Here is a 57259-nt window from a genome sequence, read left to right on the forward strand (position 1 = left end):
GCGTTGACGAAGGCGCGGATCTCGTCCGGCGCCGTGCGCACGATGATCAGTGAGTCGTCACCGATCTCGTAGACCACGTGGTCGCCGACCTCGGGAATCTCGCTCTCCAGACAGGCGAACTGCCACACGCGCCGCCACACCTGCCGCATCTCGCGTTCGGCCCACTCGCGGGAGGTGAAGCGGGCGGTGTCGACGTCCTCGCTGCCGATGTAGTCGTTGTTGTCGAGCCTCAGCGCGGCAGGGACCGGCCGGCTGTCCCGGTCGAGATAGTCCTGGACGCTGGGCCCGGGGCACCGCGCCGTGCCCAAATCCGACGTTTCGTCCATCTTCTCTCCTCCGACAGAAACTTTATAGTGAGTGTAGTTATTACTCAGGGCCTGGAGCAACACTCGCGACGCCGTACGGGCGTCATGGAACCCGGCTCTTCGGAGGTGTCGGCATTGCCCACCTCGAATTCATGGTGAATGACCCCTCCCCAAGTCCGTCAGAGCGTGCCACACTCCGTCGCACCCGAGGCTGTAGAGCCTCATAAGTTTCTCCAAGGCTGGGGGCAGCACTGCCCCGTCTCGGTCACAGTGCCGCCGTGATCTCCCGGCGGCCCGCGCCGTACCCCGCTACGGCGACTCACACAGCCCCCTCGATCACCTATGCGTGCCGTCCCGGCCTGGGCGCGGCACAGGATCCGCCTGTAACAGAGCCGGCCGCCGCGGACGCGGGAGCGACGCGGGCCGCGGCAGCACAGGCACCACACCACGGGAGTACTCAACGATGAGTTCCAGACCCGGACGCGCGGTCCGTCGCGCGCTCACCGCGATCGTCCCCATCACCACTCTGCTCACCCTCGCGGCGTGCGGCACCGACACGACTCCGGCCGCTGATTCCGCGAAGGCCACGGCTGCCGACTCCCCCGGCCTGACCGCGGCTCGTGCGATGGTGGAGAAGTACTCGCAACGCCCGGACAAGATCCCGGTCACCCAAGCGGTGGGCAAGAAGATCCCCAAGGGCAAGAAGATCGACTTCATCCTGTGCGGCGTGCAGTCCTGCAAGGACATGGCCGACTTCTTCACCGCCGGGGCCAAGGAGCTCGGCTGGAAGGTCAAGCAAATCGCCACGCAGGGCACCCCGGAGTCCGTCCAGGCCGCCTACGATCAGGCCCTGCGCGACGACCCGGACGCCGTGGTCTCCTCCGGATTCCCGCGCGCGGTGTACGCCAAGCAGCTGGCCAAGCTGAAGAAGGCCGGCATCCCGGTCATCCAGTCGAACGCGGACGATGTGCTGGGCAACGGCATCTCCCTGCTGAAGAGCGGGCCCGAGGAAGTCGGCGTCCAGGGCGAGATACTCGCCTCCTGGGTGGTCTCGAACAGCGGTGCCAAGGCCGACACGGTCTACTTCGACCTGCCCGCGTACACGATCCTGAAGCCCGTCAAGGACGCGTTCGCGGCCAAGTACAAGGAGTGGTGCGAGGGCTGCGCGCTCGACACCGTCGACGTGCCGATCACCTCGGTCGGCAAGGACATGCCGGACCGAGTGGTGTCGTACGTCCGCTCACACCCGAAGGTGACCCACATCGTCTTCTCGCTCGGCCTGCTCAACGTGGGCGTCCCCGCCACGCTGAAGACCGCCGGCATCACCGGCAAGCACATCGCCGTCAATGTCGGTGACCCGCAGAACTACCAGTACGTCCAAAGCGGTCTCAGCGACGCCGCGATAGCGCTGAACCTCCATGAGACCACCTGGCTGCAGATCGACGCGCTGGCCCGCCACTTCACCGGCCAGTCCATGGCCGTGGACCAGAAGGCGACGCTCCCCAGTCTGCTGGTCACCAAGGACAACCTGCCGTCCGCCGACGGTGACTTCCCGCTCGTCGAGGACTACCAGGCGCAGTTCAAGGCGCTCTGGGGCCTGAGCTGACCGATGCGGCCCGCCGCCGGCACACAGCCGGCGGCGGCGCCCTCCCATGGATGGAGTAACGGTGCACGCCGATACGTCTACGGAGACGTCACAAGGGCCGGGGGCAAGCGTGTGGGCAGACCGCCCGGTGCTGCGGGTGACCGGACTGTCGAAACGGTTCGGCGCTACCCAGGCGCTGGAGGATGTCGACCTGGACATCGCCCACGGCGAGATCCACGCGCTGATGGGGCCCAACGGCTCCGGCAAGTCCACGCTCATCAAGATCCTCGCCGGATACCACCACGCCGAACCGGGAGCGGTCGCCGAACTCGACGGTGAGCCGTTCGACCTCGGCCAGGTCGCCGACTCACGGCACGACCGGCTGCGCTTCGTCCACCAGGAGCTGGGGCTGGTCAACGAGCTGAGCGCCACGGACAATCTCGCACTCAGCCGTGGCTTCGCCCGCACGGCCTTCGGCAACATCCGCTGGCCGGAGATGGAACGGCGGACGAGGGCCCTCGTCGAACGCTTCGGCCTCGGCATCGACGTACGCCGGCCCCTGGCGACGGCGACCCCCGTCCAGCGCACGGTGGTGGCCATCGCCGCCGCCCTGCAGGGCTGGGAGGGCCGCCGGGGAGTCCTGGTGCTCGACGAGCCGACCGCCGTGCTGCCGCCCGGCGAGGTGGCCCGCCTCTTCGACATCGTGCGCGAGATCCGCGACGCCGGGGCCAGCGTCCTGTACGTCTCGCACCGCATGGACGAGATCTTCGCGCTGGCCGACCGGGTCACCGTGATCCGCGGTGGGCGACGGGTCGCCACCCGCCCGGTCGCCGAACTCACTCCCCGGTCGCTCGCCGAGCTGATGGCGGGCGAGGAAATGGAGACCGAGCAGCGGCCCCGGCCGGCTTCCGGTTCCGCCGGGGCCGTACTGGAGGTCCGCGATCTGGGGGCCGGTCCTCTGCAAGGAGTCGGCTTCGATCTGGCCAGGGGTGAGCTACTGGGCATCACCGGTCTGGTCGGCTCCGGCCACGAGATCGTGCCCTACGCGGTGTGCGGGGCCCATGTCGGGCCGGTGCGGGGCAGGCTCCGGCTGCCGGAGCGCTCGGAGCGGTGGGTCGACGTGCGCGACGCCGGCCGGCTCGGCCTGCCCCTGGTCCCCGCGGACCGAGCGGGCGAAGGAGTGATCGGCGACTTCTCGGTCGGGGAGAACCTCACCCTTCCCCTCCTCGACCGGCTCCGCGCCCGCGGAGGGCGGCTGCACCGGCGCCGCGAATCGTCGCTGGCACATGAATGGATCCAGCGGGTGGGGGTGCGCACGGCCGGACGCGGCGCCCTGATCACCACCCTGAGCGGCGGCAACCAGCAGAAGGTCGTCATGGCCCGCTGCCTGGCCCAGCAGCCTCCGGTGCTGGTGCTGTGCGAACCCACGGCCGGCGTCGACATCGCGACCCGTCTGCAGCTGTACGACCTGATCGCACGCCAGGCCGACGAGGGCATGGGCGTCATCGTGTCCTCCTCCGACACCCAGGACCTGCTCGCCCTGTGCACCCGCGTCCTTGTGGTACGGGACGGCCGGATCGTACGGGAGATCAGCGGCGGGGAGATCACCGAATCCGCGCTGCTCCACGCCATGGAAGGAACCGAGTGACATGACATCCACCCCGACCCGGGCCGCGGAGTTCCGGCCGACCGGACCGGGCGAACCCGCGGTCCCCGCAGTGGGGACACGGGGTGCGCTCGGCCGACGGGCGGCGGCCTCCCTGTCGTTCCGCAACATCGGCGCCGTCTACGTGTGGCTGCTGATCGCCGTGCTCTTCTCCGTATGGGCGCCGGACACGTTCCCGACCGCCATCACGGTCAAGCAGGTCCTCAACGGCAACGCCGTAGCCGGACTGGTGGCACTCAGCGTGGTCCTTCCACTGGCCGCACGGGTCTTCGACCTGTCGGTCGCCTACACCATGTCGCTCACCAGCGTGCTCACCGCCCACTTCCTGGTCGCCACGGGCCTCGGCCCCGGCGCCGCGATCGCGCTGGCCATGACCGCCGCCCTGCTCGTCGGGGTGGTCAACGCCATCGTGGTCGTGGTGCTGCGCGTCGACTCGTTCATCGCCACCCTGGCCACCGGCGCGCTGATCCAGTCCCTGATCACCATGGTCACCAACGACAGCTCCATCACCGGCGTCCAGCTGCTCGCCAAGCCGTTCGCGAACATCGCCCAGCTGGACGCGGGCGGCATCACCCTGCCGGTGCTGTACCTGCTCCTCGCCGCGGTGGCCATCTGGTTCCTGCTGGAACACACCGCCACCGGACGCCGGTTGTACGCGACCGGCTTCAACGCCGACGCGGCACGCCTGCAAGGGGTGCGCACCGACCGGCTGCGCTTTCTGACCCTGGTGGCCTCGGCCCTGCTCTCCGGTTTCGCCGGCGTCGTCTTCGCGTCCTCGGTCGGATCCGGGTCACCCACCGCGGGCACGCCGTATCTGCTGTCGGCGTACGCGGCGGCCTTCGTCGGGGCGACCCAGTTGCGCGCGGGCCGCTTCAACGCCTGGGGCACGGTGATCGCGGTGCTGCTGCTCGGCACCGGCATCACGGGGCTCGGGCTGGCCACCAGCGCGCAGTGGGCCGCGAGCCTGTTCACCGGCTCGGTCCTGATCATCGCTCTCGTCCTCACGGGTGGCCGCATCGCCCTTCCGGCCGTGTTCCGGCGCCGCAAGCACGCGGTCGTCGCCGAGGCTGACGGGGTTCCCGTTCCGAACAAGGTGGTCTGACGGTGAAGGCGGACGCCCCGCCGGCGTACGAACGCCTGCACGCCGGGGAGGTCAACGGCCGCGCGGTGGTCCTGCCGCACGGCTGAGCCGGACATGCCTCGGCTCGCGCCCTTGTCCTGGGGCCCGAGCCGAGGCATGTCCGGCTGCTGTGGGAGGCGGTGCTCAGCCCACGGGGGCCGTGCCGTTGACCGGATGTCGCGCGGCCACGGCCCGCTCCACACAGCGCCCGAGCACGGTGAGGAACTCCGCCGTCTGCCAGGGTCCCCGGTCCACGCGCCCGGTGTCGGCCACGCCGAGGTCCTGCACGTCGTACCGGCCACGGCAGTGGCCGAGGGTGAAGTAGCAGACCTCGCCGCGGCCGTGCCGCTTGAGGTACAGCACGGGACGGGGCGCCTCGTCCAGCGCCGCCGTGTCGCCCTCGGCGAACCCGCGGCACGGCCCCGTGTACTCGGCGTGCAGCAACACCTCCAGGTCCCCGTGCAGCTCGCACACGTACAGCTCGTCGGTGACCGTGAACGGTTCGACGCCCTCGACCAGCGGGTGGTCCGGCCGGGTCACCCGTACCTCGTACGGCGCGATCGGCGGGTGGGCGAGGAACTGGCTGCCGAGCACCCCGGCCAGTTCGCCGAACAGCCGCGGGGTGGTGAAGATCCGGGGACCGCCGTGGGCCGGGGCCTCGATCACCGAGTTGGTGCCGTGCAGGGCGAGCCAGCGCCCGCCCCGCTCGACGAACCGGGCCAGCGCGGCCCGCTGCGCCGGGCGGGGGCGGACGTCGCAGGTGTAGGTGACCAGCAGGTCGGCCTGCTCCAGCGCGGGTACGCAGTCGTAGTCCTGGTACACGCTGGTGCGGACCCGGGGGTGGCCGCCCAGCATCTCCAGCAGCCGCAGCCGCGCGTAGTCGAAGTCGTGCCACTTGCCGCCGCAGACCAGTACGGCGTCCAGGCGGCCGGCCGGGCCCGCCACGGCTCAGTACTGGACGCGGGTGAGCAGCCCGCCGTCCACCACGAGATTGACCCCCACACAGAAGGAGCCGGTCCGGCCCAACAGGAACGCCACCGCCGCGGCCACGTCCTCCGCGGTGCCGTAACGGCCGATCGGCAGCTTGGCGAGGACCTCCTCGTACACCTCCGGACGGCTGGTGCGGATGGTCTCCCAGGCGCCGCCGGGGAAGTCGATCGGGCCGGGCGAGACGGTGTTGACGCGGATGCCCTTCGGTGCGAGGGCGTGCGCGAGCGCCGAGGCGTGCTGGACCACGGCCGCCTTGAGCGCGGAGTACGAGTTGGCTCCGGCCGGGCGCGCGGTGTCGGAGGCGTTGGTGGTGCCGATGGCCACGACGGCGGCCCGGTCGGAGGCCTCCAGGTGCGGAAGGGCCGCCTCGACGAGACCCGCGAAGGGGATCAGATCGCCGCGCAGGCTGGCTTCCCAGGATTCGGGCCCCTTCACATTGCCCGCCGACACGTTCGACACCAGCAGGTCCAGGCCACCGAGTTCACCGGCCGCCCGCTCCACGAAGCCCGCGAGCGCGGCCGGGTCGGTGACGTCCACCGGTTCCGCGAACACCGTCGCCCCCTCGCCGCGCAGTTCGGCGGCGGTCTTCGCGAGGGCCTCCTCGCCGCGGGCGCACAGCGCCAGCGCGCAGCCCTCGGCGGCCAGCGTCCCGGCTATCGCCCGGCCGATGCCCCGGCTCGCGCCGGTCACCAGCGCCTTCGCACCTGTCAGTCCCAGATCCATCGTTGTCACTCCTCAGTGCCTTTGTTGTGCGGGTGCCTTTGTTGTGCGGGTGCCTCTGTCGTGCGAGGTGCCTTGTAGTCGAAAGGGCCTGTGTTGTCGCGTTCAGTTGCCGGACAGTTCGGAGAACGGCACCCGGTCGATCCGCGGCTCGCCCGGCAGTTTCAGCACCCGTTCGCCGATCAGGTTGCGCTGGATCTGGTCGGTGCCGCCGGCCAGCCGGTAGCCGGGCGCGCCGAGCAGGTGTTCCGTCCAGGCGAAGGTGCCCGGCTCCCCTGTGTCGGCGCTGATCCGCGCGCCCATCAGCTCGGCGGCGAGCTGACCGGTGCGGGTGAGCAGGTCGGATGCCATGAGTTTGGTCAGCGAGGCCTCGGGGCCCGGCCGTCCGCCGGCCGCGCTCGCCCGGGCGACGCGGTCCACGGTGGCGGCCCGCAGCGCGGTGCGCACGTACAGATCCGCGAGTTGCTGGCGTACCAGCGGGTCCCCGGTCCGGTGCAGCGATCGGGCGAGGGCGAGTACGTCGTCGAAGGTGCCGCCCTTGCGCCGGTTTCCGGAACCGGAAGCGGTGCGCTCGAAGGCGAGGGTGGCGTTGGCCACTTCCCAGCCCTGGCCGGGACGACCGATCCGCAGCCCGTCGGAGACGCGTACGCCGCTGAGGAAGACCTCGTTGAAGGAGGCGCCGCCGCTCATCTGGCGGATGGGGCGGATCTCCACGCCGGGGCTGTCCATCGGGACGAGGAAGGCGGTGATGCCGGCCTGTTTGACGACGTCCGGGTCGGTACGGGCGAGCAGCAGACCGTAGTCGGCGAACTGGGCGCCCGAGGTCCACACCTTCTGGCCGTCGACGACCCAGTCCTCGCCGTCCGGGCGGGCGCGAGTGCGCAGTGCGGCCAGGTCGGAGCCGGCGCCGGGTTCGCTGAAGAGCTGGCAGGCCAGCAGGTCCGTACGGAGGAAGGCGCGCGCGTAGTTCTCGCGCTGCTCGGGCGTGCCGAACAGGGAGACCGACATCGCGACCAGCCGCACCGTGACGCTGATCAACTCGGTGGACGGCGGTACGTCGAACGCCGCCTCCTCCTGTGCGAAGGCGGCCGCGTGGGCGGCGGTCAGTCCCTGGCCGCCGTTCTCCGTGGGCAGGGTGAGTGCCTGGTAGCCGGCGTCGTGCCTGGCTCGCTGGTAGGCGCGGCAGTGGTCGAGCAGCCGCCGCTCCTCTTCGTCGGTGAGGTTGTGGAAGACAGCGAGGTCGGCGGCGTCACCGGTGGTGTCGGCTGCCCGCCGGGGGGCGAGCTGCGCGGCCAGCCACTGCCGGACCTCGCCCCGCCAGTCGTCCACATTCGGTTGGGGCATGGTGACCTCCTCGGCACACGGGTCCAGACGGCATCGCCGGACGGCACTTACCAGACGGCTGATTCAGTAACGGCGGCTCGGAGTGGAGCGCCACACCAGCCCAACAGGCGAGTGTCAGTCCGACTCGGGTCAGAGTGTTCCGCACTTTCTTGATAAACGCTACAGTCTTGTCGTCGACTCTCCCACCTGCCCGGCCGCTGGGCAGACGGGGTGCACCCGGTGGAGCGAGGGGGAGGACGGACAGAGGAGCTCCGGAGGATCCATGTCCCTACAGCCACTCGACCAGCGTGTGCGCGAACTGCCCAACGCCACCGCACTGGCCGACGACACCGAGAGCCTGTCCTGGTCCCGGCTGGCCGACCAGGTGGCACGCCTCACCGGGCGGTTTCTGGAGGTCGCGCCCGAGCCGCAGGACCGCGTCGCCGTGCTCGGCGACAACGCCGTGGCCACGATGGTCGCCCACCTGGCCGGACTGCGGGCCGGGGTCGGCACGGTGGCCGCCTCCCGACAGCTGACCGCCCGGGAACTGGTCGACCTGCTCATCGACGCGGGCGCGAAGGCGGTGATCAGCGGCCCGGCCGGCGAGTCGGCCGCCCGGCAGGCAGGCGCGGAACTCGGCCTTCCGGTCGTCGTGCACGGCACGCCGGCCAAGGACGACGCCCTCGACTGGACCCAGTGGCTGGCCGAGGGGGAACCGGTGCCTCAGCCCGTGGGCCGTCCCGCCCGCCCTCCGTTGGTCTACACGTCGGGCACCACGGGACGGGCCCGCGGCACCGAGGTGCGCTGGGTGCAGAGCCCGGTGACGGACAGCGCCGCCTACCTGGAGGCCGTGGCCGCCCGCCCCGGCTTCCCGCCCGGACCGCACCTGGTGTGCGGCCCGCTCCAGCACAACGGGCCGCTCACCTCGCTGCGCCATCTCGCGGCCGGCAGGCCCGTGGTGATCCTCGGCCGATTCGACGCCGAGACGTTCCTGCACCAGGTGGAGCGCTGGCGGGTGACCTCGTCGGTGATGGTGCCGACCCACTTCACCAGGCTGCTCGCCCTGCCGGAGGAGGTACGCACCGGGTACGACGTCTCCAGCCTGATACAGATCTCGCACACCGGATCCGCATGCCCGCCGGAGGTGAAGCGGGCCATGATCGACTGGTTCGGTCCGGTGCTGACCGAGTCGTACGGGGCCAGCGAGGCGGGCACGGTGGCGCGTATCAACAGCACCGAGTGGCTGAAGCACCCCGGTTCGGTGGGTCGCGTCCAGCCGCCCTTCGACGTTCTGGTGACCGGCGACGACGGGCTGCCTCTGCCCGCCGGTGAGCTCGGACTGCTGGCGTTCCGGGCCCCCGAGGGCCGTGGTGTGCGCTACCACGCGGACGAGGAGAAGACCAAGGCCGCTTACGTCGCTCCCGGCGTCTTCACCCTCGGCGACATCGGATACGTCGACCCCGACGGCTACATCTTCATCACCGACCGGGCCGCGGACGTCGTGGTCTCAGGCGGCGTGAACCTCTACCCGGCGGAGAGCGAGGCGGTCCTGCGTGAGCACCCCGCGGTCGCCGAGGTCGCGGTCATCGGCGTGCCGGACGCGGACTTCGGCGAGTCGCTGCGGGCCCTGGTCGTCCTCACGGACGGAAGCGAGCCTGCGGACGGGGAACTGCACGCCTTCTGCCGTGAGCGGCTGGCCGCTTACAAGTGCCCGAAGTCGTACGAGGTCGTCCCGGAGCTTCTGCGCAACGCCATGGGCAAACTCGACAAGCGGGCGATGCGCCGCCCCTACTGGGACTCCGACCGGACGATCGCCGGCTGAGCCCGACCGCGCCGTCGGCCCCTGGCCGCGGCCCTTCCCCCCGCACTCCCCGCACTCCTCGATTCCTCAATTCCTCGACTCCTCGGACAAGGAACATTCATGACGGAACTTCTGCTCGTCCGGCACGGCCTTCCCGTGGCCGGCGCCTTCGACCCGGGGCTGTCGCCGGAAGGCATCGCCCAGGCGGAGCGCCTCGCCCCCTGGCTGGCAAGCGAGGGCATCGACGCCCTCTACGCCAGCCCGTACCGGCGGGCCCGGGAGACGGCGGAGCCGCTGGAGCGGCTGACGGGCATGAGCGCCACGGTGCTGGACGACCTGCGCGAGTGGGACACCGACGTCTCGCACCCCTACACGCCGCCCGAGCAGATCGACGCGGACGACCCCCGGTCGGTGGCCCTCTCCGAGGGACGCTACGAGGACTTCGTACCGGACCTGGACTGGGACGCGTTCCGCGGCCGGGCGGTAGGGGCCATGAACACCATGCTGGGTGCCCACCCCGGCCGGCGGATCGCGGCCGTGTGTCACGGCGGCATCATCAACACCTATCTGGCGACCGTGCTCGAGATACCGCAGATGTTCTGGTTCCATCCCGGCTACACCTCGGTCAGCCGGGTGCGGCGCATGCCCGGTGGGCGGATCGTGCTGCACTCCGTGAACGAGACGGCCCACCTGGTCGCGGAGCGCGCAGTCGACTCGGTCGGCTGAGTCCCCCTTTCCGGATCACAAGCGCCACACTCCCACCACTTAGACACCCCCAGGAGGCACCGGACATGCCCGGATCCGTCATCGTCGCCGGAGCGAGAACGCCCATCGGCAAGCTCATGGGCGGGCTGAGCAGCCTGTCCGCCGCCGACCTCGGCGCCCACGCCATCCGCGCCGCGCTGTCCGCGGCGGGGCTGGACCCGGCAGCCGTGGAGGCCGTCGTGATGGGCCATGTCGTCCAGGCCGGGGCGGGTCCCAACACGGCCCGGCAGGCCGCGGTCGGCGCCGGCATCCCGTTCGCCGTACCGGCGAGCACGGTGAACAAGCTGTGCCTGTCCGGGCTGCACGCCATCGCGCTGGCCGACCTCATGGTCGCCTCGGGGCGCCACGAAGTGGTCGTGGCGGGCGGCATGGAGTCCATGTCCGGCGCCCCGCACCTGCTGCGCGGGGCCCGGACCGGCTGGAAGTACGGGGCGGCGACCGCCGAGGACGCCCTCGACCGCGACGCGCTGATCTGCGCCTTCGACGGGGTCTCCATGGGCGCGGCCACCGAGCGCTACCAGCAGCCCCTCGCGCTCACCCGTGAGGAGCAGGACGAGTACAGCGCGCTGTCGCACCAGCGGGCCCACCGCGCCCAGGAGTCCGGTGCCTTCGCCGCGGAGATCGCGCCGGTCACGGTGGCCGGGCGCCGGGGCGAGACGGTGGTGGAGGCCGACGAGGGCATCCGGCCGCAGAGCACCGCGGAGAGCCTGGGCCGCCTGGCGCCCGCCTTCTCCTCCGAGGGCACGATCACCGCGGGCAACGCCTCGCAGTTGTCCGACGGAGCCGCTGCCGTCGTCGTGATGAGCGCGGACCGCGCCCGCCGGGAGGGTCTGACACCGCTCGCCGAGATCGGCGCCTACGGCACTGTGGCGGGCCCCGACCCCTCGCTGCTCGTCCAGCCGGCCGGGGCGGTCCGTGACGCGCTGGAACGCGACGGCCGGCTCAAGGCGGCGGACCTCGACCTGTTCGAGATCAACGAGGCGTTCGCCGGGGTCGCCCTGGCCTCGTCGAGGGAGCTCGGCGTGCCCGGGGAGAAGGTGAACGTCAACGGCGGCGCGATCGCCCTCGGCCACCCGGTGGGCATGACCGGCGCCCGGCTCGTACTGACCCTCGCCCGGGAACTGCTGCGGCGCGGCGGCGGCACCGGGGCCGCAGCCCTGTGCGGGGGCGGCGGCCAGGGCGACGCACTGCTGCTGCACGTACCGCGCGGCTGAGCGGCCCCGACCCGACCACCCCGGCCGCCCGAGCGCACGGTGCCCTTCCGGCCACCCGGGAGGGCGATCACCGCCCCGTCCCCCACCCGTACGACACTCAGGTTGACGAACATGACCAGCCAGCCGCTCCAGGCCCCCCGAGCCCCTGAGGTTCCCCAGCCCTCCCCGACGGACCGTGACGATGCCACCCTCGTCGTGGACACCCGCGTCCAGGTAGCCGACGGCGTCGTCTCCCTGGTGCTGCGCCGACCGGACGGCGGGCCGCTGCCGGCCTGGGCGCCGGGCGCCCACATCGATCTGCTGCTGGACAACGGCCTCATCCGTCAGTACTCCCTGTGCGGGAATCCCGGCGACCGCGCGGCCTGGCAGATCGGTGTACTACGCGAACCCGAGAGCCGGGGCGGTTCCTCGTACGTCCACGACCGCCTTCGGGAGGGCTCGGCCGTGCGGGTGCGCGGGCCGCGGAACAACTTCCCGCTGCGCCCCGCCGAGCACCATCTGTTCATCGCTGGCGGCGTCGGCATCACCCCGATCCTGGCGATGGTCGAGGCCGCCGAAGCCGCCGGAGCCGACTGGCGGCTGCTGTACGGCGGCCGCACCCGGGGGTCCATGGCGTTCCTGGACCGCCTCGCACCCTACGGGGACCGGGTGAGCATCCGCCCGCAGGACGAGTTCGGCCTGCTGGATCTCGCCGCCTTCATCGGCAAGCCCCTCCAGGGCACGCTGGTGCATGCCTGCGGCCCGGAGCCGCTGCTTCGTGCCGCGCAGGAGCAGTGCGCCGGCTGGCCCGCCGGCACGCTGGGCGTCGAGCGGTTCGCCCCGGTCCGGCCGCCGGCGGCCGAGGCCGCTTCGGCCGACTCTTTCGAGGTGGTGCTGAGCCGGTCGGGGCGCACGCTCACCGTGCCGCCGCACCGGTCGGTGCTCGAAGTGGCGGAGGAGGCGGGTGTCCCCGTGCTGTTCTCCTGCCGAGAAGGCACTTGCGGCACCTGCGAGACGGATGTGCTGGAGGGCACGCCGGACCACCGGGACTCACTGCTGGACGAGGACGAGCGGGCCACGGGCGACACCATGCTGATCTGCGTCTCGCGTTCCTGCGGCCCCCGGCTGGTGCTCGACCTCTGACCCGGCCGGCGTCCGGTCGGTGTGGTCGACAGTACCGGGAACGCACGACCGCTCAGGCGATCCCGGTGCCGCGCAGCAGCGACAACGCCAGGTCCGATGCCGCCACGGCGACCGCGGCCGCGAAGGCCGCCTCTCGTTCGCCTGCGGCGTGTGGGCGGGTGCCGTCCAGCTGGCCGGGGTGGCGGCGTGGGGCCACGACCTGCGGCTCAAGGCGACAGCATGGTCCTGGGCGCCGTACGCGGGCGGGTTTCGCCGCGCTCCCGGCGTTCGTCAGCGCAGGACGAGCAGGACGACCATCGCGATGAGCAGGGAGTCGATCCGGTCCAGCAGGCCCCCGGAGCCGGGCAGCCAGCGGCCGGCGTCCTTGGCCCGCGCACCTCTCTTGACCATGGATTCGAGAAGGTCACCGGCCGGGCCGCCGACCGCCACCGCGACCGCCATCGGCCAGCTCAGTGCGGACAGCACGGCCAGCACACCGAGGCCGGCCGCGGCCCCGGCCAGCGTCCCGCTCCACCGCTTGGCCGGTGACAGAGGTGACAGCCGCGGGCCGCCCAGCCGTCGACCGGCGAAGTACGCCGCGATGTCGGCGACCGAGACCGCCACGAACAGCGCGAGCGCGGTCGCCCCGAGCGGCACCAGCGCGGCCGGCACACTCAGCCAGGCCAGCCCGAGCAGGCCGGCGGCGAGCCGGCGCAGGCCATGGTCGGCGTCGCCGGCCACGAGCGGCACCGCGGCCACCGCGAGCGCCCCGACCGCGACCACCCGCAGCACCTGTCCGGGCGCCAGCCACGCGGCCAGCACCACGCCTGTCACCGCCGCGGCCAGCACCACCCGGTCCACCCGGCCCAGCCGCATCAGCCCGCCGAACTCCATCACCGCGATCAACCCGACCGCGACGGCAACAGCGGCGGCGCCCGGGCGGCCCCACCAGAACGCACCGGTGACCAGGGGCACTCCGACCGCCCAGGCGCACCACCGGACCATCAGCTCCCGGCGCCGGGACGCCACCACCGCGACGCCGCCCAGTACCAGCGCCCCACCGAGCCAGGGCGCCAGGGAGGCCACCGTGATCATCGAGCGGAGCCGGCGACGAGCGGGGCCCGGCCCGGCCGCAACACGTCCAGGGCGGCCCGGCAAGCGGCCACGATGCGGGTGTTCTCGACGGTGTTTCTGACCGCGATGCGTACGGTGCGCCCCTCGTACCGCGGCGACAACGGCGACAGGTCCCGCAGGTACACGTCGTGGCGGCGGCACTCGTTCACCAGCTGCGCGGCACTCGGACCGCCCGCGGGCAGGGTCAGGTTGAGGAAGTTCGCCACGGACTCCTCGACCAGCACGTCCCGGTCCGACTCGGCCAGGTCCTCGGCCAGTTGGCGGCGCAGCGAGTGGGTGCGCAGCCAGCGGTCGCCGTAGTACGCCGGTTCGCGCAGGGCCGCCACCGCGGCCAGTTGCGCCGGGAGGCTGACCGGCCAGGGCGGTGTCCACCGGCGCAGCTCCGTCGCCGCGGCCGGTTCGGCCACCAGGTACGCGGCCCGCATGCCGGACAGCGCGTACATCTTGGACAGTGAGGTGCACACGACGACCCGCGGGTCCGTCGCGGCGAGGCCGGCGAGCGATTCGGCCAGGCCGACATAGCCCAGGTATGCCTCGTCGATCCACCATCGGGTGCGGGCCGGCGCGCCGGTGATCAGTGAGCGCAGTTCCGCGGCCGGGGCGTGGCGTCCGGTGGGGTTGTTCGGGTTGACCACCACCACGAGGTCGTAGCGTCCGGAGGCGACGGCGGCGGACAGCCGGTCCGGATCGATCCGCCAGCCGTCCTCGCGGCGCAGCGGGAACCGGTCCACCCGGCATCCGATCACCCTCTCCGTGACATGGGCGTACTCGCCGTAGCACGGGTCCGTCAGCAGCACCCGGCTCTCCGGGGTCAGCCACTGACCGAACGCCCTGAAGATCAGGTCGGAGGATCCGGCGCCGACCGCGAGCGCGTCCGTCGGCAGTGCCCGGCTCGTGGCGATTTCTGACAGCAGGCCCTCGGCGCCGGTCGGCGGCGACGTACGGGCGGCCCAGGCCGGGTCCTCGGCGAGCGCCGACCGCACACCCGGGGCGGGCGGGAACCAGGCGTCCAGCACGTCGGCCATCACGATGTCATGGCGCCGGTGCAGCGTACGGAAGTCCGTGCCGATGGCGGTGAACGAGGCGCCGCCGTGTTCGCAGCCGTCCGGCCGGGGTGCGTACGGCATGTCGAGCCGCCAGTCCACCGCGGACTCCAGACGCCTCAGCGTGGTGCCGTGACATTCCAGCGCACGCTTCGTCAGCTCGGTCACGTTGCCGGTCAGCACCTCGAACGTCAACGCGCCGCTGTGGACCGTACGGCCGACCGGGCGCAGCCCGACGGACAGGTACATGCCAATCAGCTGGGTGCGGCCCATGGCCACCACGCGTCGGCCACCCCGGGCGGCGATCCAGCGCAGGGCCGCGTACATCAGCAGCGGTGCCGCGGCGGTGGCCCGCCAGCGCGGCTCGACCGTCAGGATGCGTACCTCGAATAGGTCACCCTCGGCCGTCAGCGGCAGCTCGTCGCGGCTCAGGTACTTATCCAGCGCGTACCGCCCCAGCCAGGGCGGAGTCACACTGACAAAGCCGATTCGGGCCGCTCCGCGCGCCGCGACCAGGTAGACGTTGTCGCCGTCCAGCCCGTCACGAAGCCGCCCGGCCGGATCCGGCGCATGCTGGCCCAGTTCCTGTGCGTACACCCGATGGCGTAGTTCGTGGATCCACTCGAGATCCTCCGGAGTGGCAACACGCAATTGCAGGTCACGGCCCATGGACACCTCTCTCGACGCGCGGAGGCTCCATCGTGGGCGACGGGGACCGGCCCTCGTCAGGGCCAAGTGACGCAGTGCCCCTGAGTACCCGTACTCAGGGGCGCATCCCCCGGTGCGGTCGATGTGCGGACCGGCACCGGAACGGAGGCCGGGTGATCACGACCTGACGTCGACGAAGTCGCCCGCAGCCGTGGCCGGGCCGGTGGTGGAGGTGCCGATGAGCACGAAACGGGTGAAGCCGGTCAAGTCGCCGCCACCAGGTCCGCCAGCGCGGCCCTCGGGGCAGCAGAACCGGTGCTGTCCGAAGCCTGTCAGGGCCGTCATCCACGCCTGCGGACCAGCCGCACAGGCCCTGGCCGAGCGCTTCGCCGCCTGTGTGCGGGAGTGGTCCCGTCACGTATGCCACACCGGCTGTCCGGGCCTGACGGTTCACCCGGCCGGTACCCCGGACGGCGAACTTCCGCCCGGCGACGTGCTCGACAAGCCCGCCTCCCGCCTGGTCTTCCAGTGGCAGGGGCGCACCACCTCCACCCAGGTCCTGGTCCCGGCGGTCGATCAGCGTGACTGACTCCCCCTACCCTGCCGTGGTCCGTACCCGGCGTGAGAAATGAGGCCCTGCCCGTGGCAACTTTCGCGACCGCACCTGTATCCGGGGCGTCGTCCGTGCTCGGCGTCTTCGCTCACCCCGACGACGAAAGCCTGCTCGCCGGCGGGGTGCTCGCCCGGCACGCCGCCGTCGGTGCCCGCACGGCGGTCGTCACCGCGACCTGGTCCCCGGACAGCGCGCGGGCCGCCGAGCTCACCGCGGCCCTGACGGCCCTCGGCGCGGGCGAGCCGCGCCTGCTCGGATACCGCGACGCCCGCAACCCAGCGTCGGCGCCCGGCCAGGACCGGTGGTGCGACGTGGACGTGGACGAGGCCGTCGCCCGGGTCGTCGCGAACATCCGGCAGTTTCGTCCCGATGTCGTCGTGACCCATGACGCGCTCGGCCAGCTCACCGGCCATCCGGATCACCGGCGCACCCACCAGGTGGCGCTGCTCGCGGTGCATGCGGCCGGACTCGGCCGGCTTCACCCCGAGGCTGGTGAGCCGTGGCAGGCGAGCGCGCTGTATGCGGCCACCCACCCGGACTCCGGGATCGGCGGTCTCGGACCGCTGCTGAGCAGCGTCGGGAAGACGCTGCTCAGCGTGCCGGACGACTACGCGACCGCCGTCGTGGACGTCACGCCGTGGCTGGAGCAGAAATGGGCGGCGATCTCCTCACACGTCAGCCAGGTCCAGGGCGAGCGGGCGTTGCCCGCGCTGCTGTCCCGTCTGGATGAGCCGCAACGGGCCCGGCTCCTGGCCACCGAGTACTTCACCCGCCTCACCCCCACCCCCGCCATGGCCGTTCAGCACTCCCTCACGACCTGATCCGCGCACCCGGCCTCTCTGCCCCGTCCAGAAAAGAGCACCATCACCGTGTCCCCGCCCCGCGCGCCTGCGAACACCCGCGCGCCCGGTCCGCCTCCCCGGCACAGGCGCGGCCTGGTCGGAAGGCGTGGGACGCGCGCCGCCGGCTACCGCTCGTCCCCGGGGGCCACCGCGGGAGTGCCCTCCGAGCCTGGCCCGCGACCGCGCGACGCGGCGGGTGCACTCACAACGCGGACCAGGCCTGCAGCCAGGGCTCGTAGTGGGGGCTGTTTCGCTGGGCGAGAAGGCGATACAGCTTGGCCGCGGGGGATGCGGGATCTACCGGTGTGGTTCTTTCAGCGCCGGGAGGGGGCAGCGCGCTGAGGATGCCGGCGTCCCAGTTGCGGCGGCGCAGGTAGGCGGCTGCGGCGTCGGGTCTCAGTTCAATCAAAGGGAGTCCGTACCGAAGCGGGGTCGTGTTGACCGTGTCGGGTGGGGAGAAGAGGAAGTCCAGCGGCTGCTGGAGCATGCGTCGTTTGTGGTCGTCCATGTCTTCGAGGCGCAGGGTGGGCAGTGCTCCTCGGTCCAGGAAGCCGATGGCGAGGGCGAGTTGGGCGATCTGCGGTCCGTCGGCCCGCTCGGTGATCTCGTCCAGCTGCAGGATCTGGTGGTAGCGCCAGGAGAGAGAGTCGAGTTCGAAGGTGCGGGGGTCGACGGGTTCACCGGCATTGGGCAGGTCCCGGGTGAATTCCTTGCGGGTGCCCAGTCCGGCGGCAAGGGCGAGGTAGGCGGCGATCTGCGTCCGGGCGTGGATGAGACGGGTCTGCACGCGCCATCGGCTGGTGCTGATGCGTTTCTCTCTCCAGCGCACGTCGTCGGAGGGCGGGGGCAGGGGAAAGGCGCTGTCGAGGCTTTCCAGGCGTTGCAGGGCGGCGTGGGCCCAGTAGCAGGCGTGGCGGGCCAGGACCCAGGCCGGCAACCGGGTGGGGCGGGGGCTCTTGAGGACGTCCTCGAGCCACTTCAGCCAGATGCCGGCCAGGCCGAGGCAGTGCTGGTGGGCGGATTCGGCGATCTCGAGGTCGGAGCCTGCCAGGGCGTAGGTGCGCAGTTCTGCAAGGCGGGTGACTCCGCTCAAGGCATGGTGCAGGGCGGTGTGTTGCTGTCCGCCCTGTTTGTTGGCGACCATCGCCCGGCCGCGGAAGCGGTGGGTGGCATAGCCCTGGTGATGCTCCGTGGGGAAGTCTCTGATCAAGCGGTGGAGTTCGTGCAGCTGTCCTTCGGCTTCGGGGAGGGCGCGGCTGATGCAGACTGCGTCCCATTCCACGTAGTGGTCGGCCAGGGCGAGGGCTTCTCGTCCCTCGTTGTCCAGGCGGCGGCCTGCGATCTCCGCTCGCTTGCGCAGGTAGGAGTCGATGAAGGGGTATTTGTCCTGAGGTGAGGAGCGGCCGCGGATCAGCAGGGCCAGTTCGATGAGGTCGTCGGCGCTGACGCTGTCGGTCTCGTGCAGGACGCGGTAGCTGCGTGCCGGCAGGGTTTGCGGGCGCAGACGGCTCTGATCATCGTGGTGGCGGGCGAGCAGTGTCCGGGTGGCCGCCGCGACGGCCGGGGCGTAGCGGCGCAGCGGCAGAGCCATGTGGTCGGGACCCACCATGGCGGCCGCCGCGGTGCCGTCCTCGAGAAAGCGGGCCATGGTGTGCAGGACGGCGGCTTGGAGGAACTGCGGCGAGTCGATGAAGGCGAACACGGACCGGCTCAGCGCGGCGATCGCGGCCTGGCGGAAGTGTTCGCCGCCCGCACGGTAGGCGGAGGGGCGCGCCAGGTGGGGTACACCGTGATGGCTGAGCAGCCACAGACGGCCCGGGGGCGACCAGGTCGGTGTCAGCGTGTAATGCAGGTAGCTGTAGGCGCGCAGCGCTGCGGTGTTCTGGTGTTTCCTCAGCGTCTGGGAGGGAGCAGTGGCGTCGCGGTGCACGGCCTGGGCGACGGCGTGCCGGGACAAGTCGAGGTAGTGCTCAGCGCGTTCGGCCGCCATCTGGCGCAGGAAGCCCCACAGCAGGTCGTCGTCCAACTCGGGCGCCCCTCGCATGTGGGGTGCAAGGGCGGCACGCGCACGCTGCAGCGCGGCGTGACGCAGCCGAGGGTCGGGCCAGGTGTCGGGGGGACCGTAGGCGAACGCGCGGTCGGCCAGAAGGGCGGCCGTGCCGTGCGCCGTGCAGGCTTCCTGGCACAGGTGCCTGATCTCCTCGACCAGCACGCCGCCGCAGGTCTGTTCCCAGTGGCGGACCGCGCTCTCCCCGGCGGGGGGATCTGCGCGCCGGCCGGCCCATTCCCGGGAGAGCGGGTAGTGGGCGATGCCCGCAGCGGTCCGCAAGGCCGCGGCCACCGCAGCGGGGGCGGAGCGAAAAGGGGTTTCGTGCTGCGGCTTGGCGGCAAGCGCATCGAGTGCCTTGGCCAGGAAACACTGCAGGGCGTGCAGGGCATCGGGGCGCCAGCCGTCGGCGTCGAGGACAAAGACCGCCAGCGGCCCAAGACGCTGGAGGGCGGCCACGGTCATGCCGCGGCCTTCCATCAAGGCGCTGTGGGCGGCCAAGGCCTGCCTGAACAGCGCAGCGCAGTCGGATGCCGGTGGCAGCTGCGGTCTTAAGTGGGTCCCCCGGTCCACCCTTACTCCTCGGCGACTTGGATGAGGGCGGCTGCGGAACGCAGCGCCGAGCGGGTCTCTTGCAGGTACCAGGCGGAGTCGAAGACGCGGCGGCTGGCGCTGGGGGGTGTGCCGACCGTTTCCAGCTCCGCCTGGTGCGGCACTCCCAGCACGCGCACGGCGTCCCAGTGCTGGTAGGGGGCGTAGATGTGGGTGCTGATCAGCAGCAGGCGGCCACCGTTCAGTCCGACGTCCTTGGCGAACTGGCGGTAGGTGTCGGCGCTGTTGGCGTTGCGCTGCGGATCGCTGCTGCGGGCGGCGTACAGGCTCAGGGCCGGCTTGCCGTCGCGGTGCGCGCTCAGCTGCGCTGCCCTCGGATCCTCGGCGGGGTCTCCTTCACGGACGGTGTGCCAGGGGGCGGCGGAGGGGAATTCATGTTCCGCCAGCGCCTGCAGCATGCCCACCTCGGTGGTGGCCTCGGGCGCAAAGGCGGCCGCGTCGGCGCGTTCGGCTTCGTGCAGTTCGCGGAACGAGCCCAGCAGGCACACCCGGTCGGTGCTGATGGCTCCGGCGGCCAGCAGACCGGTGACGAATTCGGTGCGGCTGCGGCAGCCGGTGGCCAGGCCACCGAGGATGAGCAGCCAGTCGTAGTGGCCTCCGCGCGGCGGTTGCGGATCGACCAGGCCCAACTGGCCGGCGCAGAAAAGGATGCGGTCGGCGAGGGCCTGGTCGTTGGCGGTCTGCACCATGTCCAGACGGCTCCCGCCCTTGCGCCGGTCCCAGACGTCGGAGAAGTCGACCAGGGCGGCCACCTGTTCGCCCAAGGAGTCCTTCTGGGGCCAGGTGCCGCCGGACAGCTCCACCAATTCCCTCAGGGCGGGGTTGTTGATGAACTCACGGATGCCTTCAAGCGGGTCACGCTCGGGGGTGAAGATCCAGCTCTGCATGGTGGATGTCCTCCTTGGGGCTGGGCGGCGGGCCGGGCGGCTCGCGCCTCGTCACCGGCTCAGGATGCCTGGAACCGCGTCAGGCGCCCTGCGCTCGGCGGAAGTTGCGGGTTTTTCGCACTCGCTGCGAGAATCCCGCACTCTGTCCCCTCTTCTGCGCGCAAGCGCCGCCGCCGCCGCACAGTCGGTAGGCATCGGGCCACCGTGGCCTGAGCGCACCGTGACCGCTGAGGAGAACGCCATGCTTCCCGCCGGACCCGACGACAGCACCGACATCACCGTTCGCCTGCTCATCCTGCTGACTCTGGCTGTGGCGCTGCAGCAGGCCGGCTGGGAATGGGAGCAGGTACGGCTCCTGTACGAAGTTCTGGCGGCCGCCGTGGTCATGGCCGGCGCACCGCAGGGCTCGTGATTGCCGCGCGCCTCCTGCTTCCGTGCCCGGGAGCAGGAGGCGCACCACCATGACCGCCGGCGGCCGCGGTCTCACGACGCATACCGGCGGGCTTGCTCGATGACGTCCGCAGGCAGTTGGTGCTGCAGCGTCAGGGCTTGGGCGGCGCACCCCGTGAGGACCGTGTCCACAGTCACCGTCCCGGTCGGATGGTCGATGACGACCCGGCCGGGATCGTGGCTGGGCAACGCCTCCAGGGCCAGGGCGTACAGGTCGGCCAGGATGTCGGCGGGCGGATCGTCCATCCGCATGTCCTGGTGGTCGGCGAAGCCCGCGGTCGGCTGAATGTTCAGCATCCAGTACAGGGCGAACAGCACCACGTGGACGACGAGGTCGTCATCGCCCTGCCGGTAGGCCTGTCGGCCCACCGCACGCAGCCACCGCCAGGGCCGATCTATCCCGCTGTCCCCGGTCCTCATCTGCGCCAACGCCGCTTCCTGCAGCGTCGGTGCTCCCGCCGCCAACGCGATGGCCAGCGCGCCCTGGCGGACGCCCCTGTCATCCACCGCCGCCAAAAAACGCGGCAACAACGACGCAGCAGCCTGCAAATCCCGCTCCCCCACACTCACCGGCCGGGACCCCACAACCGGAACAGGCTTCCTCCTGTTGAACAACGCCACGGCGCATCCCCCCTCACCAGGACCCGCCCCCCGGCGCGCCCTTTCCACTCCACCGCCACAGCCCATCCGTCGAACGTTGCGGCAGCGGAAGACCTCACTGTCCTCGCCCGCATGACCCACCGTCAACAATGCGGCCATAAAAGCCCACTTCTTCTCTCATGAGGTAACAACAGGATCATTCCATCTCAAACGATCAAGGTTCGGTCCCGCCCTCACCACACCCGTCCCATCGGACCCGCACCCCACGGCGGCGCCCGGGCCCGCCAGGCCGGCAGCAAACCCCCATCTGTCGAACCGGGACATCCCATGCGCGGGCATGCGCGGGCACCGCGGCCGACGACACACCTGGATCAGGATCCTGCGGCACGGGACTCCTGGCCCGAGGCCACGGGCCCGGTCCACAGTCGCCACCCTGCTCCGGCTCGACCTGCCGTTCCTACTGAGCTCTTCGGAGTGTCGTCGGGGGGTGACGTGTGGTGATCCCTGGAGGAGGCCCTCGCCGACGGCGCCGACCCCCCTCCCCCTTGCGCCCATCTTCTCCCTCGGCGCCAAGACCAGCCTGCGCTACACGACCGCCGTCTCCCTCTCGGCCACCGAACACGATCCGCGCCCCCAGTGAGCCATTTTCAGGACACTGGGGCTAGGGGGAACACAGCGATCGCATCGGGGCGGGGTCTTGCGTCCACTGCAACTCCCTTGGATTCTTTGCCGATAGCAGTCGGCTGTCGGCTCCGCAACGGACTGCGGGCTCTCCTCCCCGTGCCGTCCAGTCCGGACTCGCTCCCGCAGAGCGGGCAGACCGGGCTCTCATCCGCACCGGCTCAGCCCGCGTCGCCCGCCGCGAAGGTTACCTCCGCCGTGTCGGCGGTCCCCCCGCGACGCCCGGGTGCGCTCTGCCACTGCCAGTAGAGATTGGTATGGGCGATCACCTGGTCCGGGGCTGGCGCGCCGTACTCGCTGAGGTCCTCCGTCGTGTGCGCGTCGCCGACCAATGTCACGTCGTACCCGCGCACGAAGGCCCCGTGGAGGGTCGAGCGGATACACGCGTCGGTCTGGGCGCCCGTGACGATGAGCCGGCCCACCCCACGCTCGGCGAGCAGCGTCTCCAGCTCGGTGCCCTCGAAGGAGTCGCCGTAGGTCTTGTGGACGAGAGGTTCCGAATCGCGGCGGACCAGTTCCGGCACATACTGCCAGCTCTCACTGTCCCGCTTGAGATGGTCGTCGGAGTGCTGCACCCAGACCACGGGCACGTCCTCTGCGCGAGCCTTGTCGACCAGGGTGTTGATGTTCGCGATCACGCCGTCGCGGTGAAGAGCGTTGGCCAGCACCCCGTTCTGGACGTCGATGACGAGCAGCGCGGTGTTCGGCCGATCGGGCAGGGTCGTCACGGGAACCTCCTGTTTCGCGTCGCGGATCCTGTATCGCCCCCACAGTAGGCTCGGCCACCGACAGCGGCGCGGGTCGCTCCGGCGGTACAAGCTTGTCCGCCTCCGCGGATGGGATCGGCGAGCGCGGTCGAAGCGGGCCGGCAAGTCGATGTCGGAGGCAACGGTCAGCACACCAGGACAGTCCAGCGAATCCTGATGTCAAGAAACAGTGGACTATTCTGGCGTTCATGACGGACGACGGGCAGGATCTGGCCGACGCCCAGAAGACGCACTGGCAGGAGACGTACACCGCGCACCCCGGCATGTACGGGGAGGAGCCCTCGGCTGCGGCCGTCCACGCCGCCGGCGTCTTCCGTACGGCAGGGGCCCATGACGTTGTCGAGCTTGGGGCAGGCCACGGCCGCGACGCTGTGTACCTCGCCCGCGAGGGCTTCCGCGTCCAAGCCACCGACTTCTCCGCCACCGGCCTCGACCAGCTGCGGATCGCCGCCCGGCAGCAGGGGGTGGCCGATCGTGTGACCGCCGTCGTACACGACGTCCGCGACCCGCTGCCCCTGCCGGACGCATCGGTGGACGCGGTGTTCGCGCACATGCTGCTGTGCATGGCCCTGTCGACGAAGGAGATCCACGCTCTTGTCGGCGAGGTCGGCCGGGTGCTGCGGCCCGGCGGCGCCTTCGTTTACACCGTCCGTCACACCGGCGACGCCCACTACGGCACCGGTACCGCCCACGGTGACCACATCTATGAACACGGCGGCTTTGCCGTGCACTTCTTCGACCGCGCCCTCGTCGACGCCCTCGCCGACGGCTGGAGCTTGAACGAGGTCCACGCCTTCGAGGAGGGCGATCTGCCGCGCCGACTGTGGCGCGTCACCCAGACCCTGCGCCGGTGAAGGCCGGTTCAGGCGCCCATCACGCGGAACATGCCGATCGAGCCGTGCGTGGCGGTGTCGCCGAAGCCGAACCGGCCGCGTAGGCGGCTGCCGCGGCGGCGACCAGGGCACCGGTGACGATGTTCCGCCAGACCTCGTCGACGGGAAGACGATCGGGCCGATCAGCATCTTCATCGCGGTGATGAACGTCGTACCGATGGGCTCCATGTCGGTGGCCGGATCCGGCCACCGCCAGCCCAGCGCGATGCCGACCACGATCGCCACCAGCACCTGGACGTACAACTGCCGGTACCACGGCTTCGCCGCGACACGCGCGGCCTGTTCGGCTCGTCCGTTGCCCGGGGTAGGCGTCATTGCAGCCTCCCTGATCGCGCGACACCGAGCCCGATCGGTACGCGCCGACTTTCGCCACAGTGAACCGGCCCACAGATGAGGGGTCCACGACCAAAAATCGATGCCCGTATAGGCCGGGCGTATGAGTACCGGCACAGACCTCAGGCCCACTGCGCGGATGAAGGGCCTGCGGACGACGGCGTGGAGCTGCTTCTGGTCGCCTCCCTGCGGGGGTGACACCGGCGAGAGGGCCGGGTGGCTGACAGCCGACCTCTACCCAGCGGACCGGGCCGTGCGTAAACCTGCGCCTCGGCCCCCCATTACCGTCTTCGTAGCCCCGCAACGGGGTTACCGGCCTTCGGAGTTGGCATGACTACCTCCCCCTGTCGAGTGCATGCCAATGCCGTTGCTTTAGTGGTCGTGCCATCGGTGGTTCAGGGTGACGACGACTGGTGATTGGCGTTGGCTGGCGGGTCCTCCAGGGGCCTTGCTGCTGTAGCCGGTGATGCACGAGCGGATCTTGCGAGGGCAGTCGCGGGGCCGGCGGCGGGGTAACAGGCTGCGTCCGATCTCAGCGAGTCCGAGGCGCCGGTCCCGTCTGCGGGCGGAGGGGGGAAAAGCCGCTCGGTGAGATCACCGTGCGGCGGAGGACGTGCAGGGCCCGGGTGAACGAGGTCCGCTCTGCCGTACTGCGGTGCAGGCGGGCGGCTTCGTCCAGCAGATCGCGGGTGGCGTGGTGCACGATCAGGTGCGCATAGATCTCCTGCCGGACCCCGTCCGGGGTCTGCGACCTGAGGACCGGTCGGCCGCGCTGGTGCGTCTTGATCTCGTCGAAGACCAGCTCGATCTCCCAGCGCCGGGCGTAGAGCGCGGCGAGCTCGGCGGCCGGGTACTTCTCGGGATCGGTCAGGCTGGTGATCAGCCGGACGATGTCCGGCTGGCCGTCGACGCGGTACTCAATCACCCGGACCAGGGCTGGTGGGGCCTTGACCGTCCCTGCCGCCTTGCTGTGCTTGTTCGCCTCGATCCGGGGCCAGGTAACTACCGTCGGACAGTACGTCCTGCACCCGGCGGGCCTTGCGCCGCTCGATCCGCCACAGCAGGTGAGTGCCCTGGCCCGGCAGCCGGTGCCAGCGGGCCAGGCCCCACAGCCCGCGGTCGGCCAGCAACAGCGTCCCGCTTCCGATGTGGGCGTCCAGGGTGTCGGAGAGGATCCGCTCAGACTCTTTGAACCCGCCGACCACGGCGTCGAGCACGGCGTGGGAGGAACACTCGGCCACCGCGACCACGCGGGCCTGCGGATACCCCATTGGACTGCGCTGCGATCCCGACTTGCCGAAGGCGTCGTTGTTCGCCGCCGAGTCCGGCACGGCCAGCAGCGTCCCGTCCAGGGCCAGCACCCGCAGCCCGCGGAAGAGATCGTCTTCCCTGCCCAGTGGCCGGGCCACGGCCCGGAACAGTTCCCGCATCACGGTCCAACCCAGCCGCTGCCGGGCCCTGGTCAGTGAGGATTTGTTCACCCCGGTCCAGGGCCGCAGGCCCGGATCGCCGGTCTTCACCAGACGCAGGACCTCCAGGTAGTCGGCCTGCGGGAACAAGCACATCGCCAGCACGAAGTAGACCGTGAACCGAGCGGACAACAGACGCCGACGCTTTTCCAAGCGGCCGGCCTCAACGACCACCCGGTCCACCAGCTCTGGCGGGCATGACCGGGTCAGGACTCCCAGCCCCAGCCGCTCCAGACGGGATATCAGCACACGGACTCAACTGGCCGACAATCCCAAAGCAACGGCATTGGAGTGCATGGCCCGGGGGGTGGTGTCACCAGCTCCGAACGCACTGACAGACCGCTGATTAGGGGCATGACCACCGACTTCTTCAGAGGTCGGGAGGCTCTTCGTAATGTGGATGTGGCGATCAGTGCCGTGGCAAGGCCGGGTGAACAGCACCGAAGGAACCATGACGTGATCGACACCAGCGACATCGACGTCTACCTCGGACTGGACGTCGGCAAGGGCGAACACCACGCCACCGCCATCACTTCGGCCGGGAAGAAAGCCCTCGACAAACGCCTGCCCAACAGCGAACCCAAGCTCCGAGAGGTCTTCACGAAACTCCAGGCCAAGCACGGCGTCGTGCTCGTCGTCGTCGACCAGCCGGCCTCCATCGGAGCTCTGCCGCTGGCCGTTGCCCGAGCCGTCGGCTGCCAGGTCGCCTATCTGCCCGGACTGACCATGCGGCGGATCGCCGACCTCTATCCGGGCGAGGCCAAGACCGATGCCCGCGACGCGTTCATCATCGCCGACGCCGCCCGGTCGATGCCTCACACCCTCCGCTCGATCGAGGCCGATGACGAGAAGGTCGCCGAGCTGGAGATGCTCGTTGGCTTCGACGACGACCTGGTCGCCGAGGCCAACCGGCTCTCCAACCGCCTCCGCGGCCTGTTCACGCAGGTCCACCCGCACCTGGAGAGAGTGCTCGGCCCGCGCATGCAGCACCCGGCCGTCCTGGTCCTGCTGGAGCGGTTCGGCTCGCCTGCCCAGATCCGCCAGGCCGGACGCCGCAAGGTCACCAACCTGCTGCGGCCCAAGGCCCCACGGATGGCGCCCCGTCTGACCGAGGACGTCTTCACCGCGCTCGACGAACAAGCCATCGTCGTCCCGGGCACCGAGGCGGCCGCACTGATCGTCCCGAGCCTGGCCCGATCCCTGACCGCCGTGCTCGACCAGCGCCGTCTGCTGGAGGAACGGCTCGAAGAGCTGCTGGAGGCACACCCTCTTTCCAAGCTCCTGACATCGATGCCGGGCGTCGGCGTCAGGACCGCGGCCCGCCTCCTCATCGACGTCGGCGACGGCACCAGGTTCCCCTCGGCCGCCCACCTCGCCGCCTATGCCGGCCTCGCTCCGACGACCCGCAGCTCGGGCTCCTCGATCCACGGCGAACAGCAATCCAGGAGAGGAAACAAGCAGCTTAAGAGGGCCTTCTTCCTCTCCGCGTTCGCCACCCTGGCCGACCCCGCCTCCCGCACCTACTACGACAAGAAGATCAAGGAGGGCAAGCACCACACCCAGGCCCTCCTCTGTCTCGCCCGCCGCCGAGCCGACGTGCTCTTCGCCATGCTCCGCGACGGTACCTTCTACCAACCTCAAACAGTCAGGGCGAGATGAGGTGAGCACCTTGTCCCTCCCAACCCGCTCGTGCTCGGCTGGCTCCATGGCGGCACAAGAATCCGAGCACACGCAGCTCATCCACCGCTGGCTGGCCGGCGAGGTGGTCAACAACCACGTCGGCATCAAGGTCGTCGGAGGCCCCTCCAACGGCCGAACAAAGATCGTGAAACTCGGCCCGGACGGGACGCCTCCCGCCCAATTCCGCACCTCCGGCGGCCGGGCAGGAGCCGACCACCACCTCTACGAGGCAGTCCGCTCCACCGACGCCCCAGCAGGCTGGATCTACTCACACATCGGCATCGCCCCCACACCCACAGACTGAGACAACGTCCCAATCCGCTTGACCAAAGAGATAGGGGCACCCCCCCGCTGGATCGTCGAACGCACAATGTCCTGGCTCACCGGCTGCCGACGCCTGCACCGACGCTACGAACGCAAAGCCGAGCACTTCCTTGCCTTTGCCAGCATCGCGGCGATGTTCATCTGCTACCGCCGGCTGGTCGCCTGACTCGGGTTGCTCAGAGACCACTCGGATGACTGGAAAGCCAGGTGGCGCGCGATCACGCATCCGTCCCGCTCCTGGGGAGGAGGACGTCGGCGCCGCCGTCGTAAGGATGGTGGATGCGTCGCATCTGGGTGTCGGTGACGAGGACGCCCGCCAGCTTGTCATCGGCGATGTCTCGTAGCGTCTCGTCGATGCATCCATGCTGCCATGGCCGGCGGGAGACGAAGAGGTGGCAGTAGGTGCGGAACTCCTGGTCAGGGTCGTCCTCCACCAGAAGGCTCTGCCAGTGGCCGCCGTCCGACTGGTGTGCCGGAACGTCGGGCTCGGTAGTCCATAGGGGAGTGATGACGTACACGTCCATACCGGCGAACAGCTCGTCGAGGACGGTGTTGTACCGCTCCAGGACGATGGCGTACTCGCTCTCGTCCTCTGCATATCGCTTCGACTCAGGGAGGCTGTGGAAGCGCACCCAAACGTCCCGGTAAGGATCGCGGATCTTGTATCCGACGGGAGGACAGAGGGGCCATCGCTGTTGCCACAGCTGCGTCAACACTGCCTGCCCGTCTCCAGCCACCCGCAGTTCCCGTCCTCTCACATGCGTCAACGCCTGGTGACCAGGATGGCCGATGCACCGCCCGCCATAGGAAACGGTGTCTTAATCTGTTGGAGTGATCGACTACGACGATTCGGGCCGTCCTGTGGTCCAGGTGGGAGACCCCGGTCCTGCCCGCCTATTGCTCTCGGAGCCGACACGACCGTTCGAGGACGAACCAACGCTCGACTTCTTCATCAGTGCCTGCGGGCCATGGGGAAACGTCGAGACCTCGGTGCAGACCTGGGACGGCGACGGCCTCGACACCTTCCTCACCTCGCTTGCCGAAGACTTCCGGGGCTGGGAGGGAGTACGTACCTGGCACTCCCTCTGCTACGACCTGACCCTCTCAGCGGAGCACCGCCCCGGTGGCCACGTCCAACTGACTTGGGGCATCCATGACCGAGCGCCCTCGGAGGAATGGCACTTCGAGACCACCACGGTGCACGCAGCAGGCGAGGACATCCGCAACCTCGCCGCCGAGATCCACACGCTCATTGCGGGCGTCGCAACGTAGCCGAAAGGGGGTGGCGCCTCATAGTTTTTGGTTGAGGTTCGTGTTGTTGACCGGCCAGGTTGGTGTCAGTGCGGTGTGAGAGCCTCCGGAGCAGGAGCTACGACCCTGCTGTCTGGGAAGGCAAGAGGCCGGCAGATGACAAGACCGCCGGCCGGGTCTTCAACGACCGGTACGACCGCTACATCGACGGTGAGGTGGGAAGAGCCTCCGTCGGAACGCATAGCGGCTTACGTAGCCGCACTGCTTGAGCGGTGGTGCGCCATCACCGAGGACGAGGAGGACACCTCTCCCTGGTCGACCGGTCCGTTGATCGGCGAAGCCAACGGTCCGCTGATCTATTTCGCCATGCGGTGGAGCATGGCCGAGGCGCGGAAGTGTTCGGCCTTGCGTTCGTAGCGGCGGTGCAGACGTCGGCAACCGGCAAGGCGGGAGACTGTTCTTTCGACGACCCAGCGGTGGCGGCCCAGCTGGCTGGAGGACTCGATGCCCGTGCGGGCGATGCGGTGACGGATTCAACGGCCCTTGGGACAGGACGGACGTGAAGATCTGCGAGGCGGCCGGCGTACCCGCGGGGAAGGTCTCGGTGTGCGCCCAAGGTGAGGGCGACGCGACGGCGCGTGCGACGGCGAGCGGACGAGGGCCTGGCCGGGACCTCAGGGGACTTATTCACGCGTGAAAGAAATGGGATACGGCCAACCTTGCCCGGAAACACCGTATTGCCGCCATGTAAAGACGCACGTGGTGCGGCGCGCCTCGACGGCCGCGCCACGACGACCCGGTGACCGGCTTTCGGACAATGATCATCGCCATGGTGACAAGGCCCGGGCCCCCTGAAACGATCTCCGCCGTACGAGTGACCCGTACGCCTCTCTCACTGACAGTTGCCGACAGGAGCTGCCGAGATGACCAACTCACCTACGGGTGAACGCCGTTCACCCTTACGCCCGCGGACCGGAGCGCGCCGTGCGCCGCTGGCCGCCGTACTCGCCGCCGGCCTCACCGCGCTCGCGGTCACCGTCCCGACAAGCGGGTCCGCGTCGGCCGCGGAGACCGACTCCGGTACACCCGCGCCCCGGTACATCGCGGTGGAGCCCAGACCCGGCGCGCTGGAGGCGCCGCTGTCCCGCGCGCAGCGCGCCCAACTGCTCGACCACGCCTCCGAGTCCGTCGCCTCCACGGCCCGTGCCCTCGGCATGGGCGGCGAGGACGGGCTGGTGCCCAAGGACGTCACCAAGGACGCCGACGGCACGGTCCACACCCGCTACACCCGCACCTACGCCGGACTCCCCGTGATCGGCGCCGACCTGATCGTGCACGAGCGCGCCGGCCGGCAAAGCGTCACCCGGACGGCACCGCGGGCGCTCGAACTGCCCACGGCCAAAGCGGCGGTGTCATCGGCCGAGGCGAAGCGGGAAGCGCTGGCGGCGGCGGGCGAGCAGCCTTCCCTCACCTCCGAGCGCGCCGCCTCCTCGCGGCAGATCGTCTGGGCGGCGGACGGATCCCCGCGCATCGCCTGGGATAACGTTGTCACCGGAGTCCGCGAAGACGGGACGCCGAGCCGCCTCCATGTGATCACCGACGCCGTCACCGGCGCCCGGATCACCACGTACGACGACATCCGACCCGCCGAGGGCCGCAGCCAGTACAGCGGAACCGTCCCGCTGGCGTCCGTGCGCAAGGGCGACGTCTACGAACTCGCCGACCCCCAGCGCGGCAACCACCGCACCTACGACGTCACCGCCGGCACCCGCACCCTGGTCACGGACACCGACGACCTATGGGGCGACGGCAATCCGGCCACGGCACAGACGGCGGCCGTCGACGCCGCCTACGGAGCCCAGCGCACCTGGGACTTCTACCACGACCGCTTCGGCCGGGCCGGCATAGCCGACGACGGTGTCGGCGCCGTCTCCAACGTGCACTACGGCACCGGATACGCCAACGCGTTCTGGGACGACCTGTGCTTCTGCATGACGTACGGCGACGGCCTGGACGGCAAGCACCCGCTGACCGAACTGGACATCGCCGCCCACGAGATGACCCACGGCGTCACCTCCGCCACCGCCGGGCTCATCTACGCCGGCGAGTCCGGCGGCCTGAACGAGGCCACCAGCGACATCATGGGCACGGCCGTGGAGTTCTTCACCGGCGGCAGCCGGGACACGCCGGACTTCCTCATCGGTGAACTGGCCGACGTCCGCGGCACCGGCAAGCCCCTGCGCTACATGGACCAGCCGTCCAAGGACGCCTCCGCGAAGGGCACGTCACAGGACTACTGGACCGCCGAGACCAAGAAGCTGGACCCGCACTTCAGCTCCGGGGTGGCCAACCACTTCTTCTACCTGCTGGCCCAGGGCAGCGGCCGCGCCACCGTCAACGGCGTGGCCTACGACAGTCCCACCTACGACGGCCGACCCGTCGCGGCGCTGGGCATGGCGAACGCGACCAACGTCTGGTACCGGGCACTGACCCGCTACATGACCAGCACCACCAACTACGCGGGCGCCCGCACCGCCACTCTTCAGGCGGCCGCCGACCTGTTCGGCCCCACCAGCGACGCCTACGAGGCGGTCGGCAACGCCTGGGCCGCGGTCAACGTCGGTCCGGCCTACGTCAACCACATCGCCGCCGACGCCCCCGACACCCGGGACGCGGCCGTCGGCCAGCCGGTCACCCGGCGGATCACCGCCACGTCCACCCGGCCCGGCGCCCTGACCTACCAGGCCACCGGACTGCCCGACGGCCTCGCCCTCGACCCGGCCGACGGCCGTATCACCGGGACGCCGACCCGCGTCGGCAGCTTCGAGGTCACCGTCACCGTCACCGACTCCGCGGCGGAGAAGCGTGAACTGCCGTTCACCTGGCGGGTCCTGGCCTCCGGCGGTGACCACTTCGTCAACCCCGACCGCTACGACATCCCCAACTGGCAGACGATCGAGTCGCCCCTGCACGTCACCGGCCGCACGGGCAACGCCTCCGCGCAACTCAAGGTCACCGTCGACCTGTACCACGCCTTCATCGGAGGCCAGATCATCGAACTCGTCGCCGAGGACGGCACGGTGATCCCGGTGAAGGACTTCGTCTGGGACACGGGCTCCGAACTGCACGACACCTTCACGGTCGACGCCTCCGCGCTGCCCGCCAACGGCGTGTGGAAGCTGCGCGTCATCGACAACACCCCGGGCATCTTCATCGTGGACCCCGGTTACCTCGACCGCTGGAGCCTCACCTTCTGAGCAGGCACTCCCGTCTGTTCGGGGCCCCGGCCGCGCATCAGCGGCCGGGGCCCGTGCGCCGTTCACCCCAGGTAGGCGGGCGCGACGGCGCAGGTCGTCATGCGGCGGGCCCCGCCCGTGCCGTCAGAGCCAGGCGGTGCGTCTTCTCCAGGACGTCGGCGCTCGTCGGCGGGATCACGAGGACGCCGTCAAGGAGACTGCGCGCCTTGGCGCAGGCGCCGCGACGCTCATGCTCACTGCCGGAACCCGTGTCCATCGAGGTCGCCAGGAGCTGGCGGGCCTGCTCCACCGTCCGGTGCTCGGCGGGCGCCAGATCGCGCAGGCCGGCGTTGCCGGGGTGCTCGTCGGCGGCCTTCCACGCGGTCCGCAGGGCGGCCGCGGCCCCCTGGTAACGGTCGACGTCCCCGCTGCGGCGGGCATCGTCTGCCGCGCCCGGGCGGTTTCGTTTGGATCAGCGGGCGGACCGGAGCAGGATGCCCGCGATGTGAAGTCCTGCGAGCGCGAGCCAAGGTGGCCACCTCCGCCCCCGTGTCGCAAATACTTGGCTAGCCACATGATTGTTGCTACGGTGGTCATGTGGCCAGCCACACTTTCTCTTGAACCTCCCCCACAGAACTGAGGAGACCCCATGGGTGTGCCATCAGAGGGGGCCATGTTGTCTTGGAGGAGCGCCCCCATGTCCCACGAGAACTCTCAAGTGAAGCCTCCGATCAATCAACGCGTGCTGACCCTCGGCATCACCCTCGATGCGCTTTCGCCGGACGATTTTCCGCCGGGGGTTGCGACGCTCGAGGAGCTGGTCGCCATGAGGAAGCGCAGCTGGGCTGCGCTCCAGGCCACAGGCATCGACGGCGAGGAGGGCTATGTCAGCCTGGACCCCGACGAGGCCGAGGCCGAGCTGCGCCGGCTGTTCGACGGGCACTCGTACGGGGTGGTGCTCATCGGCGGCGGCATCAAGAATGTCCCGGAGTACACCGTGCTGTTCGAACGGATCGTCAACGTGCTCATCGACCTGCAGCCCGACATCCGGTTGAGCTTCAGCTCACATCCCACGAACGTGCCCGAGGCGCTGCAGCGCTGGCTCACAAGGTCCTGACAAGGACATCCCACGGCGCTGGGCGTTGGACGTGGGCGGTGGGTGATGAGGCAGGTGGCGAGGCCGAGGAAGGCTTCGTGGATGTCGTCGCGTCGTTCCCAGTGGGTCCGCAGCCGGCGGAAGCCGTGCAGCCAGGCGATCGTCCGCTCGACCAGATACCGGAAGACGCCCAGGTCGCTGCCGTGTTGCTCGCCTCGTTCGGCAATGAACGGGCGGATACCGCGGGCCCAGAGCAGGCGCCCACTCGTCGTGGTCGTAGCGATCCTCAACCGGGGCGGCACCGACCCGCCCGCCCGCGCCAAGGACATCGACAACGGCACGGCCGACCTCGTCTCCGTCGGCGCCCTCGCGCTCGCCAACCCGGACCTGGTCGAGCGGCTCCGCGCCGGCGCGCCGCTGAACACCCCCGCCCCGGCGACCTTCTACGGCGGCGGAGCGGCCGGCTGCACCGACTACTCCACCCACACCGTCTGAGGAACCGAACCATGCCCACCCCCGAACCCCGCATCCCCACGACGGCCGGCGCAGGACCGATCAGCTACGCGATCTTCCAGCTCGCCCGCGCCCACCGCGCCTACGCCGCCGCCATGCTTCGCGAGATGGATCTGCATCTCGGACAGGAACTGCTGCTGATGCAACTCCTGGACCGGGACGGCCAGACCCAGTCCGAGCTGCTCGACAGCGTCGGCCTGGACCACTCCACCGTCTCCAAGTCGCTTCGCCGCATGCAGGACGCCGGCCTGCTCAGCCGTGAGCCGGCCGCACATGACCGGCGCGTCATGGTGGTCCACCTCACCGACAAGGGGCGGTCGATGCGCGAGCCCCTGGCAGCCATGTGGCAGGCCCTGGAGGAGACCTCCGCCCGGACTCTGTCGGAGCAGCAGGCGGAGTCCTTCGTCGAGACCGCGTACGCCATCACCGAGGCGATCAGCAGCCGCGGGCTGCCGGAAGAAGAGTCCGCGTGACATCCCGGTGTGCACCCCACGCGGACGGGGGTGCGCACCGTTCCCGCATGCGGCGCGACCACCGTTGGGTCGACCCCATCACCCATCCGCCGCGCTCAGCGGGGCGGGGCCGATGCGTTCTGCGGTGATGGGCATCGGAGAGAATCCTTGTGAGGGTGGTGGCGGAGGGCGGTGACGCGACGGCCGGGCGGTCAGTGCGTCGGGCCGCCGGCCGTGGCGGCGCGGCGGCGTGGCACCCAGCCTGGACAGCAGACAGCAGGCGCCGCGTGTAGGGGGCCTGCGGGTCGTCCAGGACGGCGGTGGTGCGGCCCGCTTCCACGACGCGTCCCCGGTGCATGACGACGCAGTCGTCGCTGATCTGCCATACGACGCCCAGGTCCTGGGAGATGAAGAGGTATGCCACGCCGGTCTCGGGGCGCGGGTCGGCGCGCAGGTTGAGGATCTGCGCCTGGACGCTGACGTCGAGGACGGCGACCGCCTCGTCGAGGATGAGCAGCCGTGGTTCGAGTGCGAGGGCGCGGGCGATGGCGGCGCGCTGGCGCTGGCCGCCGGAAGGGGCGCGGCGCCGGGCTCCGCCCTGGCGACGCGGTGGCCGTACGCGTCAGGCGTCGTAGTACTCGCCGTCGTCGCCCTGAACCCGCGCGTCCAGCATCTTCGCCACCTTGCACATCGTCGCGATCACCGCATCGCTCGGGTTCTTGGACACGATCAGGCCGGCGCTCCACCACATCGGGGTCATCACAAGGCCGGGATCGGCAGCGACCACCGCTTCCCATTCCGCCGTACTGATGTCCTGGCCCTCTTCGTCCCACCAGTTCTCACGCCGCGTGATGTGCACGTCGTAGCCCATGACCAGCCAGAGTAGACCGCGGGACCGACATGATCGCGAAGTTACACTGGAGTAACAGAAGCGGCTCGTGCCCCCACCTGGGGCGAGACCCGTCCAGCATCACCGGAGCAGCCGGGGCAAGGAAGTCTGTGGCGCAGCTTCAACGGCCGCCGAGCGGGAACAGGTCGGTAAGCCGTCCTTCGTGGCGGGGGACTCACGGGGGTGAGGTCTGATGGCCCGACTCGCCAGAGATTCGAGGGTCACAATCTGCCTGGGGGGCATCGTCCTGCTGCTGGCGTCGGGGGTCATCGCCCTGCTGCTGTGGGCCACACTTGGCGTCGTTGATCTACTGGGGGAATGGTCAAAGGCGCCGTCTGGCTCCACCCCTCCCGACATCTACGTCCCACCAGCGCCGCCATATCCCAGGACGGTCCCGTACCAGGGCAGATAGACGCGGGCGCTCACGCGGTGCAACTCGGCCGAAATCACGAAACCGCACTGGGGTACCGAGCGCACGTCCACACGCAGCCAGGCTGCCCGGTTCGATGAGGCGCCCAGCAGGCACAGGCAGGCACTGCCGGTTCCCCACCAGCAGGTCCCGAGGGCCGTGGCCGTCGCGCATGGCAGTCCAGGGCCCGCCGGCTTCCGGTTGCGGACCGGTCGGCCCTGGCGCAGAGCCCTCGATGACTGGATGTTGGACGAAGGAATGGTAGGAGGTGCTGTCGTGACCAGTGCCATTCCGTCTTCGTCGGCCCCGCGCCCCGATCGCCTGTACCGCCGTCTGATCCGCGAGGTCCAGGCTGTCGGCCCGACCGCCGGCCCGGCTGATCCCGCGCCGGTCACGGAAGCCGAAGTGGCCGGGCTGCCACCGGTCGTGCGGCGCTACCTGAGGTTCATGGGGGTCGTCGGCAGGCCACGGGTCTGGTCGATGAGCGCCCGGTTCACCGGCCGTTTCCGGCTGCGCCCGCGACTGGGCTGGATGCCCGCCCAGGCCTGGCAGTACAACACGAACCCCGACTTCGCCCGGGTGTTCGTCATGCGTGTGCGCCTTGCCGGCGTGGTACCGATGGTCGGCCGCGACACCTACGTGCACGGTCACGGCCACATGCTGGGCCGATTGCTGGACCGCGTGACGGTCGTCGACGGCCACGGCGAGGAGTTCGACATCGGCGAGCTCACCACTTACCTCAACGACGCGATCCTGGTGGCGCCTTCGATGCTGCTCAGCCCCGCGACCACCTGGAACCCGGTGGACGACCACACCTTCGAGGTGAGCCTCACGGATGTCGGACACACCGTCCGCGCCCGGGTGTTCGTCGACCAGCGCGGCGCCCCGTACGACTTCAGCACCACCGACAGGTACGCCGCTCTGCCCGGCGGCCTGGTCCGGGCCGAATGGCACACCCCGGTGGCAGACTGGCACACCGCCGACGGGCTGGCCGTGCCGGGCCGGGTCGCTGCCGTCTGGCACCTGCCCAGCGGACCGCTCCCTACCTCACCGGCCGGCTGACCCATCTGGCCCACAACGTGGCGCCGCCGGCCTTGGCCGATCCGGGGACCAGCGCGCAGCCGATGCCGAAACGCCGACCACCCGGGAACTCCGATGAGAGGAAGGCAGGCACCGAATACCTCGCCCGCCAGTCGATCGCCGCGGTCGGACCCCGTCCGCCACGGGCCGCCGTGCCCCCGGCACGGTGACGACTCAGATGATCGTCCGACTGGTGTGCGAGGAGGGCGGGGCGGGGACCAAGTGGAGTCCGGCGACGGCCGTACGAGGGGTCAGCAGCAGAGTCCCGGCAATCCTGCTCGCATCGAAGGCCCAGCGTGCTCCGTCGGCCACCAGCCACAACACCACCGGTCCGGCTGCCGCCATCTCCAGCAGGGCCGCGTGTTTACGCCGGTGATTGTCCCCCGCCGTCGCCTGCGGATCCGTGCCCAGCCTCAGCAGCGAATCCAGCAACTCCAAAAGCCCGTCTCCCCCCTCGATCCTGGCCTTGGCCTCCATGGCCAGCACCGGGCGACCAGCGTCCTCCACCACCGCATCGAACTCGCCCCGTTCGAAACAGATGTCCGCTCCCGCCACCCCGTGATCCACCAGCAGTTCCGCCGTCGCAGCCATCTGGATCAGATACTCCAAGTTGACCGCCACCCCCGATCCGTTACGGCTGAACAGGGCATACCGGCCCCCCGACGCCTTCGGCCGGAAGGCCTGCGGCACCACGAATCCGGCAGAGTCCACATGCAGCACCCGCGCATCAAGCGCCGCCAGGAAACCCGCCGCCTCGTCGGTCCGAAGGCCCCGCCGGGACACAGCCAGGCGCGGCGACAGGACATCGGGCCGCACGGCCGCGAATCCCAGCGCCCATGCCCGCAGCAGTGCGCCCAGCCGCTCCACCGCACCCGGACACCGCGCTTCCGCCTCTCTGGCCAACTCCTCCGACTGCCTGAGCATCGCGTCCCACCAAACGTCGCCCAAGGCCGCCCGGACGCCCTCGCCGGCTCCCACAACCCGCCCCTTTCCGGGACTGCTTGTGCAGCAGGCCCCCCGCTTCGTCTCACGTCGGATGCTGTTCTCCGCGGCCGGCACGCACCGGCACTCAAGACCTCTGGCCGGCTCGCTACCCTGCGCGCGGGAAACCCCCTCGCGCGCAGGGTAGCGGGCGGTGAGACGGATCAGCTCGCGGACGGCTTCAAGGGTGTGCTCGGCGATCAGCAGCTCCAACGGTGCTGGGCGAGGTTGCTGAGGGGGCGGTGACGAAGCCGCCGTCAAAGTGGTCATCCATGAGACGAGCAGTCGGGTGGCCATCCCCCCGGGGGTGGTCGTCAGGGGGGCGAGATGGCGGCCCGGGCCTCGAGCAGCCGCGGGGATCCCAGCGACGACATCGAGGTGACTCTGGCCACCGCGCGTCACTGGCTGCAGCCGCCCTCTTGATCCAGGAAGACCAGCATCCAGCGGTTTCAGATCTGCCAGACGCCGCGATCCGACTGACCTCGCGCGTTCAATTCCAGTAGCCGCGCACCGCAGCCAGGCCTTGGTCGTACAGGTCAAGGATGTCGCCCTGCCCGTTGCCCTCGAGCCACGTCGCAGTGGCGGCATCGAAGCACGCGAACGCTGTCGCAATGATGGCGCGGGCTTGCCCTCTGTCCGTCCCCGAGGGCGCCAGTCTGGCTTCGAGCAGTGGCAGTAGCTCCTCCTGGCAGCGCACACGCTTCCCCAGGTAGGCGGCGCGCAGCGAGTCGGTGTGGTGCACCAAGCGGAAGCGCTCCATCGCCTGCTCCGGAGTTGAGTGGAGGGAGAGCGCGGCTTTGAACGCGGCACGCAACGCCTCCCAGGCACCGACATCGACGGGCTGGTTGCGGACGGTCTCCGTCAGGAGGGTGACGAACCGCTCCTGGGTGCCGCCGATGAGGTCTTCCTTGGTGCCGAAGTAACGGAAGAGGGTGCGCTGGGAGACGCCGGCCTCGCGGGCGATCTGCGCGACGGTCGTCTCGTCGTATCCCTGCTGCGTGAACAGACGCAACGCGGTTTGGAGTATCTCTTCGGCGGCCAATTGCCGCGTCCGATCCCACAGTGTGGGCGTAGTCGTCCCTTTGTCGCCGTGTGTTTCCTGCGTCATGCCATCAGCTTAGCCCGGCCTGCCAACCTGGCGATCGCCGACTGTTTGGCAGCCACTGCCAGATAGGCATACGCTGCCGGAAAGCGAGACCGGGCGCCCGGCACGGCGCTTTGCCGCCCCCTTCCCTTTCTGCCCATGGCGACAGGGCTGGAGGCGCCCCCACAGAATCGGCGAGGAGACAACGTGGCAGCGACAAAGACAGCACTCATCACCGGCGGAACCAGCGGGATCGGCAGGGCCACCGCAGAACTGCTCCACTCCCGCGGCTATCGCGTCATGGTCACCGGCCGCGGCGACATCGGTGACACCGGCCTCCCCGGAGACGTCATCGCCGTCCAGGCCGACGCGGGTTCCCTCACCGACATCGACCGGGCCGTGGACCAGGCGCGCGAGCACCTGGGCTCCCTCGATCTGCTCCACCTCAACGCGGGCGTCTCTCGTCCCGGCCCGATCGAGTACACCGACGAGGCCGCCTTCGACGCCGTGTTCAGCATCAACGTCAAGGGCAACTTCTTCACCCTGCAAAAGGCGCTCCCCCTGCTGAACGAAGGCGCGTCCGTGGTGTTCACGGTCGGCGCCGGCGAGGGACTCGGCGCCGCCATGACCGCTTCCAAGGGAGCTCTGCTGCCTCTCGTGCGCTCCCTGGCCCTCGAACTCGCCCCCCGCCGCATCCGGGTCAACGCCGTAAGCCCCGGTCTGATCGACACTCCCGCGTACGGCAAGATGGGTATCTCCCCGGACACGATCGCCTCCTGGGCGGAGGGCGTACCCCTCGGCCGCGTCGGAGCCCCTGCCGACATCGCCGAAGCTGTCGCCTTCCTCGCATCCGACGGCGCCGGCTACATAACGGGCGACAATCTGATCATCTCCGGTGGCGTCGGCGTCCATACCCGCCCCGTGTAGGTGAGGGCGGGGGCCACGCGCCGACCAGCACCCTCGTGTGTTTCTACGCTCCGCCTCGGCCTCGTCCAGCTCCGATGCGTCCGGATCACGCAAGGGACGTAAGGCGCCGCCGCTCGGCGCTGATCGGGGCAGGTGGCCGGGCGCCGGGTCCGAGCTCAGTCACGGCGGGCAACCTGTCGCAGGCCGCAGGCCGGTCCGGCGGTGAGTGAACGATCGTGGAGAAACTGAGCCCAGTGCCCGCGAGAGCGGTGAAGAAACCAGGTAAATCGCCCGTGTGTTCTCCCATCCGCCGGGCACAAGGAGCGACGGAGGTTGATAACTATGGTTCCCCTGCTTCTCGTTCTGCTGCTGGCTCTGATCCTCTTCGGTGCGGGTTTCGCGCTGAAGGCACTCTGGTGGATCGCCGTCATCGTGCTGGTCGTCTGGCTGCTGGGCTTCGTCATGCGCAGTGCGGACACGGGCGGCCGCAGGGGCCGCTGGTATCGCTGGTAACCCACCGAGCAGCGACTGGCCTGTGGGTCCCGGGAACGCCCGGGGCCCACAGGCATGTCCCACATCAGGACACTCCGCGGGCGAACGGTGCAACCGCCACCTTCCAGGACCGCCCCAGCCCGCAGGGGTCGGCGATCAGGTGCCGCCCGCGGATCGCATCCACGGCTCCTGGCTGGGTTGCTTCTCCGGGCGTACGCCTCTGGCGGTGCCGCCGGCCGGCACCGCCGGCAGACGGCCAGGGGGTGGATCGCGGTGATCTTCTCCTGCGGGAGAGACCGTCCGGGCCACCTGATGGCGGCCGGATCGAAGGCGAACCTGCCGCCGCCGCGGGCGGCGGCCCACGCCCGGGACCACGGGCCGCGTCAATGGCGTGGCCCGGGCCCGGATCCCGCGCGTGGGCCGATTCGGACACCGCGCTTCGGCGGCCGGACACCCTGGGCGCCAGTTCCCGTGCCTCCCGGTGGCGGCAGGGGCCTGCGCCGCCGAGGAGATCCGGGTGTTCCGCCTGGTCCGGGGGCCGTCGCCGTGACCGCGGTGGGCGGCTTTGATCAACGTCTCCAGCGTGCGGCGGCCCTGAGCCGCCGCACGCTGTCGATCAGACCAGGGTCCGCTCCACGGGGATCCACAGCTCCGCGTCCGCCTGCGAGGCATCCTGCGACAGCCGGGTCCGCAGGATCTCGGGTCCCGGCCGGCTCCGGTAGGGATTGGACGGGAACCACTGCGTGAACACGTCCCGCCAGAGGTACTGGAGCGCCTGCGGGAACGGCCCGGAGCTCTCGAAGACGGCCCATGTCCCGGCCGGCACGGTGAGTGCATCCATGTCCTCGGGTACGGCGGCTCGGGTCACCACCCCGTGGTAGTAGTCGAGTTCGGTCCCCTCCGCCCGACTCGGGTCGAGGTTGTCACTCACTCCTACTATCCCCTGCGGTTCCTGATCGGACAGACCCTGAATGCGCTGCAGCGTCTCCCGCCCGATGCCCCGGATGAAGTCGGCGATGGCAGGGTTCATCCCCTCGTGCACGAGGGGGACGCGCGCCTTCCTGCCGACCACACGGAACTCGTCCTTCTCCACGACCCGGTATCGCATACTGCTACTCCCTTCGACGGTGAGGCGGAAGGACAGTCGTGGCTGGGACTGCAGACTCGACCCGGACCGTCTGGCCTCGCCGGGACCGACGCCGTGCATGACGCGGAACGCACGCGCGAAAGCCTCTCCCGACGTGTAGCCGTAGCGCACCGCGATCTCCAACAGTGTCCGGTCCCCGGCCAGCACCTCGGCACCAGCGACCGTGAGCCGCCTCCGCCGGATGTACTCCGACAGCGGAATCCCCGCCAGCGCGGAGAACAGCCGCCGGAAGTGGTACTCCGAAGTCACCACGATCCGCGCCAGGTCGGCCGCCTCGATCTGCCGATCGAGGTGGCACTCGATGTGCTCCATGGCCTGGTTCAGCCGCTCCAGCACCCCGGCCTCCTTCCCTTTCGATCACTCACGTTAGGAAGGAGCCACCCTCCCGGACCCGACATCCTGTGCCCGATCCGGTCGGGTACGACAGGCGGCCCCCACTACGGCCGACTCCACCGCGCAGCCGAGCATGACGAACGTCCGTGAGAGGAGGAGAGGGCAACCCTGCCCCGAGAAGCCGTCACTGACCGGCCCGTTCTTCCCAGGGCCCGGCGGACGAGCCGGTTAACGCGCCACGCGGTAGCGGAGGTAGACGAATTTCGAGCTGAAGGTGCGGGTCTCGACGAGTTCGAGGTCCACCCGGCGCTCGCGTTGGGGAAAGAACGGAATGCCACCGCCGACCAGCACCGGGTAGACCATGGCCCGGTACTCGTCGATCAGACCCGACGCGGCCGCCTCGGCGGCGAGAGTCGCGCCGCCGATCGCGATTTCGCTCTCCCCCGGCTCGGCTCGCAACCGTTCGATCTCCTCCACCAGGCCGCCGGAGGCCAGGCGGGCATTGCCCTGCACCGCCGACAGCGTGGTGGAGAACACCACCTTTGGGAGTGGCTTCCAGAGCGCGGCCCACTCGAGATCTGAGTCGTCGAGCGACGGATCCTGGTCGGCGGTCTCCCAGTACAGCATCGTCTCGTACAGCCGACGCCCCAACAGGTGGACGCCGACCTGCCGAATCTCGTCGATCCAGAAGCGAAAGACCTCCTCGTCGGGCGCCGTCCAGTCGAAGCCGCCGTCCGGCCCGACGATGTAGCCGTCAAGTGAGACGTTCATCGAATAGGTCACGCTGCGCATCCGAAGTCCTCCTCGGTACCGGGTTCGACAGTACGACCGCCGCACGCCGCAGAACTCATCGCGACTCGCGGGATCCGGCCTCGGTGGCACGTCGGCCGGGAGTTCCGTCGCCGTCCCGGGGAACCAGGGCGAGGCCCGTCCAGCCCGCTGCCAAGCATGACCTGAGGTCCTGGTGCACAACGCCTCCGTGGGTGCCGGGCCAGACCACCCTCACCAACCGTGTCCTACGCGGCCTGGACCAGACGCTGTTTCCCGGACGGCTCGGCACCAGCCGTGGTCTCTCCAGGGTGAGAGGTGTCTCCATTCGAACGCACCGTCATGATTTCTCACCCCGACCCACCTGCAATGATCCTTTCTTACCGCTCAAGAAGATTCGATAGTACAACCCGCTCGGCCTATAACGCGCGGAGCGGGATTCGGAGGACATTAATTAAGAAACGCTCTCCTCACCTTTCGGCTACGGCAGGGTCACCCATTTGCCGCGCATCTGGAGGAGAGGGAGCGGCGTTAGTGGAATATGATCAAAGCAAGCTCCCTTGACCTGCCTCAACGCGACGCCAGGACGGATAATCGGCCCGGGCCCCGTGATGCGGCAGCGAGGAAATACCCTTACACGCCTGGTACGGCATACCCGGCGAATGCGGTACGGGGCACCCTCGTCGGGGACGGTTCGTGGGTCGAGCGCCCGGTCACTGAGCCGCTTCTTCTCGAGTTCCTCACGTTGCTGGAGGCTCTCCAGGAGGAGCTCAACTCGCGGTGGAACGGCCAGGAAAACGCGGGCCGCCTCGCGGACCGCGCGTAACGGGGGCGCATTCCTGTGAACCACGACTTTGCGGATTCTTCCTTCGCTCGGCGTGAATGGTATTCCGACGCATACTCATATGGGTCGGGCACCGACTGGCACGATGGCCCCGTGGATGCCGTCCACTCAGGGGTCCCCCTGACCCCACCCGACTCGGGCTGGGACCCGGTTGAGGAACTGGCCTATCTCTTGCAGGAGGCTGTTCCCACGGAGCCGCCGGCCATGGTGCCGCCACCTCGCAGCGAGTCGCCGTCCGGCGTCGACTTCACCGACCCGATGGAGAGCCTGGCACAGATCACCGCTCAATTGGCGCCTCCCCGACGCTCTTCTGCCGGGCATCGGAAGATGCGAGTCCGGAAACCGCAACTCAAGTGGTTGCAGACCGGCAGCTTCGTCATCGTCGCAATCGTTGCCGCCATCGTGGCCATGGTCAGTGTCTTCGGTGGAATGGTGGCCTACAGACCGCTGCAGAACATCACGTCCGGTACGGGAAGCGGAACGGTTCCCTTGTGGCCTCTTCTCGTGTACGGCCCCTGGACGGTGGCTTCACTGTCCATCCTCCGGGCTGCCCTGCACCAGCGACGAGCCATGCACTCATGGTTCATCGTTCTTTCGTTCTCCTCCGTCGCGATGATGCTGTGTGTGGCTCAGGCGGACAGGACCTTCACCGGGATCGCCGGATCCGCCCTCCCCGCCCTCGCGTCGCTGGCATGCTTCCAGCAGCTTGTCCGGCAGATCACCCTTACTCTGCCCCCGCGACAGGGCAAGCCCCGCCACCGCCAGTAACGGCCGAGCTCGGGCCGGCAACGCGTGGCTCACGAAAGAACCGCGCTTGCCTTGCGGCCCCGGGGCCGAAGTACGGCGCGGTGCTGCGGCCCCGGACCGGCCCGGATCTGGTGCCCGCACCGGGAGCCGCGACTCCAGGTCCCGGTCGGCCGAGCCGCAACAGCCGTAAGCCCGGCTCGCGCGGGGCCCGGCCATCCAAGTGGGTCGACCCAGGGGCCCCGGTCGAGCGCGCGGAACGAGGGCTGCGAATTGCCCTCGGAGGGCAAAAAATCACCCGTGCCGGCCCGCTGCCCGTAGTGCTCGACCAGCAGGTCCCCGGGGATGCCGAACGGGTCCAGCCTGGTGAGGGGATCAGCCCGATGACACGGCGTCGTCCTCGGCGACCTGCGCCGAGGACGACGGGCGCCGGCTGTCGCGTCGGTGCGCGCAGCGGCTTGCCCACCGTTCGCCGAGGCGTGGAGGCTCTCGCCGACGCCCCCATGCGCGGGCGACGCCTCGATGGCGCCCAGTCCCCCGCTGCGTCATCGAACCGGTTCGAGGAACCTAGCGTCTGGGAAACCGGCCGGCAATACCCACACCACGGGTCTCTTCGGGTCGCCGCACGGACGGCCGTCCTGACGGGTTCGGGGTGCTCCCGTCCGTCGCATCCGGCACATGGTGGCTGGTGAGCGGGTACGCACCCGGGCAGGCCGGGCATTGCACCGCCGCCCACCGACGTTTCCGGGCCGTTACGGGAAACTCGGCGCGAGGCGTTGACACCTGTCCGGGTTGCTCCTACCTTCACTTCACGCGAACCGGTTCGACGATCGGCACCGGGCCGATTTCGTTTCGTTGGAGTCATCGAACCGGTTCGATCGATCTCGGCAAGGAGCCTCCGTGAACATCGGTGAGATTGCCAGGCGGGCCGGTGTCTCGCGGAGTACCGTGTCCTACGCCCTGAGCGGGAAACGTCCCGTGTCCGAGGACACCCGCCAGAAGATTCAGCGAGTCATCGACGAGCTGGGCTACCAGCCCAACGCGAGTGCGCGGGCCCTGGCCAACGGCCGGACCAACACGATCGGTCTGGTCTTCCCTCCGGCAGGCAACCACTACACCGGCATGCAGCTGGACTTCATCGGCAGCGTCACCGAGGCCGCCGCGGCCCACGACTACGACGTGCTGCTCTCTCCGAGCGGCATGGACAGCGACCGATCGTTCCAGCGGCTGCTGGGTGAGCGGCGGGTCGACGGCGCGATCCTGATGGAGATCCGGCTGCAGGACGACCGGCTCGACCATCTCACGGCGGTGGACTTCCCCTCCGTCGCCATCGGCCGCACCGCCCACCCGCAGGGCAGCTGGTGGGTGGGCCTGGACCACACGGCACTGGCGGCGGCCTGTGTGCACCACCTCGCCGACCTGGGCCACCGCAGGATCGCCTTCGTGAACCGGCCCGAGCAGCTCCTGCGGGCCGGGTACGAGTCCGCCCACCGGGGTCTGGACGGGTTCACCAAGGCCGCGGCGGAACGCGGCCTCACCGTCCGGACGTACTGCTGCGGGGACGACGCCGCCTCGGGCCTGGCCTGTCTGGAACGGATCCTGCACGACGACCCCGCCACCACGGCCTTGGTCACGCTGAACGAGGCTGCGCTCGGCGGACTGTACCGGGGGCTGGCCCAGGCCGGCCGCCATGTGCCACGTGACTTCTCCGTCACCGGAGTCGTGGCCAGCCGGTGGGCGGAGACGGTGACCCCGCAGCTCACCGCGGCCGACGTGCCGGCGGAACAGATGGGCCGCCTCGCCGTCGACCTGCTCGTCGAGCGGCTCGACCACCCCGACACACCGGCCCGGCAGCACCTGCTCGCGCCGCCGATCTCGTTGCGAGCGAGTACTGCGCCCGCCGGCCACCCGCCCGCCGACCCGGCTCCGGACCTCGGCACCTCCACGAACCCCTGACCGTCACCCCGCAACCCCCTTCACCCTCCGCACCCCGTACCGGCCGACCGCGCAACTGACCGCCCAGGGTTCGGCGAGCCCAGCAGCACCCGATCACCTCTCCCAGGGCACACCTGTGCCGATCCCCGGGCACACCTGTGCCAAAAAACCATGAGGAACACCCAATGAACAGCTCTGCCAGACGGCGTCTCACCGCCGCAGTCCTGACCGTCGTCGCCGTCACCACCGGCGCCACCGCGTGCTCCTCCGGGTCGGGCAGCACCGACGCCAAGGGCGCGGACGCCGGCACGTACACCATCTGGGACCCGTACCCGCAGTTCGACAAGAGCTCGGCGTGGGTGAAGCTGCTGGACGGCTGCGGCACCAAGGCCGGCGTGAAGATCAAGCGGACCGCGTTCGACACCAGCGACCTGACGAACAAGGCGCTGCTGGCAGCGCAGCAGGGCAACTCCGCGGACGTCCTCATCGTCGACAACCCGGTGGTGTCGACCTTGGCGGAGGCGGGCGTGCTCACCTCCACCGAAGACAACAACCTGGACGTGTCGACGGTGAACCGCAACCTGCTCGCGGCCGGTGTGCTCAGCGGCAAGATCTACGGCACGCCGATCGGTGCCAACACCCTCGCCCTCTACTACAACAAGGCGGTGCTGAAGGAGGCCGGTGTCGACATCTCCTCGGTCAAGGACTGGAAGTCGCTGACAGCGGCACTGGGGAAGGTCGAGAAGGCGGGCAAGAAGGGCATCACGTTCTCCGCGATCGGCACCGAGGAGGGCAGTTTCCAGTTCCTGCCGTGGTTCTGGGGCTCGGGCGCGAACCTGACCGCACTCGACTCCGACCAGGCGGTCTCCGCGCTGTCGCTGTGGAAGAACTGGCTGGACAAGGGCTATGCCCCCAACTCGGTGATCAACAACACCCAGACGACCAGCTGGCAGGAGTTCGCGAGCGGCGACTACGCCTTCGCGGAGAACGGCACCTGGCAGCTCGCGAGCGCCGAGAAGGCGGGCTTCGACTACGGCGTACTGCCCATACCCACCATCACGGGAGGCAACGCCGCGGCACCCACCGGCGGCGAGTTCGTCACCATCCCGGTCCAGGACGACACCAGCCGCTACGCCACCACCCAGAAGCTGGCCTCCTGCCTGACCAGCACCCAGAACCTGTACGACACCGACACCACCCTGTCCTACGTGGCCCCCACCACCGAGGTCCAGGACAAGCAGGTCGCGGCGAACGCCAAGCTCAAGCCCTGGGTCGACGCCGTCCAGGCCGCCAAGGGGCGCACCAGCGACGACCTCGGCACCAAGTACCCGAAGATCTCCGAGCAGTTGTGGAAGGCCGTCCAGTCCGCCCTCAGCGGGTCGGCGTCGCCGAAGGACGCGCTCGACTCGGCACAGTCCGCCGTCAAGTAACCAGGATCCCCGGCCAGCGATGAAGCACACGACATTGCCGGACCGCCGGCCGGTGCTCGACCGGAACGGGGCGGCGACCGCCGCCCCGCCTCCGGCCCGCACCGCACCCCGGCGCCGTCCCGCCTCCCAGCAGTGGGCCGCCTGGGCGTTCCTCGCCCCGGTGACCTGCTACCTCGCCCTCTTCTACGCCTATCCGCTCTACCGCAACATCGACCTGAGCCTGCGCGACTACACCGTCCGCTCCTTCGTCCGGGGCGACGCGCCGTTCACGGGCCTGAAGAACTACCGGACGGTCTTCGACGACCCGACGTTCGCTCCGGCGCTGTGGCACACCGTGGTGTTCACCGCCGTGTGCCTGGTCTTCCAGTACGCCATCGGCCTGGCGTTGGCGGTCTTCTTCAACCAGCACTTCCGCCTCTCCGTCACCCTGCGCGCCCTGTTCCTGGTGCCCTGGCTGCTGCCGCTGATCGTGTCGGCCTCCACCTGGTCGTGGATGCTCAACAGCGACTCGGGCATCGTCAACGCCGCGCTGCACGCCGTCGGCATCGGCCCGGTGAACTGGCTGACCTCGCCGTCCTGGTCGCTGGCCTCCGTGATCATCGCGAACATCTGGATCGGTGTCCCGTTCAACCTGGTCGTGCTCTACAGCGGCCTGCAGTCGATCCCCACGAGCCTGTACGAGGCGGCGGCCCTGGACGGCGCGAACGCCTGGCAGCGGTTCTGGCGCATCACGTTCCCGCTGCTGCGGCCGGTGTCCGCGATCACCCTGCTGCTGGGCCTGGTCTACACGCTCAAGGTCTTCGACATCATCTGGATCATGACCAAGGGCGGTCCTGCCGACTCGTCCACCACCTTCGCCACCTGGTCCTACCAGCTCGGCTTCGGCAACCTGCTGCCCGCGTTCGGCCCCGGAGCGGCCGTCGGCAACCTGCTCGTCCTCGCCGCCCTGGTCTTCGGCCTGGTGTACATGAAGGTCCAGCGAAAGCAGGCACTGTCATGACGAGTGCACGGACGGTCCCGAACCGAAGCGGCCGGACCTGGGGTAAGTCGGCGATCGGCCTCCTGCTGACCGCGGTCATGCTCTTCCCGGTCTACTGGATGCTGAACGTGTCCTTCACCCGTGACCAGGACATGCGCAAGAGCCCACCGGACCTGTTCCCCGCCCACGCCACCCTGGAGGGCTACCGGGCCGTCGTCGACCAGCAGCTGCCCTACCTCGGCACCAGCCTCGTCATCGGCCTCGGGACCGTGGCCCTGACCGTGGCGCTGGCCGCACCCGCCGGCTACGCGCTGGCCAAACTGCGCCCGCGCGGCGGCGGAGTCCTGAACTTCGTCCTCCTGGCCGCGCAGATGATCCCCGGGATCATCATGGCGATGGGCTTCTACGCCATCTACCTCAGCCTCGGCCTGCTCCAGTCCGTGCCCGGTCTGATCGTCGCGGACTCCACGCTGGCCGTCCCCTTCGCCGTCCTCATCTTCACCGCGTTCATGTCCGGCATCCCCGGCGAACTGCTCCAGGCCGCCAAGACGGACGGAGCCGGCCCGCTGCGCACCTTCTGGTCGATCATCCTGCCGATGAGCCGCAACTCCGTCGTCACGGTGTCCCTGTTCGCGTTCCTGTGGTCCTGGTCCGACTTCGTCTTCGCCAGCACCCTGGTCAACGGCGGCGCCCACGAACCGATCACCCTCGGCATCTACCACTACATCGGCAACAACAACCAACAGTGGAACGCCATCATGGCCACCGCCGTCGTGGCGTCCCTGCCGGCCGCGGTCATCCTCGTCCTCGCCCAGCGCTACGTCGCCGCCGGCGTGACCGCCGGAGCCGTCAAGGACTGACAGCGGACCGCCCGCCTGCAGCCGCGCTCTCCACGAGCCGCCTGCGAGCACCGTTGCCCCGCCCGGCCGACCGCCGATCACCCCTGCTCAAGAAACGAGTGCCGCCTTCATGACCGCCGACCCGTCCGGCCCAGCCTTCTCCGTCCACGACATACCCTTCAGTACGCACGGATCCTGGTTCGGCATCTCTCCCGTGCTGGCGGAGAAGACGCGCGCCGAGGACCTCCACCTGGTCTCGCACCAGAACGGCATGCACGCCGTCCTGCGGTTCGTCCCCCTCGACGCGACGACGGGCGAGCGGGCGGAGACCGCCATCCGGGCGACACCCGGCCTGCTCAGCTGGACCAGCGCGGACGGGCGCATCGACCTCGTCTACGCGTCGCCGGACACCGTCCGACTGCGTGGCGAAGGACTGGGCCTGCGCGTCACCGCGGCGGCGAAGGCCCTGACCCCGTTCAGCGGAACCTACTTCTACCGGGACCCGGTGGACGACGCGCACGTGTTCACCTCCTACGAGACCGGCCGCCGCTACCGGATCACGGTGCTGTCCGGCACGGACGCCGAGGTATCCGGTTCCCAGGCATTGGGCGCCGGTGACCGCGGTCTCACGGTCACTGCCGAGGCCGGCGGAGCGTGGGAGCTCGCGGTCGAGGAACTCGACAGCGCGCGACTGCCCTACCGCCCGTCGGCGGCGTTCGGTGACGTCATGGCGGCCGCGCGGCGATCGTTCGCCGAGTTCGTCGACACGGTCGCCCCATGGCGCTCGGCCGACACCCCGGCCGCCGAACTCGCCACCTACGTGGTCTGGTCGGCGACCGTGCGCCCGGCCGGCCTGGTCACCCGGCCCGCCGTACTGATGTCCAAGCACTGGATGGACAAGGTCTGGAGCTGGGACCACTGCTTCAACGCCCTGGCACTGGCACCCGGATCCCCCGGCCTCGCCTGGGACCAGTTCGTGCTGCCCTTCGACCACCAGGACGGCAGCGGCGCGCTGCCCGACTCCGTCACCCACTCCGAGGTCCTCTACAACTTCGTCAAACCGCCCATCCACGGCTGGGCCCTACGGAACCTGCGCCGACGGCTCCCCGAACCCCTCGGCCGGACCGAATTGGCCGAGGCGTACGACAGACTGACCCGCTGGACGGACTTCTGGCTCACCGCACGGCGTGCACCCGGCGCCGCCCTGCCCCACTACCAGCACGGCAACGACAGCGGCTGGGACAACGCCACCACCTTCGACCCGGCTCGCCTCGCCGTCACCGCCGACCTCGCCGCCATGCTGGTCCTCCAACTCGACGAACTGGCCGGACTCGCCGCCGAACTGGGCTTCCCGGACGACGCCCGGCGCCGCGCCGACACAGCCGACGCCATCCAGGCCGCCCTGCTGGACGAGCTGTGGGACGGCGAACGGTTCCTGACCCGCCCGGCCGACGGCGGAACCCCCACCCCGAGCGCCAGCCTGCTCGACCTGATGCCGATCGTGCTCGGCGACCGCCTGCCGGCCAAGGTCCGCGACCGGCTCGCCGAACAGATCAAAGCCCACCTCACCGCGTTCGGCCTGGCGACCGAACACCCCGGCTCCCCTCACTACGAGCCCGACGGCTACTGGCGCGGCCCGATCTGGGCGCCCGCCACCGTCCTCGTCGAGGACGGCCTGCGCCGCGCCGGGCACGAACACCTCGCGGACGAGATCAGCGCCCGCTTCCGCGCCCTGTGCGAAACCTCGGGCTTCGCCGAGAACTTCGACGCCCTGACCGGCCAGGGACTGCGCGACCGCGCCTACACCTGGACCGCCAGCAGCTACCTGGTGCTCGCCCGTGCCCACCACTACCGCGGCGTGGACGCCGGGACCGACTCCACCGTCGCCTGAACCGCGCGCGAGAACCCACCCACACGTCCGGCACGGGGGCCGGCGCAGCAACAACCAGCCGCATCCCTGAAGGGACACACGCACATGCCAAGAATCGGGCAAAGACGCTCGACGACGAGACGCCTTCTCCACGGCATCGGCACGTCACTGCTCTCGCTCACCGTCATGGCCGGCGCCGCCACCATGACGGCAACGCCGGCCTCCGCAGCCACCCCCACCCTCACCGTCGACCTGGGCACCACCACCGGAGCCTTCCGCGGCGGTGCCAGCGGGGCGCTGTACGGCCTGTACGGCCCGGACGTGCCAACGAACAACCTCATCGAGGGGATGGGGCTGCAGACCACCAACACCAAGTACCAGGACGGACAGCAGCACCCCGGCTCGGATGCCCTGGAGATCGCCGAGCCATTCGTCGACAGCGGCGGCGGGGACATCCTCATCTACATGACGGACGTGTACCGCGCCAACTACGAACGGACCAGCTACTCGGCCTACCAGGCGGCCATGAAGACGCAGGTCGAGCAGGCGATGGCCAGCCCGTACAAGGACCACATCGTCTTCATCCCCTACAACGAGCCCGACCTGAACTGGTTCAGCGGCATGCGCACCAACTCGACGGCACTGGCCAACTTCAACGCCGAGTGGCGCCAGACGTACAACTTCATCAAGGGCATCTGGCCCCAGGCCCGGCTGGCAGGGCCCAACACCTCCAGCTACACCAGCTCCTCCCTCAGCGGCTTCCTCACGTACTGCAAGGCCAACAACTGCCTGCCCGACGTCGTCACCTGGCACACCCTGGGCAGCCCGGCGGACGTCCGCAGCACCGTCGACTCCTACCGCGCGGTCGAGGCCGCCGCGGGAATCACCTCCCCGATCACCATCAACCTCAACGAGTACGCCCACCGCTACCACCTGACCGACCCCGGCCAGATGGTCCAGTGGATGGCGGGCCTCGAGGACGAGAAGATCGACGGGAACCTGCCGTACTGGAACATCAACGGCAACCTCGGCGACTCCGCCGCGGCCCAGAACACCCCCAACGCCCAGTGGTGGCTGTACAACTGGTACAGCTCCATGCGCGGCGGCAACACCGTCAAGGTCACCAGCACCGGCGCCAATGCCGCGTACACCCTCCAGGGCCTGGCGAGTCTGGACACGGCCAAGAAGCAGGCCCGCGTCATCCTCGCCGGGGGCGGCACCAGCGGTGACTCCAACACGGTCATCAAGAACATCGACCCCGCGGTCTTCGGCAGCACCGTGCACGTCAGCGTGTTCCAGGACCGCTACAGCGGCTACATCGGCGCGGCGGCCACCCCGACCCGGCTCTCCGACGCCGACGTCGCCGTGGGCTCCGACGGCTCGATCACCGTCCCCGTCACCCTGGACGCGATGTCCGCGTACCAGGTGATCGTCTCCCCGGGCGGCACCGGCAGCAGCACCGCCTCCGACGCCACCTGGACAGGCACGTACGAGGCCGAGAACGCCACGCTCAGCGGCAGCGGCTACAACATCAACACCGAGGGCACGACCGGCAACGTCGGTAAGTTCGCCACCTCGGGCACCAAGGACGTCGGAGGCCTGCGCACCGGCTCCACGACGGTGATCTCCTTCGCCGTCGACGTTCCCACCACCGGCGACTACAACGTGTCGGTGTTCGGCAACAGCTACGCCAAGGACGCCGACGTCAAGGGCCCGACAAACATCTACGCGCGGGTCGACGGCGGCGACTCGACCAGGATCGACATACCGGTGGGCTTCCAGTGGGTGGTGTGGGGGCACGCCGACGCCACCGTGCACCTCACCGCGGGCAGCCACACCATCACCCTGGCCACCACCGGCGACAACGGCGCCAAGACGGTCGGCGACGCGATCATCGACAAGATGGATCTCCAGTACAAGGACGCCTCCGTCCAGGGCACCACGCTCTACGAGGCCGAGCAGGCCACTCTCTCCGACAGCGCCACCGCCACCTACGCCTCGCAGGGCCAGTCCGGCGCCGGCGCGGCGAACCTCACCTCCGGCAAGTCCGCCACGTTCTGGGTCTACTCCGCGCGCGACGGATACGCGGACCTGACGGCCCGCTACCGCAACACCGGCCAGGCCGGCCTCACCGTCAACGGCAGGACCGTCGACGACCAGACCCTCTCCGGCGCGACGACCGGCGCCTGGTCCACCTCCACCAACCGCGTCTACCTCAACGGCGGCATCAACAAGGTCAAGGTGACCGGCACCAGCGGCACCCTCGCCCTGGACGACCTGGCCGTCACCCCGTTCGGCGCCACCGACGCCGTGACCACCGGCAACGTCGTCACCTACCAGGCCGAGAACGGCACCCTCACCGGCACCGCGGCCGCCGACACCACCTACAGCCAGGCCAACGGCGGCGTCGTCACCGGCATCGGCAACGGAACCGCCAACTCCCTGACCCTCAACGTCAACGCGCCCGCGGCCGGCACCTACGCCATGACCATGCGCTACGCCAACGCCGAGGAACTGCCCTCCAACCACTACAACCCCGACCTGTACGCCGAGCACGCCGACGTCAGCGTCAACGGCGGCAGCCCCACCCGCGTCAACTTCGCCAGCACCCTGCACTGGAACCAGTTCCAGGACTACACGGTGCCCGTGACCCTCACCAAGGGCGCCAACACCGTCAAGTTCACCGCCTCACAGCTCTACAACTGGGACGGCACCACCATCGGCGTCGTCTACTCCGGCGGCGGCAGCGACATCGGACAGCCCATGCGCTCCAGCTCCGCACCCCACCTCGACCAGGTGTCCTTCGCACCCGCGAGCCTGCACATCGGCGCCTCGACCGGCTTCTCCTCCACGGCCGTCGCCCAGCACAGCGGGCTCTGCCTGGAGGACCCCGCCCAGTCCACCGCCAACGGCACCCAGTACCAGCAGAACACCTGCGGCAGCGGCCAGGAGCAGATCTTCGACTTCCACCCCGTCACCGGCACCACCGACACCTACACCGTCGTCAACCACTACAGCGGCAAGTGCCTGGACGTCTCGGCCTTCTCGACAGCCGACGGCGCCGCCGTCCAGCAGTGGACCTGCCTCAACGGCACCAACCAGCGCTTCACGCTCAGGCCGGTGACCGCGCTCGGCAACAGCCACGACTACCAGCTCGTCGCCGTGCACAGCGGCAAGTGCGTCGACGTCAGCACCATCTCCACCGCGCCCGGCGCCCTCGTCCACCAGTGGACGTGCGACGCGGCGAGCGCCCTGACCACCAAGAAGAACCAGATCTGGCGGCTGCTCGGCAAGAGCTGACCGGCAGCGGATTCCGCTGGGGCGGGAACAGGCCCCGCTCCCAGGCAGGGCACCGAGAGGCCACGACACCCGGTCGTGGCCTCTCCACGTGCACACCAGCGTCCTGGGCCCGCCGACTGCGGTGGGGCCGGGGACACCGGTAGGCCGCTCCTCCCGCCACCGTCATCTGCGCGGTGACGAATCGGTCGGGCCCGTTCTGGTGTCGGCTGACCGGCGAGGATCGCCGTGCCAGTCCAGTATCAGCACCGTGGCGTCGTCCTTGAGGTCACCATGGCAGGCATCGAGCACTGCGCCGGTCAGGCTTCGGACGGCTCCTCTCGGATGCAGCGCTCGGGTGTCGTGAATGACCGAGGCCAGATCGACGGCTGCGGCACCTCGCTCCTGCATCCCGTCGGTGAGAAGGACCAGGCGGTCTCCGGGAAGCAGTTGCAGTTCCTGTACGCGGAAGGACGTGGGTGCCGCCACACCGAACGGCAGATTGACGGCGAGTCTGACCTCTTCGACGGTGCCGTCACGCAGCCGCATGGGCCAGGGATGACCGGCGTTGACCAGTTCGCACAGGCCTGTTTCGAGGTCGACGCACAACAACTGTCCGGTGGCCAGGCCTCGGCTGTGGCTCAGCAGGGCCTGGTGGGCGTGCTGGGCCTGCTTGAGGGCGTCACACCCGCTGCGGCGTGCCCGTCTCAGCGCGCCGACCAGCAAGGTGGCCAGCAGAGCGGAGTTCGTGTCGTGGCCCATGGCGTCGGTGACGGACAGGTGCAGGGTGTCGCGGTCGAGGGTGTAGTCGTAGGTGTCGCCACCGATGTCGTCGGCAGGGACCAGCCCGGCGGCGAGGGTGAACTGGGCCGCCTCGCAGCAGGCGGCCGAGGGAAGCAGTTGATGCTGGATCTCCGCGGCCAGGCTGGTCTCGGTGGTACGCCGGCCCACGTGGTACAGATCGGTGAAGCGGCGGTCCGTGACGATGATGTAGGCCAGCGCGTGTGCCGCGTCGCGGACCTGTCGGAGCACGGTGTCGTCAGCGGACTGCAGGGTCACTTCCAGGACGCCGATACAGTCGCCGCGGTTGGTCACCGGCGTGATGACACGCCGTCCGTCCTGGCCGTCCGGTTCCACATGCTGGCGCTGGCTCTGCAGAACGCTGTCGTAGACGCTGCCTTGCAGGTCTATCGGCTCGGCGTGGTCCGGGACTTCACCGCCGGACGCGGCAAGCCGTACCAGCCGCCGGCCTACGAGGTCGACGAACAGGAAGGACACTCGCTGCGCACCGAATCGCTTTTGCAGGTCATGTGCTACCACGTCGACGGACTCACCGGGCGGGGCCGCCTCGGCAGCGGCCAACAACTCGCCCAGTTCCAGATCTCCACACTCCACGACAACCTCCCATCGGCTGCCGCAACTTCTTCCCCCAGTCTCCTCAACATCACCCCATGTGCCCATCTTGCCTGGTCAGGACAGGGGCCCTGATTCGTCGGATCCGTACAGCGGGCGTACGCCGCGCTGCTGGCCCAGGCTCTCGACGACACTCCACTCGCGGAAGCACGAGCCGGACACCGTTGCCGACCGCCTGTGGCAGCTACACGACGCCGAGACGCCCCCTGCTGCCGAGTCGGGACGAGGTGTCCGCCTCGTAGCCGTTCTGCAGCCGTGAGGCCCGTCGCGAGTCGCGAGGCACACGGCGGCCACGAGGCGGACACACGTGTGCGTCCCCGGGTCCGCGGGATTGTCAGGCGGTGAAGCGGTGAGTGCCGGAGTCGACCCGGTACACGGCGCAGCCGTCCTCCTGGCGCAGGAACGTCCCGTGCGTGTGGGTGACCGCCTTCGGCGTGGACGCGGGGATCCACACCTCGGCGGTCGTGTTGGGCGGCACCGTGCAGGTCAGGCTGAAGCGGCCGGCCTTCTGCCGCCATCGTGTCGAGACGGGGCCGTAGAGCGAGGTGAACGTGGCGCGGGCGGAGGTGACGGTTCCGCCCGGACGGGGACGGATGACGATCTCGCGGTAGCCGGGTCGGCCCGCCGAGATGCCGGCGATGTTCGTGTACATCCACTCTCCCACGGAGCCGTAGGCGTAGTGGTTGAAGGAGTTCATGGCCGTGTCCTGGAAGCTGCCGTCGGGCCGGATGGAGTCCCAGCGTTCCCACATCGTGGTGGCTCCCCTGTCGATCTGGTAGCCCCAGCTGGGGAAGGAGCGCTGCTGCAGCAGGCGGTAGGCGACGTCGGTGTGTCCGGTGTCCGTCAGGACGGGCAGCAGTCGGGGCGTGCCGAGGAAGCCTGTCGACAGGTGCCAGTCCCTGGCCTCGATCAGAGCGACGAGCCGGTCGGCCGCGGCCTTCCGCAACGTGTCCGGCAGCAGGTTCATCGACAGGGCGAGGACGTACGCCGTCTGTGTGTCGCCCTTGATCCGCCCGTCGGGACTGACGTAAGCCTTCTGGAACGCCTCTCGTACCCGTCCGAAGAGATCGAGGTAGGACGCAGGGTCCTTGCCGAGCTCGCCGGCCATCCGAGCCGCGAGATCGGTGCTGTGCGCGAAGTACGCGGTGGCGATGACGTCCTTGGGGGTCTCGTCGTCGACGTTCAGCCAGTCGCCGTACCCCTCAGCCGGGCGCAGCAGATGGTCGCTGTGCTTCTCCAGGTACGTCAGCCAGGCCTGTACGGACGGCCAGGCGTCCTCCAGGACCTGACGGTCACCGTATGCCTGGTACAGGGACCAGGGGACCGTGACGCCCGCGTCGCCCCAGCCGGCGGTGCCGTTGCCGAGCGTGCCGACCACCGGGGCCACGTCCGTGAACGCGCCCGCCGCGGTCCGGGAGTCCCGAAGGTCGACGAGCCACTTCGTGAGGAAGCGGGCCGACTCCATCGTGTAGGCGGCCGTGGGCGCGAAGACGTTGATGTCCCCCGTCCAGCCCAGGCGCTCGTCACGCGCGGGTGTGTCCGTCGGAACGGAGAGGAAGTTGCCGCGCTGCCCCCACGTGATGTTGTGGTGCAGCTGGTTGAGCATCGGTACGTCGGTCTCGAAGTCGAGGGTGAAGGGGGCGGACGTGTGCATGACGCGGCCGGTGAGGGTCTTCAGC

49 protein-coding genes and 6 pseudogenes (1 of these 55 cut by a window edge) are annotated in these 57259 nt (G+C 69.8%); 29 read left to right on the forward strand and 26 right to left on the reverse strand.

The annotated features are described in order from the left end of the window. A pseudogene (locus ACIBVL_RS36625) lies at window positions 1-326 on the reverse strand (aromatic ring-hydroxylating dioxygenase subunit alpha); the annotation flags it as partial. A gap of 442 nt (window positions 327-768) precedes the next feature. Here ACIBVL_RS36625 and ACIBVL_RS36630 point away from each other — a divergent pair. From ACIBVL_RS36630 to ACIBVL_RS36640, 3 genes are all read left to right on the forward strand, one after another. After that, window positions 769-1911 (forward strand): substrate-binding domain-containing protein, encoded by a 1143-nt coding sequence (locus tag ACIBVL_RS36630; RefSeq protein ID WP_399104394.1) that lies wholly within the window; start codon window positions 769-771, stop codon window positions 1909-1911. Window positions 1912-2020: 109 nt separating this feature from the next. After that, window positions 2021-3538: a sugar ABC transporter ATP-binding protein gene (locus ACIBVL_RS36635; protein WP_399104396.1), complete on the forward strand. Its 1518-nt coding sequence runs from the start codon at window positions 2021-2023 to the stop codon at window positions 3536-3538. A gap of 1 nt (window position 3539) precedes the next feature. Beyond that, the gene (locus tag ACIBVL_RS36640; RefSeq protein WP_399104398.1) at window positions 3540-4658 is read left to right on the forward strand and encodes an ABC transporter permease; all 1119 of its coding nucleotides are present in this window, start codon (window positions 3540-3542) and stop codon (window positions 4656-4658) included. 162 nt (window positions 4659-4820) lie between these two features. Here ACIBVL_RS36640 and ACIBVL_RS36645 read toward each other — a convergent pair whose 3' ends face one another. The 3 genes from ACIBVL_RS36645 to ACIBVL_RS36655 form a co-directional block, all read right to left on the reverse strand. Further along, entirely contained in the window at window positions 4821-5621 is an 801-nt protein-coding gene (locus ACIBVL_RS36645; RefSeq protein ID WP_399104400.1) for a ThuA domain-containing protein, read from the reverse strand. A 3-nt stretch (window positions 5622-5624) separates the two neighbouring features. Further along, a complete protein-coding gene (locus tag ACIBVL_RS36650) occupies window positions 5625-6389 on the reverse strand; it encodes an SDR family NAD(P)-dependent oxidoreductase (RefSeq protein WP_399104401.1) in 765 nt (254 codons plus the stop codon). Between the two features lie 102 nt (window positions 6390-6491). After that, entirely contained in the window at window positions 6492-7730 is a 1239-nt protein-coding gene (locus tag ACIBVL_RS36655) for an acyl-CoA dehydrogenase family protein (protein ID WP_399104402.1), read from the reverse strand. Window positions 7731-7992: 262 nt separating this feature from the next. On the opposite strand from ACIBVL_RS36655, the gene ACIBVL_RS36660 reads away from it, so the two are divergent. The 4 genes from ACIBVL_RS36660 (at window position 7993) to ACIBVL_RS36675 (ending at window position 12611) form a co-directional block, all read left to right on the forward strand. Further along, window positions 7993-9531, forward strand: coding sequence for an AMP-binding protein (locus ACIBVL_RS36660; RefSeq protein ID WP_399104404.1), 1539 nt, complete (start codon window positions 7993-7995; stop codon window positions 9529-9531). Window positions 9532-9630: 99 nt separating this feature from the next. Beyond that, window positions 9631-10236: a histidine phosphatase family protein gene (locus ACIBVL_RS36665; protein ID WP_399104406.1), complete on the forward strand. Its 606-nt coding sequence runs from the start codon at window positions 9631-9633 to the stop codon at window positions 10234-10236. A 65-nt stretch (window positions 10237-10301) separates the two neighbouring features. Beyond that, on the forward strand, window positions 10302-11489 hold the full coding sequence (locus ACIBVL_RS36670) for an acetyl-CoA C-acyltransferase (protein ID WP_399104408.1): 1188 nt from the start codon (window positions 10302-10304) through the stop codon (window positions 11487-11489). 111 nt (window positions 11490-11600) lie between these two features. Next, window positions 11601-12611: a PDR/VanB family oxidoreductase gene (locus tag ACIBVL_RS36675; protein WP_399104410.1), complete on the forward strand. Its 1011-nt coding sequence runs from the start codon at window positions 11601-11603 to the stop codon at window positions 12609-12611. A gap of 52 nt (window positions 12612-12663) precedes the next feature. On the opposite strand, the gene ACIBVL_RS36680 is transcribed toward ACIBVL_RS36675, so the two are convergent. The 3 genes from ACIBVL_RS36680 to ACIBVL_RS36690 form a co-directional block, all read right to left on the reverse strand. Then, entirely contained in the window at window positions 12664-12807 is a 144-nt protein-coding gene (locus ACIBVL_RS36680; RefSeq protein WP_399104412.1) for a hypothetical protein, read from the reverse strand. A 74-nt stretch (window positions 12808-12881) separates the two neighbouring features. Then, complete coding sequence (locus ACIBVL_RS36685) at window positions 12882-13685, reverse strand: phosphatidate cytidylyltransferase (RefSeq protein ID WP_399104414.1); 804 nt, start codon at window positions 13683-13685, stop codon at window positions 12882-12884. Further along, on the reverse strand, window positions 13682-15436 hold the full coding sequence (locus ACIBVL_RS36690) for an aminotransferase class I/II-fold pyridoxal phosphate-dependent enzyme (protein ID WP_399104416.1): 1755 nt from the start codon (window positions 15434-15436) through the stop codon (window positions 13682-13684). The genes ACIBVL_RS36685 and ACIBVL_RS36690 overlap by 4 nt, the downstream gene beginning before the upstream one ends. Before the next feature lie 217 nt (window positions 15437-15653). Here ACIBVL_RS36690 and ACIBVL_RS36695 point away from each other — a divergent pair, with 217 nt between their 5' ends. Then, window positions 15654-16004 carry a hypothetical protein gene (locus ACIBVL_RS36695; protein ID WP_399104418.1) on the forward strand — a complete coding sequence of 117 codons (351 nt, stop codon included), beginning with the start codon at window positions 15654-15656 and terminating at the stop codon, window positions 16002-16004. A gap of 53 nt (window positions 16005-16057) precedes the next feature. Further along, complete coding sequence (locus ACIBVL_RS36700) at window positions 16058-16849, forward strand: PIG-L deacetylase family protein (protein WP_399104420.1); 792 nt, start codon at window positions 16058-16060, stop codon at window positions 16847-16849. A 223-nt stretch (window positions 16850-17072) separates the two neighbouring features. On the opposite strand, the gene ACIBVL_RS36705 is transcribed toward ACIBVL_RS36700, so the two are convergent. Together ACIBVL_RS36705 and ACIBVL_RS36710 are read right to left on the reverse strand one after the other, a co-directional pair. Next, window positions 17073-19382 (reverse strand): hypothetical protein, encoded by a 2310-nt coding sequence (locus ACIBVL_RS36705; RefSeq protein WP_399104422.1) that lies wholly within the window; start codon window positions 19380-19382, stop codon window positions 17073-17075. A 110-nt stretch (window positions 19383-19492) separates the two neighbouring features. Beyond that, window positions 19493-20416 carry a hypothetical protein gene (locus tag ACIBVL_RS36710; RefSeq protein WP_399104424.1) on the reverse strand — a complete coding sequence of 308 codons (924 nt, stop codon included), beginning with the start codon at window positions 20414-20416 and terminating at the stop codon, window positions 19493-19495. A gap of 241 nt (window positions 20417-20657) precedes the next feature. Between ACIBVL_RS36710 and ACIBVL_RS36715 the strand changes: the two genes are divergently transcribed. Next, window positions 20658-20828, forward strand: coding sequence for a hypothetical protein (locus tag ACIBVL_RS36715; RefSeq protein ID WP_399104426.1), 171 nt, complete (start codon window positions 20658-20660; stop codon window positions 20826-20828). Window positions 20829-20899: 71 nt separating this feature from the next. Here ACIBVL_RS36715 and ACIBVL_RS36720 read toward each other — a convergent pair whose 3' ends face one another. Both ACIBVL_RS36720 and ACIBVL_RS36725 read right to left on the reverse strand, forming a co-directional pair. Next, complete coding sequence (locus ACIBVL_RS36720; RefSeq protein WP_399104427.1) at window positions 20900-21487, reverse strand: hypothetical protein; 588 nt, start codon at window positions 21485-21487, stop codon at window positions 20900-20902. An 821-nt stretch (window positions 21488-22308) separates the two neighbouring features. After that, window positions 22309-22875, reverse strand: coding sequence for a cysteine hydrolase family protein (locus ACIBVL_RS36725; protein ID WP_399104429.1), 567 nt, complete (start codon window positions 22873-22875; stop codon window positions 22309-22311). Between the two features lie 227 nt (window positions 22876-23102). Here ACIBVL_RS36725 and ACIBVL_RS36730 point away from each other — a divergent pair, with 227 nt between their 5' ends. Then, entirely contained in the window at window positions 23103-23768 is a 666-nt protein-coding gene (locus tag ACIBVL_RS36730) for a class I SAM-dependent methyltransferase (protein ID WP_399104431.1), read from the forward strand. A gap of 147 nt (window positions 23769-23915) precedes the next feature. Here the strand turns inward: ACIBVL_RS36730 and ACIBVL_RS36735 are convergent. From ACIBVL_RS36735 to ACIBVL_RS36745, 3 genes and pseudogenes are all read right to left on the reverse strand, one after another. Then, window positions 23916-24122 (reverse strand): annotated as a pseudogene (locus ACIBVL_RS36735) (cation:dicarboxylate symporter family transporter); the annotation flags it as partial. Window positions 24123-24672: 550 nt separating this feature from the next. After that, the gene (locus ACIBVL_RS36740) at window positions 24673-25065 is read right to left on the reverse strand and encodes a transposase (protein WP_399104432.1); all 393 of its coding nucleotides are present in this window, start codon (window positions 25063-25065) and stop codon (window positions 24673-24675) included. Then, the gene (locus ACIBVL_RS36745; protein WP_399104434.1) at window positions 25058-25858 is read right to left on the reverse strand and encodes an IS4 family transposase; all 801 of its coding nucleotides are present in this window, start codon (window positions 25856-25858) and stop codon (window positions 25058-25060) included. Before ACIBVL_RS36745 ends, ACIBVL_RS36740 begins: the two co-directional genes overlap by 8 nt. Window positions 25859-26065: 207 nt before the next feature. On the opposite strand from ACIBVL_RS36745, the gene ACIBVL_RS36750 reads away from it, so the two are divergent. From ACIBVL_RS36750 to ACIBVL_RS36760, 3 genes and pseudogenes are all read left to right on the forward strand, one after another. Continuing rightward, complete coding sequence (locus ACIBVL_RS36750) at window positions 26066-27268, forward strand: IS110 family transposase (RefSeq protein ID WP_399104436.1); 1203 nt, start codon at window positions 26066-26068, stop codon at window positions 27266-27268. Between the two features lie 46 nt (window positions 27269-27314). Continuing rightward, window positions 27315-27593, forward strand: coding sequence for a hypothetical protein (locus tag ACIBVL_RS36755; protein ID WP_399104438.1), 279 nt, complete (start codon window positions 27315-27317; stop codon window positions 27591-27593). Window positions 27594-27638: 45 nt separating this feature from the next. Next, window positions 27639-27779: pseudogene (locus ACIBVL_RS36760) on the forward strand (IS5/IS1182 family transposase); the annotation flags it as partial. A 52-nt stretch (window positions 27780-27831) separates the two neighbouring features. On the opposite strand, the gene ACIBVL_RS36765 reads toward ACIBVL_RS36760, so the two are convergent. Beyond that, window positions 27832-28245, reverse strand: a complete 414-nt coding sequence (locus ACIBVL_RS36765; RefSeq protein ID WP_399104440.1) for a hypothetical protein — start codon at window positions 28243-28245, stop codon at window positions 27832-27834. Window positions 28246-28444: 199 nt separating this feature from the next. Between ACIBVL_RS36765 and ACIBVL_RS36770 the strand changes: the two genes are divergently transcribed. Continuing rightward, entirely contained in the window at window positions 28445-28885 is a 441-nt protein-coding gene (locus ACIBVL_RS36770; RefSeq protein ID WP_399104441.1) for a DUF6228 family protein, read from the forward strand. A 335-nt stretch (window positions 28886-29220) separates the two neighbouring features. On the opposite strand, the pseudogene ACIBVL_RS36775 reads toward ACIBVL_RS36770, so the two are convergent. Then, a pseudogene (locus ACIBVL_RS36775) lies at window positions 29221-29397 on the reverse strand (IS5/IS1182 family transposase); the annotation flags it as partial. 390 nt (window positions 29398-29787) lie between these two features. On the opposite strand from ACIBVL_RS36775, the gene ACIBVL_RS36780 reads away from it, so the two are divergent. Further along, complete coding sequence (locus ACIBVL_RS36780; protein ID WP_399104443.1) at window positions 29788-32121, forward strand: M4 family metallopeptidase; 2334 nt, start codon at window positions 29788-29790, stop codon at window positions 32119-32121. A 97-nt stretch (window positions 32122-32218) separates the two neighbouring features. Here ACIBVL_RS36780 and ACIBVL_RS36785 read toward each other — a convergent pair whose 3' ends face one another. After that, complete coding sequence (locus ACIBVL_RS36785; RefSeq protein WP_399104445.1) at window positions 32219-32410, reverse strand: hypothetical protein; 192 nt, start codon at window positions 32408-32410, stop codon at window positions 32219-32221. A 387-nt stretch (window positions 32411-32797) separates the two neighbouring features. On the opposite strand from ACIBVL_RS36785, the gene ACIBVL_RS36790 reads away from it, so the two are divergent. Then, window positions 32798-33217 carry a hypothetical protein gene (locus ACIBVL_RS36790; RefSeq protein WP_399104687.1) on the forward strand — a complete coding sequence of 140 codons (420 nt, stop codon included), beginning with the start codon at window positions 32798-32800 and terminating at the stop codon, window positions 33215-33217. 44 nt (window positions 33218-33261) lie between these two features. Here ACIBVL_RS36790 and ACIBVL_RS36795 read toward each other — a convergent pair. Next, a pseudogene (locus ACIBVL_RS36795) lies at window positions 33262-33456 on the reverse strand (transposase); the annotation flags it as partial. 19 nt (window positions 33457-33475) lie between these two features. Between ACIBVL_RS36795 and ACIBVL_RS36800 the strand changes: the two are divergent. After that, window positions 33476-33691: pseudogene (locus ACIBVL_RS36800) on the forward strand (alkene reductase); the annotation flags it as partial. Between the two features lie 11 nt (window positions 33692-33702). Next, on the forward strand, window positions 33703-34182 hold the full coding sequence (locus tag ACIBVL_RS36805; RefSeq protein ID WP_399104447.1) for a MarR family winged helix-turn-helix transcriptional regulator: 480 nt from the start codon (window positions 33703-33705) through the stop codon (window positions 34180-34182). Here ACIBVL_RS36805 and ACIBVL_RS36810 read toward each other — a convergent pair. After that, window positions 34145-34708, reverse strand: coding sequence for a hypothetical protein (locus ACIBVL_RS36810; RefSeq protein ID WP_399104669.1), 564 nt, complete (start codon window positions 34706-34708; stop codon window positions 34145-34147). The genes ACIBVL_RS36805 and ACIBVL_RS36810 overlap by 38 nt on opposite strands. Window positions 34709-34783: 75 nt before the next feature. Further along, on the reverse strand, window positions 34784-35032 hold the full coding sequence (locus tag ACIBVL_RS36815) for a hypothetical protein (RefSeq protein ID WP_399104449.1): 249 nt from the start codon (window positions 35030-35032) through the stop codon (window positions 34784-34786). A gap of 703 nt (window positions 35033-35735) precedes the next feature. On the opposite strand from ACIBVL_RS36815, the gene ACIBVL_RS36820 reads away from it, so the two are divergent. Then, on the forward strand, window positions 35736-36521 hold the full coding sequence (locus ACIBVL_RS36820; protein WP_399104451.1) for a DUF6544 family protein: 786 nt from the start codon (window positions 35736-35738) through the stop codon (window positions 36519-36521). Between the two features lie 192 nt (window positions 36522-36713). Here ACIBVL_RS36820 and ACIBVL_RS36825 read toward each other — a convergent pair whose 3' ends face one another. Both ACIBVL_RS36825 and ACIBVL_RS36830 read right to left on the reverse strand, forming a co-directional pair. Beyond that, window positions 36714-37733 (reverse strand): hypothetical protein, encoded by a 1020-nt coding sequence (locus ACIBVL_RS36825; RefSeq protein WP_399104453.1) that lies wholly within the window; start codon window positions 37731-37733, stop codon window positions 36714-36716. A gap of 277 nt (window positions 37734-38010) precedes the next feature. Further along, the gene (locus ACIBVL_RS36830) at window positions 38011-38628 is read right to left on the reverse strand and encodes a TetR/AcrR family transcriptional regulator (RefSeq protein WP_399104455.1); all 618 of its coding nucleotides are present in this window, start codon (window positions 38626-38628) and stop codon (window positions 38011-38013) included. A 183-nt stretch (window positions 38629-38811) separates the two neighbouring features. On the opposite strand from ACIBVL_RS36830, the gene ACIBVL_RS36835 reads away from it, so the two are divergent. Together ACIBVL_RS36835 and ACIBVL_RS36840 are read left to right on the forward strand one after the other, a co-directional pair. Beyond that, window positions 38812-39531 (forward strand): SDR family oxidoreductase, encoded by a 720-nt coding sequence (locus tag ACIBVL_RS36835; protein WP_399104457.1) that lies wholly within the window; start codon window positions 38812-38814, stop codon window positions 39529-39531. A gap of 321 nt (window positions 39532-39852) precedes the next feature. Further along, entirely contained in the window at window positions 39853-40023 is a 171-nt protein-coding gene (locus ACIBVL_RS36840) for a DUF5670 family protein (RefSeq protein ID WP_045563097.1), read from the forward strand. A gap of 595 nt (window positions 40024-40618) precedes the next feature. On the opposite strand, the gene ACIBVL_RS36845 is transcribed toward ACIBVL_RS36840, so the two are convergent. Together ACIBVL_RS36845 and ACIBVL_RS36850 are read right to left on the reverse strand one after the other, a co-directional pair. Next, window positions 40619-41485 carry a GyrI-like domain-containing protein gene (locus tag ACIBVL_RS36845; RefSeq protein WP_399104459.1) on the reverse strand — a complete coding sequence of 289 codons (867 nt, stop codon included), beginning with the start codon at window positions 41483-41485 and terminating at the stop codon, window positions 40619-40621. 225 nt (window positions 41486-41710) lie between these two features. Continuing rightward, window positions 41711-42274, reverse strand: a complete 564-nt coding sequence (locus ACIBVL_RS36850) for a dihydrofolate reductase family protein (protein WP_399104461.1) — start codon at window positions 42272-42274, stop codon at window positions 41711-41713. 913 nt (window positions 42275-43187) lie between these two features. Here ACIBVL_RS36850 and ACIBVL_RS36855 point away from each other — a divergent pair. From ACIBVL_RS36855 to ACIBVL_RS36885, 7 genes are all read left to right on the forward strand, one after another. After that, window positions 43188-43862, forward strand: coding sequence for a DUF2637 domain-containing protein (locus ACIBVL_RS36855; protein WP_399104463.1), 675 nt, complete (start codon window positions 43188-43190; stop codon window positions 43860-43862). Window positions 43863-44738: 876 nt separating this feature from the next. Further along, window positions 44739-45794, forward strand: coding sequence for a LacI family DNA-binding transcriptional regulator (locus ACIBVL_RS36860; protein ID WP_399104465.1), 1056 nt, complete (start codon window positions 44739-44741; stop codon window positions 45792-45794). Window positions 45795-45958: 164 nt separating this feature from the next. Then, entirely contained in the window at window positions 45959-47203 is a 1245-nt protein-coding gene (locus ACIBVL_RS36865) for an extracellular solute-binding protein (protein ID WP_399104467.1), read from the forward strand. Window positions 47204-47222: 19 nt separating this feature from the next. Next, a complete protein-coding gene (locus tag ACIBVL_RS36870) occupies window positions 47223-48203 on the forward strand; it encodes a carbohydrate ABC transporter permease (protein ID WP_399104469.1) in 981 nt (326 codons plus the stop codon). Further along, window positions 48200-49042, forward strand: coding sequence for a carbohydrate ABC transporter permease (locus tag ACIBVL_RS36875; protein WP_399104471.1), 843 nt, complete (start codon window positions 48200-48202; stop codon window positions 49040-49042). Before ACIBVL_RS36870 ends, ACIBVL_RS36875 begins: the two co-directional genes overlap by 4 nt. A 109-nt stretch (window positions 49043-49151) precedes the next feature. After that, entirely contained in the window at window positions 49152-50912 is a 1761-nt protein-coding gene (locus tag ACIBVL_RS36880; protein WP_399104473.1) for an amylo-alpha-1,6-glucosidase, read from the forward strand. 84 nt (window positions 50913-50996) lie between these two features. Continuing rightward, window positions 50997-54191 (forward strand): RICIN domain-containing protein, encoded by a 3195-nt coding sequence (locus ACIBVL_RS36885; protein WP_399104475.1) that lies wholly within the window; start codon window positions 50997-50999, stop codon window positions 54189-54191. Between the two features lie 162 nt (window positions 54192-54353). On the opposite strand, the gene ACIBVL_RS36890 is transcribed toward ACIBVL_RS36885, so the two are convergent. Together ACIBVL_RS36890 and ACIBVL_RS36895 are read right to left on the reverse strand one after the other, a co-directional pair. Continuing rightward, window positions 54354-55562, reverse strand: a complete 1209-nt coding sequence (locus tag ACIBVL_RS36890) for a PP2C family protein-serine/threonine phosphatase (protein ID WP_399104477.1) — start codon at window positions 55560-55562, stop codon at window positions 54354-54356. A 352-nt stretch (window positions 55563-55914) separates the two neighbouring features. Continuing rightward, a protein-coding gene (locus ACIBVL_RS36895) for an alpha-L-rhamnosidase (RefSeq protein ID WP_399104479.1) crosses the window boundary here: on the reverse strand, window positions 55915-57259 show its end. It continues 1871 nt past the right edge of the window; only the last 1345 of its 3216 coding nucleotides appear in the window; its start codon lies off the right edge, out of view — the gene reads right to left on this strand; it ends in the stop codon at window positions 55915-55917.

The sequence above is a fragment of the Streptomyces sp. NPDC049687 genome, assembly GCF_044465285.1.
In the GTDB taxonomy this organism is placed as follows: Bacteria; Actinomycetota; Actinomycetes; order Streptomycetales; family Streptomycetaceae; genus Streptomyces.

Bases quoted from the DNA above. Each gene is read 5' to 3' on its own strand.
- ACIBVL_RS36690 (WP_399104416.1), bottom strand. From the start codon at position 15,436: ATGGGCCGTGACCTGCAATTGCGTGTTGCCACTCCGGAGGATCTCGAG.
- ACIBVL_RS36670 (WP_399104408.1), top strand. From the start codon at position 10,302: ATGCCCGGATCCGTCATCGTCGCCGGAGCGAGAACGCCCATCGGCAAG.
- ACIBVL_RS36815 (WP_399104449.1), bottom strand. From the start codon at position 35,032: ATGGGCTACGACGTGCACATCACGCGGCGTGAGAACTGGTGGGACGAA.
- ACIBVL_RS36780 (WP_399104443.1), top strand. From the start codon at position 29,788: ATGACCAACTCACCTACGGGTGAACGCCGTTCACCCTTACGCCCGCGG.
- ACIBVL_RS36685 (WP_399104414.1), bottom strand. From the start codon at position 13,685: ATGATCACGGTGGCCTCCCTGGCGCCCTGGCTCGGTGGGGCGCTGGTA.
- ACIBVL_RS36640 (WP_399104398.1), top strand. From the start codon at position 3,540: ATGACATCCACCCCGACCCGGGCCGCGGAGTTCCGGCCGACCGGACCG.
- ACIBVL_RS36675 (WP_399104410.1), top strand. From the start codon at position 11,601: ATGACCAGCCAGCCGCTCCAGGCCCCCCGAGCCCCTGAGGTTCCCCAG.
- ACIBVL_RS36665 (WP_399104406.1), top strand. From the start codon at position 9,631: ATGACGGAACTTCTGCTCGTCCGGCACGGCCTTCCCGTGGCCGGCGCC.
- ACIBVL_RS36710 (WP_399104424.1), bottom strand. From the start codon at position 20,416: ATGCAGAGCTGGATCTTCACCCCCGAGCGTGACCCGCTTGAAGGCATC.
- ACIBVL_RS36755 (WP_399104438.1), top strand. From the start codon at position 27,315: ATGGCGGCACAAGAATCCGAGCACACGCAGCTCATCCACCGCTGGCTG.
- ACIBVL_RS36715 (WP_399104426.1), top strand. From the start codon at position 20,658: ATGCTTCCCGCCGGACCCGACGACAGCACCGACATCACCGTTCGCCTG.
- ACIBVL_RS36695 (WP_399104418.1), top strand. From the start codon at position 15,654: ATGAGCACGAAACGGGTGAAGCCGGTCAAGTCGCCGCCACCAGGTCCG.
- ACIBVL_RS36660 (WP_399104404.1), top strand. From the start codon at position 7,993: ATGTCCCTACAGCCACTCGACCAGCGTGTGCGCGAACTGCCCAACGCC.
- ACIBVL_RS36730 (WP_399104431.1), top strand. From the start codon at position 23,103: ATGACGGACGACGGGCAGGATCTGGCCGACGCCCAGAAGACGCACTGG.
- ACIBVL_RS36790 (WP_399104687.1), top strand. From the start codon at position 32,798: ATGTCCCACGAGAACTCTCAAGTGAAGCCTCCGATCAATCAACGCGTG.
- ACIBVL_RS36865 (WP_399104467.1), top strand. From the start codon at position 45,959: ATGAACAGCTCTGCCAGACGGCGTCTCACCGCCGCAGTCCTGACCGTC.
- ACIBVL_RS36655 (WP_399104402.1), bottom strand. From the start codon at position 7,730: ATGCCCCAACCGAATGTGGACGACTGGCGGGGCGAGGTCCGGCAGTGG.
- ACIBVL_RS36880 (WP_399104473.1), top strand. From the start codon at position 49,152: ATGACCGCCGACCCGTCCGGCCCAGCCTTCTCCGTCCACGACATACCC.
- ACIBVL_RS36805 (WP_399104447.1), top strand. From the start codon at position 33,703: ATGCCCACCCCCGAACCCCGCATCCCCACGACGGCCGGCGCAGGACCG.
- ACIBVL_RS36830 (WP_399104455.1), bottom strand. From the start codon at position 38,628: ATGACGCAGGAAACACACGGCGACAAAGGGACGACTACGCCCACACTG.
- ACIBVL_RS36630 (WP_399104394.1), top strand. From the start codon at position 769: ATGAGTTCCAGACCCGGACGCGCGGTCCGTCGCGCGCTCACCGCGATC.
- ACIBVL_RS36840 (WP_045563097.1), top strand. From the start codon at position 39,853: ATGGTTCCCCTGCTTCTCGTTCTGCTGCTGGCTCTGATCCTCTTCGGT.
- ACIBVL_RS36885 (WP_399104475.1), top strand. From the start codon at position 50,997: ATGCCAAGAATCGGGCAAAGACGCTCGACGACGAGACGCCTTCTCCAC.
- ACIBVL_RS36850 (WP_399104461.1), bottom strand. From the start codon at position 42,274: ATGCGCAGCGTGACCTATTCGATGAACGTCTCACTTGACGGCTACATC.
- ACIBVL_RS36705 (WP_399104422.1), bottom strand. From the start codon at position 19,382: ATGACCGTGGCCGCCCTCCAGCGTCTTGGGCCGCTGGCGGTCTTTGTC.
- ACIBVL_RS36870 (WP_399104469.1), top strand. From the start codon at position 47,223: ATGAAGCACACGACATTGCCGGACCGCCGGCCGGTGCTCGACCGGAAC.
- ACIBVL_RS36650 (WP_399104401.1), bottom strand. From the start codon at position 6,389: ATGGATCTGGGACTGACAGGTGCGAAGGCGCTGGTGACCGGCGCGAGC.
- ACIBVL_RS36875 (WP_399104471.1), top strand. From the start codon at position 48,200: ATGACGAGTGCACGGACGGTCCCGAACCGAAGCGGCCGGACCTGGGGT.